This is a genomic window from Actinomadura sp. NTSP31 (assembly GCF_041951385.1).
GTDB lineage: Bacteria > Actinomycetota > Actinomycetes > Streptosporangiales > Streptosporangiaceae > Spirillospora > Spirillospora napierensis.
Genome location: NZ_JBGNUT010000006.1, coordinates 70,844 through 125,895, shown reverse-complemented (window position 1 = coordinate 125,895; position 55,052 = coordinate 70,844). Strand labels below are relative to the sequence as shown.

Below are 55,052 nucleotides of genomic sequence, written 5' to 3'. Positions count from 1 at the left end.
ATCCCTTTCCAGGCTGGTGACCGTTGTTTACCTGAATGTCACCTTCCCTGTCCAGGGCACGAGAAAAGTCGCGTAGATCACACTGCTGCGGCCGGGCCCGTCGCGGCCCGCAGGCGCAGATGCCCGCCCGGCGGCTGCGGAACCGCCTGGTAGCGGCCTTCAGGGGCGCTCTTCATCGCCGCGAGTTGAGCCCATACGACGCGCAGGGCGTTCGCCTGGGCGCGCGCGGGGACCGGATCGCGTCCGTAAGCGCCGATGCCGGTCGGTTCGTGGAGCACCCGCAGCGTGGTCTGGGCGCCCGGATCGCGCGTGCAGTACAGGTCGATGCGGACGTCCCGGGGATCAACGAGGGCGGGGCCCGCGTCGGGCAGGACGGTGACGTGCGCGGCGGCGAGGCCGTCCGCAGTGCGCACCGTCCGAGGTCCGGCGCCGTTCTTCAGCACGGACCAGGGACCGGGCCCCTCCTCCCCCGCCCCGATGCCCAGCATCGCCCAGTGCGGCGGCGGGTCGTTGTAGAGATGCTCGACGCGCCAGCCCCTGACGCGCGCGTCCTCGCGGTAGGCGTCCACGACGACCTGGACGGGGCGGTGGTCGCCCGCCTCCGCGTCGATCAGCACGATGACGTCGTACGGGTCGAAGGGATCACGGGCGTCGACCGCGGCGGCCAGGTCCGCCCGCAGAAGCGCCGCCTCCCGCTCGATCCGGCCGGCCTCGGCGCGCCAGGCGGGGTCGGCGGTCAGCCCCTGGACGTCTCGCAGGTCGTCCAGGAGAGTCCTGAGGCGCACCGCGTCCTCGTTGAGCGGCCGCAGTGCCTCCGTGCAACGGCGCAACCTGCGCGCGCGCCGGAAGTCCCTGTGGACGCGGGGGTCGGCCTGCTGCGCCTCCAGCGCGGCGTATTCGGCCATCACCGCCTTCCACGCGTCCATGGCGCCATCCTGGCAACGCGGCGGCCCCCGCGCTCGTGAATTCCTGCGCGGGGGCCGGTACGGGCGGGTCAGACGTGGACGGGCCGACGGTCGGCGGCGCCGGTCTCGCTGCGCCGGGTCAGGCGCCGCCACAGGACCGCGTCCAGGGAGAACCGGCCTCCGCCGGCGAGGGCGAACAGCAGCGCGGCGGCGCCGAGCATCAGGACGTACTCGTAGCCGCCCTTCTCCGAGAACAGGCCGTGGTCCTTGTGCACGAACCAGAACGCGCCGGCCATGTCCACGGCGATCAGCACGCCGGCGACGGGGAGCAGGACGCCGGCGACCAGCGCGGCGCCGCCGGCCAGTTCGACCCAGGTGCCGAAGTAGGCCGACGCGCCGGGCATCGGGATGCCGAGGCCGTCGAACTGCGCGGCGACCGCCGCGTGGCCGGTGTCGTGCAGCTTCTGCCAGCCGTGCGCGATGAGGATCGCGCCGAGGGCCAGCCGGCCGATCAGCAGTCCGGCGTCGGGCAGCAGGGGATGGCGTCGGGCGGGGAGCATTGCCGGTCCTCCGGTGTCTCGCGTCGATGGTTAAAAGTTGAACCATCCCGACCGTAGCAGACATCGTTCAAATTCAGACCATCTAGAAACTTCAGTTGACGTCCAGGTCAACTAGAATCACCCGTATGACGGACGCGGGGGACGCCCTCGAACCGGCCGAGCTGCGCGCCTGGACGGCCTTCCTGGCCGCCGGGCACCTGCTCGACCACGAGATCGAGCGGCAACTCAAACGGGACGGCGGGCTGTCGCACGCGGAGTTCGAGGTGCTGGTGCGGCTGCGCCTGGCCGGCGGCGGCCGGCTGCGCATGTCCGACCTCGCGCGCGAGGTGATGATCTCCAAGAGCCGGCTCACCTACCAGGTCACCCGGCTGGAGCAGGCGGGGCTGGTCAAGCGGACCGGCTGCGAGTCCGACCGGCGCTCGGTGTGGGCGGAGCTCACCGAGGACGGCGCCGCCACCCTGGACCGGGTCCGCCCCGGGCACCGCAGGGTCGTCCGGGAGGCGCTCATCGACGTCCTCACCCCCGCGGAGATCGAACTCCTCGGGGACGCCCTGACCCGCGTCGGCGACCGCCTGCGCGCCCGCTGAGCGGCGGCCGGACGCCCGGAGGCCGACCGGGGTTCCCTGGCCGCGGCCGTGCTGGGACGCTCGGTTCCATGCGGGACTTCGGCGGGATCGTGGCGGGCGCACCGGCGCGGTCGGTGCGGCCGCGCAGCGCGGACGAGGTCGCCGACGCGCTGCGGGAGGCGCGGGCGCGGCGGCTGGACGCGGTCCCCCGCGGGTGCGGGCACTCGACGTTCGGCCAGTCGCTGACCAGCGGGATCTGCCTCGACATGCGGGGCCTCGCCGGGGTGGAGGACGTCGCCTCCGGGCACGCGGTCGCCGGCGCCGGGACGACCTGGCGCGAGGTACTGGCCGCGACGCTGCCGCACGGCCTCGCCCCGCCCGTGCTGACCGACTTCCTCGACGTGACCGTCGGCGGGACGATCTCGGCGGGCGGCGTCGGCGGCACCTCCCACCTGCACGGGACGCAGGCCGACCACGTCCTCGCCCTCGACGTCGTGAAGGACGGGCAGGCCGTCCCGTGCTCGCCGCGCGTCCGGCCGGAACTGTTCGACGCGGTCCGGGGCGGGCTCGGCCGGCACGGCGTGATCACGAGCGCGACGCTGCGCCTCGTCCCGGCGCCGGAACGGGTCCTGACCTGCACCGTCCCATGCCGCGACGCGGCCGACCTACTGCGGCTGCAGGGCGAGCTCGCGGCCGACGACATCTCGGGGCAGGCCAAGCCGTCGCCGGACGGATGGCGGTACGAGATCAAGGCCACCCTGTACGGGGACGGCCCGGTCCCGCCGGGCACCGCCGAGACCGAAGAGCTGCCCTTCCTCGCGTTCGCCGACCGCATGCGCCCCGACGTCGAGGAGCTCGTCGCGCTCGGCGAGTGGGCGCGGCCGCACCCGTGGGCCATGGTGTTCCTGCCGCGCGAACGCGCCGCCGACGTCATCGAGACCACGCTCAAGGGCATGACGCCCCACGACCTCGGCCTCAGCGGGATCGTCCTGGTCAAGGCGCTGCGCGTCGGGCACGTGCCGATGCTCGCCGCACCGCCGGAACCGGTGCTGTTCAGCGTCCTGAAGACCGCCTCCCCCGGATCCGCGCCCGTCCCGGAGATGCTCGCCGCCAACCGCGCCCTGCTCGACCGGGCCCGCGCGGCGGGAGGCACCGCCTACCGGGTCGGCGCGATCCCGGATTGATTTCGGCCCGCGCGATGAGTTCCGGACGGCCCGCGGGTCTACCCGCGATGTCGGATCACCCACGACGCGGCGCGGCGGGCCGCGGGGGCCCCGCCGCACAGCCGCGCCGAACGGTCACGCGACCACCGGATAGGACGACTGGAACGCCAGGCGGCGGTCCGCGCCGGCGGCGAGGCGGTCGCAGACGTCGTCGAGCTCCATGAAGACCTCCCAGTGCTCGGCCCCGGACGCGGCGGCCAGCACCTCCACCACGCGCTGCTCCAGGCCGGGGACGCGCTTGGCCTTCCAGACCTTGTCGGCGAGGCTGACGAGCAGGTCGTCGACGCCGGCGTCCGGGGCGTCCCAGGACGCGTGGGTGCGGGCGAAGCGGGCCAGCCGCTCGTCCACGCCGCGTTCGCGGAGCAGGGCGTGGCCCGCCGGTTCGTGCCGCGAGCCGGGCCCGGACAGCTCGTCCGGATGCACGGCCTTGCCGATGTCGTGGGTCGCCGCGCCGAACAGGACGGCTCCGGCGTCCACGGCGACGGACGGGTGCCGGGCCGCGACCCAGGCGAGGAGTTCGGCGGCGACCTCGTGGACGGCGCGCAGGTGCGCGGCCAGGCGGGGCGGCGCGTCCAGGTCCTCCAGCAGCCGGGCGGCGCGGTCCGGCAGCGGGGGCGGCCCGGGGTCGGTGAGGGCGCGGCGCAGCGCGTCGGACGGCACGGCTACCGCCCCAGGGCGATGACCTCGGCGCCGGGCAGGCCCGCCAGCGCCTTGCCGGGGAGCAGGATCTTGGACTTGCGCAGGCCGCTGCCGATGACGACGCGGGGCGCGGCGGCGACCGCCTCGTCCACCAGGATCGGCCAGCCGGCGGGCAGGCCGACCGGGGTGATGCCGCCGTACTCCATCCCGGTGAGCGAGGTCGCCTGGTCCATCGGCGCGAACGAGACCTTCCGGGCGCCGAGGTGCTTGCGGACGACGCCGTTCACGTCGGCGCGGCCGGTCGCGAGGACCATGCAGGCCGCGTAGGCGACCTCGCCGCCGCGCTTGGCGGCGACGACGACGCAGTTGGCGCTGACCTCCAGCGGCACGTCGTAGCGCTCGCAGAACGCCGCCGTGTCGGCCAGGTCCGGGTCGATGGGCGCGGTCTCGGCGTCCGCGACGCCGCCGATCGCGGCCGCCACCGGGTCCGCCAGCAGGTCCGGCCGCCCGGCGGCCGGTTCCCAGTCGAGCTTGCCGACCATGGTCGTCTCCTCCCGTGTCACCGGCTCTCAGGAGCCGAGGTAGCGCAGCACCGCCAGCACGCGGCGGCTGTACCCGGCCGCGTGCGACAGGTCCAGCTTGTCGAAGATCGCGTTGACGTGCTTCTCCACCGCGCTCTGCGAGACGTGCAGGTGCGCGGCGATCGAGGCGTTGGTGTGGCCCTGGGCCATGTGGTCGAGGACGTCGCGTTCGCGCGGGGTCAGCCGGGACAGCGGGTCGGCGTGCGTGCTGTGCGCCAGCAGCCGCCGCACCACCTCGGGGTCGAACGCGGCCCCGCCGGCACCGACCCGGTCGAGGGCTTCGAGGAACTCCTCGACCTGCGCCACCCGGTCCTTCAGCAGGTAGCCGACGCCGGTGGTGTCCGCGGTGATCAGCTCGGTGGCGTAGCGCTTCTCGACGTACTGCGACAGGACGAGCACGCCGACACCCGGCCAGCGGCGGCGGATCTCCAGCGCGGCGCGCAGGCCCTCGTCGGTGTGCGTCGGCGGCATCCGGACGTCCACCACCACCACGTCCGGCGGGCTGCCGGCGACCGCCGCGATCAGCGCGTCGCCGTCGCCGACCGCCGCCGCGACCTCGTGGCCCTCCTCGGCGAGCAGCCGCACCAGGCCCTCGCGCAGCAGCGTGGAGTCCTCGGCCAGCATCACCCGCACGGCAGCTCCGCGGTGATCACCGTCGGGCCGCCGGACGGGCTGTGCACGGCGAACGTCCCGTCCAGCGCGGCGACCCGGCGGGCGAGCCCGGCCAGCCCGCCGCCGGACGGATCGGCCCCGCCGGCCCCGTCGTCCTCGATGCGCACGCCGATCATTGTCGCGGATCCGGCGACCTCGACGCGCACCCGTCCGGCGCCGGAGTGCTTGGCGGCGTTCGTGACGGCCTCGCACACCACGAAGTACGCGGCGGTCTCGACCGCGTGCGGCGGACGGCCCGGCACGTCGTAGCGGATCTCCACCGGGACGGCCGACCGCTCGGCGACCGACTCCAGCGCCGCCCGCAGCCCCTCCCCGTCGAGCGCCGCCGGGTAGACGCGCCAGGTGACCTCGCGCAGGTCCTCCAGGGCGCGCTGCGACTCCTCGTGCGCCTGTTTCAGCAGGTCGGCGGCCCGCGCGTGGTCGCCGGCGCGGCGGGCCCGGCCGATCAGCATGCCGAGCGCGACGAGCCGCTGCTGGACGCCGTCGTGCAGGTCGCGCTCGATGCGGCGGCGCTCGTCGTCCACCGCGTCCACGACCTCCGCGCGGGTCACCGACAGCTGGGCGATCCGGCGCTCGTACTCGGCGAGCGGGCTCGGGCCCAGGCAGCGCCGCGCGACCGCCCGCTCCAGCGCCGCCACCCCGACCAGCCCCTGGACGGCCACGAACAGCAGCACGAGCCCCACGACGGCGGTGTAGAGGACGATCCACCAGGTCGGCGGGATGCCGTCCAGGTAGTCGCCGGTGATCCACCAGCTCACCGCCAGCTCGGCGCCCGTCGCGGCGCCGTAGCCGATCAGCACGAGGATGATCCCGCCGAGCAGCCCGACCGGCGCCCGCAGCACCAGGTAGGCCAGCGCCCGCAGCGGCCCGTACCCGGCGTCGCCGGACCCGCCGAGGAGGGCCAGCCGGCGGCGCTCCAGTTCGGTGAGGCGGCGCGCGCCGTCCGCGACGACCCCCGGCACCGCCCGCTGCCCGCGCGAGAACGCCAGCGCGTACGCCATGAGCAGCGCCGCCGCCGCGAGCAGCACCACCTCCACGGCGGCGGTGGCCGCGCCGAGCACCAGCCCGGCGGCGGCCCGCGCCGCGGCCTCCGCCATCGCGCGGGGGCCCCGGCGCCGGGCGCGCGGCTGCTCAGAAGATGCGGTCACGTTCGAATTCCCTGGTCTGCGGGCCCCGGTGCCGGCCACCGCGGGCCTTCACGATACGCACCGCCAGGAAGACCAGGACCGCGACGGCGACCAGCGCGACCACCGCCTTGGAGTAGACGCCGACGTAGTCCTGGACGGCCGTCCAGTTGTCGCCGAGCCAGTACCCGGCCAGCACGAACGCCGTGTTCCACAGCAGGCTGCCGAGCGTCGTGTAGAGCAGGAACGCCGTGAGCCGCATCCGTTCGAGCCCGGCCGGGACGGAGATCAGGCTGCGGAAGATCGGGATCATCCGGCCGAAGAACACCGCCTTGCCGCCGTGCCGGGCGAACCACGCCTCCGTGCGGTCCAGGTCGGCGAGCTTCACCAGCGGCAGGCGGGCGGCCAGCGCGCGGATCCGGTCCCGGCCGATCAGCGCGCCGACGCCGTAGAGGGCGAGCGCGCCGGCCACCGACCCGGCGGTCGTCCACCCGAGCGCGGCGAGCAGGCTCATCCGGCCCTGCGCGGCGGTGAACCCGGCCAGCGGGAGGATCACCTCGCTCGGCAGCGGCGGGAACAGGTTCTCCAGCGCGATCGCCACCCCGGCGCCGGGCGCGCCGAGCTGCTCCATCAGGTGCGTCGCCCACCCGGTCACGCCGCCGGACGGCTCGTTCCCGGCCGCCGCGGACGCCATCGCGTACGTCGTCTCGATCATGCTCTCGACGCTAGGAACCGGGCGCTCCCGCCACCATGGAGCGCACCGCCGACCCGTCCGGCCGCGCGCCGCAGCCCCCACCCTGCGGAAAACCGCACCCCGTGCCGAAAGGGTCTTGCAAAGCCACTAAAACCCCGCCGGGGACGGCGGATCGGCCTACTCTTGGGCAATCTCGTCCCCGCCCCGCAGGTCTCGCAGCGGGGGGCAACAGAAGGAGCCGCACCCGTGGCCGACGAACTCCCGGAGAGCGCGCCTCCCGGCATCGACACCTCCGCGCCGACGTTCGCACGGGTGTACGACTACTTCCTCGGCGGCAAGGACAACTTCGCCGCCGACCGCGAGGTCGCCGACATGGTGATGCAGCTCGTCCCCGAGGCGCCGGTGGTGGCGCAGGGCAACCGCGTCGCGATCGAGCGCGCGGTGACGTACCTGGCGCGCGACCTCGGCATCGACCAGTTCATCGACATCGGCTCCGGGCTGCCCACCTCGTCGAACGTGCACCAGTTCGCCCGGACGGCCAACCCGGACGCGCGCGTGGTGTATGTGGACAACGACCCGATCGTGCTGGCGCACGGCCGGGCGCTGCTCACCGAGCAGGGCGTGGCCACCTTCATCCAGGGCGACCTGTACGAGCCGGAGAAGATCTTCAGCGATCCGGCGCTGACCGGGCTGATCGACCTCGGCCGCCCGGTGGGGCTGATCCTCGCGGCGATCATCCACCACGTCCCGGAGGAGCGGGACCCCGCCGCCGTGGTCCGGGCGCTGCACCCGTTCCTGCCGGCGGGCAGCCACGTCATGCTGACCCACCTGCACGACTCGGGCGACGACCCGCGGGTCGAGGAGGCCAAGCGGATCCTGCAGTCGGGGCTCGGCGGGTCCTACTTCCGGCACTCCACGCAGATCGCCGGGTTCATGGACGGGCTGACGATCCTCGAGCCGGGCGTGGCGCCCGTGACGGAGTGGCGTCCGAACGGGCCGAAGGGCCCGCTGGAGCATCCGCTGCACACCCAGATCGTGGCGGTGATGGGGCGCAAGGACTGACCGCGGCGGGCGGCGGGCGGCTCGGTGCCGGCCGGGGCAGGATTCAGCGGAGAGTGAAACGCCAGGCGGGGCCCGCCGGGGCTCCGCGACGCTCGTACGCCCCGATTCCCGCAGGCCGCCCGGGTTCTGGACGCCCGGCGGACCGGGTTTCGGTCCCCACGTCGGCCGCGATCATGGCGAAGATTCTTTTCTGATCGACTTTTCCGTTAAGAGCCTTTCTTGTACCGTTCGCAGGGTTTTGTGAAGTGAATTCATGATCGGACTTTCCCGCCACAAGATCATGTAAGGACGCCGCGATGCCCCTGGCGACTGGCCTGGCAGCGGCCGCGCTCCTCGGCCTGCTGACCCTGCTGGCCTCCGCGCGGCGCGCCGGGCGCCGACACCGCCCGCGCGACGAGCACCCCGAGTCGCTGACGGCCGTGCTCGCCCCCGGAGAGGAGGAGTACCTGGCCTGGCTGGCCGACCACCACTGGCCGGGCGACGAGTACCTCGACCTGGAGCACGAGTGGCGGAACGAGCTGGGGCTGCCCGCCCCGGCGGAGCACTACGAGGCGCCGCTGTGCCCGCGGTGCGACCAGCGCTGCGAGGACGTCTGGCCGTGCCCCAACTGCGGGCGCCTGCTGCACTCCTCGTGCGGGCACGGGATGCGGCGCCGGTGGGTCGACCGGCCGTACCGCGCGTACGGCATGAACTCCGAGGCCGTCATCGCCGAGTGGGTCTGCACCGGCTGCCTGTCGGTCGTCGGCCTGGACGTCGACCACGGCGACGAACCGGACGAAGGTCTTCTGCGCTGAACGCCCCGCTCTGCCCCAACTTGTCCGGCCGCACACGCGGCGAAGGGTAAAGAATCCCCCATTGACTTGCATATTTCGGACGAACGGCGGCAGGCTTCCACTATGTCCTTAATCACAGGGACGCCCGTGGAGGAACCCGTGACCGATCAACGCGCACCGTCCTGCCCGCACCAGCCGCCGTGCCCGCTGCCCGACGCGCTGGACCGCGAGGCCGCCCGCACCGTGGCCGCCCACCCGGAGCAGGGCTGGAGCCTGCTCTGCAACGGCATCGTCGTCTTCGAGGACACCGGCGAACTGCTGCCCGACGGGCGCGTGGTCGCCCCGCACCGTCCCACGACCGCCGCCTAGAGGCGCCACGGCCCGCGGGTCCCCGCGTTCCTCCCCGCATCCCCGCCCGCGGGGCCGCCGCCTCTTCCACCGACCGCCCGGGCCCCGTCCGCTCGGGCCCCGTCCGCTCGGGCCCCGTCCGCTCGGGCCTCGTCCGCTCGGGCCTCGTCCGCTCGAGACGCGAGGGGGCGCTCAGGCCGGTTCGATCCGGATCGGGACGCCGTTGAGCCACGCCATCCCGGCCAGCCGTTCCAGGTCCGCCGGATCGGGCGAGGCGAGCAGGTTGACGTTCGCGCCGCCCGCCGCGTTGGCCGTCCGCCAGCCGCCCCGGTGCCCCCAGCCGTGCGGCACCGCGACGGTCCCCTCCGTCATCTCGTCCGTGACCGCCGCCGCCAGCTCGACGGACCCGTGCGGCGAGGTGATCCGGCATTGCGCGCCGTCCTCGATCCCGTGCGCCGCCGCGTCCCGCGGGCTGATCCGCGCCGCGTGGACGCGGTTCCCGCGCATGAGCGCGGCCGAGTTGTGCATCCAGGAGTTGTGCGAGCGCATCTCGCGCAGGCCGATCAGCCGGAGCGGGAAGCCGTCCGGCGGCTCCGGCTCCGCGGCCAGCCGCCGCACCTCCGCGACGATCTCGGGCGGGGCGAGATGCACGCGCCTGTCCTTGTGCAGGATGCGGCGGCGCAGCGTCCCCGTCCGGTGATGGTCGGCGAGGACGATGCCGTGCGGCGCCTTGCGCAGCCGCTTCAGGCTCAGGCCGCCGCGGCCGGTGAGGATCCGGCGCAGCCCGTACCAGTCCCCCGCCGGGCCGGTGCGCAGCAGGCCGTCCACCAGCGACCGCGGCGACGGCCGGACGCCCAGCCGGTGCGCGAGCCGCTGCGGGCCGAACGCGCCGACGCCCAGCCCCATCCGGCGGGCCAGCGCCTCGATGATCTCCCACTCCTGGCGGGCCTCGCCGCGCGGCGGGACGACCGGCTCCGTCCAGGTCACGTAGGGCGTGAGGTGGTTCTGCAGGAACGGCAGCGGGAAGTCCTCGCGCTCCAGGAAGGTCGTCGCGGGCAGCACGTAGTCGGCCTTGCGGCCGGTGTCGGTGACGTAGAGGTCGATGGTGACGAGCAGGTCCAGCTCGTCCAGGGCCTTCTCGAGCACCGCGCTGCCCGGGACGCTCAGCGCCGGGTTGCCTCCGGAGACCAGCAGCGCCCGCAGCCGTCCCGGGCCCGGCGTGGTGATCTCCTCGGCCATGACGCCGGCGGGGAACGTGCCGAGGACGTCCGGATATCCGCCGACCCGCGAGCGGGTCCTGCCGTAGCTGGCGAGGCCGGACAGCCGCAGCACCTCGTCCAGCCGGAACGGCGCGGCCCCGAAGACGGCCCCGCCAGGGCGGTCGAGGTTGCCGGTCACCTGCGTCACGGCGTCGATGAGGAAGGCGGTCAGCGTGCCGTGCCGGCCGAGGCAGGTGCCCGTCCGGCCGTACACGACGGCCCGCTCCGCGCGCGCGAGGTCGCGGGCCAGCTCCCGGACGGTCCGTGCCGGGACGCCGCTGTGCGCCTCGGTGTCCTCGGGCGCGAACCCTTCGGCGAGCGTCCGCAGCTCCTCGGCGCCGGACGCCTGGCGCGCGCACGCGGCCCGGTCCTCCAGCCCCTCCTCGAAGATCACGTTGAGCATCGACAGCAGCAGCCGGGCGTCCCCGTCCGGGCGCACGGGCAGGTGCTCGTAGGCGCGGGCGGTCTCGGTGCGGCGCGGGTCGGCGACCACGACCCGCCCGCCGCGCGCGACGATCGCCGACAGGTCCTCGCGGATGCGCGGCGCGGTGATGAGGCTGCCGTGCGAGACCAGCGGGTTCGCCCCCAGCATCAGCAGCAGGTCGGTGCGCTTGAGGTCGGGGATCGGGACCAGCACCGGCGCGCCGTACAGCAGCGCGCTCGCCGCGAACCGGTTGTTGACGTCCTGCGATCCCGCCGAGTACAGGTGCGGCGACTTCAGCGCCGCCATGAAGCCGTTCAGCCACAGCGGATGGCTGTAGGAGAACGTCGCCGGGTTGCCGAAGTACCAGCCGATCGACGACCCGCCGTGCTCGCGGCGCAGGACGTTCAGCCTCTCGGCGATGTCGCCGAGCGCCTCGTCCCAGCCCACCCGCTCGAACTCGCCGTCGGGGCGGCGCCGCAGCGGGTGCAGGACCCGGTCCGGGTCGTTCTGGACCTCGGTCATCGCGATGCCCTTGGGGCAGGCGAACCCCTTGGACAGCGGATGCTCCCGGTCGGGACGGATCTGGACGACCCGCCCGTCCTCGACGGTGGCCTCGAGCCCGCAGAGCGGCTCGCAGATCCGGCAGTAAGTGGTCACTGACGTCATGCGTCCGATTGTGCCACCCTCAGCGGATCACGTGCCGGTCGAACCCGAGCGCGACCAGTTCCTCGTACGCTGCCCACACCGCCGCCGGGACGGGCATCGGCACCTGGAACCCGCGCTCGGCGTAGACCTCCATCCGCTGCAGGTCCCCCACCATCAACTCGATGAACCGGCGCTCGTCGTCGCCGTCCCCGTACGCCTCGTATCCGATGTCGGGACAGGCGGCCGTCCAGCCCACTTCGGGCCACTGCTTGCGCGCCGTGGCGAGCGCCCGCCGCGTCATGTACGGCTTGGCGACCAAAATCGCGCTCCGCAGATCGAGGCGTCCGTCAAGCAGGCGTCTGGTCGCGGTGATGTTCTCCCCCGTGTTCGCGGCGGTCTCCTCCAGCAGCAGAGCCCCCTCCGGGACCCCGTGCTCGCGCGCCACACGCGCGAAGACCTGGGCCTCCGTCTCCGCCCACGCCGAAGTGATCTTGCCGCGCCCGCCCGAGACGACCACCACCGGAGCCCAACCGGCGTTCCAAAGCCTCGCCGCGTGCGCCGCCACCCGCGTGTCGTGGCACCCCAGCGCGAGGATCGCGTCAGCCTTGGAGAGGGGGCCGGTGAGCACCAGGTGGTCCCAGACGACGCGGGCCAGCGCGCGCGCCCGCGGGTCGACCGCTCCGTGAGACTCCACCGCGTCATTGTCTCCGGCGGCCCGCATGTCGGCTCCCATCCGATAAGTCACCCAGGTAGCGTTCAACTGTTTTGCTCCTTACGCAAGAATCATGTGGAACTCGACCGCGAAAGGACGGGGTGGTGTGGTGATCACGGTCCTGGTCCTGGTGGCGATGGCCGCCCTGTTCGGCCTGTGCCTGCCCAACCTGCTCCGCCCCGTGGCGTCCGCGGACGAGCCATCGGCCGCCGGCCCGGCCGAACCGCCGCCGGCCGCGCCGGAACCCGCCGCGTCCGAACCCGCCGCGCTCGTCGTTCCGGCGCTCGCCGCGGGGCCCGGCGACGTCCATCCCGAGTCCATGACGGCCGAGCTCGACCCGGGCGACGAGGAGTACCTGGCCTTCCTCGCCAACGAGCTCTGGCCCGAGGACGAATACCTCGAGCCGGAGCACACGACCGACGGCGAGGAGGAGTCGGGCGGCAGCGACATGCTCCTCTGAACGCCCACCCCGTTGAAGTAGTGGCGCCCCGCCGTGACGCGGCCGACGATGCCGGCGATGTCGGGGACCGGCACACCCTCCTCCTCCAACGCCGCCCGATGGCCTCGACGGCTAGTCGCAGGTGGTGGGGGTGGGGCGGCGGCGGACAGTGGTGGTGGCGGTGGTCAGGCGGAGCAGGGCCGGGACCAGGAGGTACACCACGGCCGGGACGACGATCGCGGTCAGCGCGAGGGTGCGGAGCGGCGCGGGCAGGGACGCGGTCGCCGGGGCGATCGCCGGCTGCACGACGGTGATCGCCGCGTAGACGGCGAACCAGGTGATCAGGGCCCGCCGGTGGACGGACGGCGCGGGCGCCGGGGCATGCGTCATGGACGCCTCCAAACGAAACGGAACGGAACGTAACGCAGTCAGTATCGGCAGCCCGGCACGGCACTGTCAATACGTTACGTAACGTTTCGCGATAGCCTGGCCGCATGCCACAGACACCCAGCCGCGCCGAGCGCTCGCGGACGGCCATCCTGAGCGCGGCGTTCGAGCTGTACAAGGAGCAGCCGTACGGCCGGCTCACGATCGAGGGCATCGCGGCCCGCGCGGGCGTCGGGAAGCCGACGATCTACCGGCGCTGGAACTCCAAGGGCGCCGTCGTCCTCGAGGCGCTGATGGAGCACGTCCCGCCCACCGCGTTCCCCGATACCGGCGACCTGGTCCGCGACCTGCGGACGTGGCTGCACGGCATCGCCGGCCTGCTGGCCGACCCGGACCGCGGGCCGCTGTTCGCCGGGCTCGTCGGCGCGGCGCAGCTCGATCCCGAACTGGCGGAGGCGTGGCGGGAACGGCTGTACCGGCCGATCCGCGCGGCGGGCGCCGACCGGCTGCGGGCCGCGCGGGGTGGCGGAGGGCTGCCGCCCGTCGACACCGACGTCCTGCTCGACCTGCTGACCGGCCCGATCTGGTTCCGGCTGCTCGTCGCGGGCGAGACGCCGACCCGCGAGTACGCCGACGCCGTCCTCGACGCCGTGCTGCGCACCCCCTAGGAGTGCGGGTTCTCGAAGAGGGCGCTGACCGACTCGCCGTTGTGGATGCGGCGGACCGCCTCGGCGAGCGCCGGCGCGATCGACAGGACCTTCAGCTTCTCGCTGCGCTCGCCGTCCGGGACCGGGACGGTGTTCGTGCAGACGATCTCCAGCACGTCCGGCTCGGCGGACAGCCGCTTGAGCGCGCCGGCCGCGAACAGCCCGTGCGTGCAGGCGATCCGGATCGTGCGGGCGCCCAGCTCGCGGAGCCGGTCCAGCAGCTCCAGCACGGTGCTGCCCTTGGCGATCTCGTCGTCCAGCACGATCACGTCCCGGCCGGCGATCTCGCCGATGACCGCGCTGATCTTCACCCGGTCGTCGGAGAAGCGCTGCTTGGCGCCGGCCGCCACCTGCACGCCGAGCAGCCGGGCGAAGGCCGCCGCCTCCTTGGCGTTGCCGAGGTCGGGCGAGACGACGGTGGCGCGCGACAGGTCGTACCCCCGGAAGTGCTCGGCCAGCTCGCGCAGCGCGTTCAGGTGGTCGACCGGCACGGAGAAGAAGCCGTGCACCTGCGGGGAGTGCAGCGTCATGGCGAGCACGCGGCTCGCGCCGGACGCCACGAGCAGGTCGGCCACGAGCCGGCCGCCGATCGAGATGCGCGGCGCGTCCTTCTTGTCGGAGCGGGCGTAGGAGTAGTGCGGCATCACCACGGTGATGCGGCTGGCGGACGCGCCGCGCGCCGCGTCGCACATCAGCAGCAGCTCGACCAGGTGCTCCTGGACGGGCGCGACGAGCGGCTGGATCAGGTACACGTCCCGCTCGCGGCAGTTGGCCTGCAGCTGGACCTCGAGGCAGTCGTTGGCGAACCGGGAGACCCGGGCCGGGCTCAGCGGCACTCCCAGGTGGGCGCAGACCTCGGCCGCCAGCCCGGGGTGGGCGCTCCCGCTGAACACGGCGATCTCTCGCACGAACGGCTCCTCACGTGGTCGGCTCCGGCGGCAGCCTCGCACATGCTGTTCAGGTCGCCCGCGCCGCCCCCCGGCCGGTCAGGGCGTCAGCGGCTCGCGGCGCGGGCGGATCGTGCGGTGGCAGATCAGCCACCGGTCGCCGTCGCGCACCAGCGTGTCCTCGTAGGTGGCGCTGTCGCAGCCGCGGTCCGGCAGCACGGCGACGGCCTTGGAGACGGCGTGCGCGCGGTCCCCGTCGCCGCCGGTGACGACGACGTTGGTGACGTGGTGGGCGAGCGGGTTGCGGTCGCCGAGGTCCAGGGCGGCCTGTCTCAGCGCGGCGAGGCCCCCGATCAGGCCGCCGCCGAGCGCGGTCACGTCGTAGACGACGTCCTCGGTGAACAGCTCCGTCATGCGGTCGAGGTCGCCGGCGTCGGCGTAGTGGCCGTGCAGCGAGATCACGTCGGTGATCGCGAGCCGGTCCTCGATGGTGAGCGGCATCGGAGTCCTTCCGGAAGGTAAACGGGGAGTTCCCCGTTTTGGCTCGAGCGTACCGGAGTCCGTCGTGATCCCACCACCGCCGGACGCTCGCATACCGAAGGGCAGGACGCGCCGGGCCCGACTCGGCTAGCGTGCATTCGCAGGCCCGATGGTCGTCCGCGCGGAGGCAGGGCATGAACACAGTCGCCGCCGAGCACGCCGAAGGCGGCTTCCACGAGGAGTGGGAGACCGGGCCCACCGTGGCCAGGATGGTCCTCGGCGCCCAGCTCCGGCGCCTGCGCGAGGCGAACGGGCACGGTCTGGAGGACGCCGGGACCGCGCTCGGGCGGCCCCGGGAGTGGATCGCCCGGCTCGAACTCGGCCGCGCGGAACTGCGGCTGCGCGACGTCGCCGACCTGTGCGCCGCCTACGGGGTCACCGACCGGGCCGCGGTCTCCACGCTGCTGGGCCTGGCCCGGCAGGCGAACTCGCCCCCCTGGTGGTCGGAGTTCCAGGACGTGGTCCCGCCCTGGTACGAGCCGTACCTGGAACTGGAGCAGTCGGCCAGCGTCATCCGCGCGTACGAGGCCCAGGTCGTCCCGGACCTGCTGCAGACCGAGGCGTACACGTGCGCGCTCCTCGAGGAATGCCGGCCGGTCTGGGAGACGAAGCGGCTCGCCGAGCTGCGCGCGCTCCGGCGGCGCATCCTGCACAGGGCGGCGCCCGTGCGGTTCTGGGCGGTGATCGAGGAGGCCGCCCTGCGGCGCGGGTTCGGCGGGCGGGCCGTCGCCTCCGCCCAGTTCGACCACCTGCTGGACGTCTGCGACATGCCCAACGTGACCCTCCAGGTGCTGCCGCTGGCGTCCGCGGGCGCGCCGCCCGTGGCCGGCGGTTCCTTCGCGCTGCTGCGGCCGCCGCAGGCCGAGCTGCCCGACGTCGTGTACGTGGAGCGGCTGAACGGTGCGGTGTACCCGGCCGGGCCCGGCGCCGTGTCCTACTGGCACACCATGAACCGGCTCGTGCTGACCGCGGCGCCCGCCGCGGCGACGCCGTCGATCCTGTGGCGGATCCTGCGCGGGCTGTGACCCCGATACGGCCCACGTCCGGGCCGTCCGGCTGGCAGCATGAGACGGACGGGTCAGCTCCACGCCGGCAAGGGCGACCAGACATGATCGACGACGCTTCGCGGCCCACCGGGCCGGAGGACTTCATCACCGCGCTCAACGCGCTCTACGACTCCTGCAACAGGCCGCCCTACCGCAAGCTCGCCGAGATCTCCGAGCATCTCGGCGACCTGTACGGCCGGCGCGACCTGCCGTCGCTGTCCACGACCGGGATCTTCGACGTGCTCGCCGGGCGGCGCAAGCGGGTGCCGTCCTCGGCGTGGGTGGCCAGCTTCGTGCTCTGCTGCCAGCGCCGCGCGTGGGAGACGGGCGTGCGCGCCGACGACCCCGGCATCGCGTCGCTGCCGCCGTGGCAGGCCCGGCTGCGCGCCGCGCGGGCCGCGTCCCGCCCGGTCCCGCCCGCGGCCTCGCCCGGTCCCCGGACGCTCGCGCCGCCGGAGACCGAACCGGTCCGTCCGGTGCGGCTGACGGAGTCGCAGAAGGCCACCGTCGCCGGGTACGGGCCGCACGGCCGCGCGCTGCTCGGCCGCGCGGCGGCCGGGGACGCCGACGCCCTCTACCGGGTCGCGGTGCTGCTCGGCACGGACCCGGCCCGCGGCGGCGAGAGCGCCCCGCTGCTGATCGAGGCCGCGGCGGCCGGCCACCCGGGCGCGCTGGACCTGCTGGACGCCTCGCCGGACGGCCTGGACGCCGGGCACGCGGCCCGCCACGCCCACCGCCTCGGAGACCGCGCGGGCCGGGGCGGCACCGCCGCGGACAGGAAGGTCGCGCTCGTCTACTACAAGGCCGCCGTCCAGGGCGGGCGGCTCGAAGCGGCCTTCGCGATCACCGAGATCCTGCAGCACGCGGACGAGCCGCCCTCCGGCCGCCGCCGCGGCTAGGGTTTGCGGCCCACGCCGCCGTAGGCGTCGACGGGTTCGGGGTCGGTGCCGACGCTGACCTCGGGCCGCCACTCGTTCACCGGCACCACGCCGGGCGCCAGCAGTTCCAGGCCGTCGAAGAAGCGCCGGATCCCCTCGGGGGCGCGCAGCACGAGACCGGCGTTGCCGGAGGCGTTCCAGACGTCGACGATCCGGTCGGACGCCGCGCCGTGGACGACGTTCGTCCCGTCGTACATCGCGAAGTGGCTGCCGGCCGGCACCGCGTCCAGCAGCCGCCGGACGATCGAGTACGCCTCCTCGTCGTCGGTGACGAACTCCAGGATCCCCATCAGGGTGAACGCGACCGGCTCGTCGAAGTCGAGGGTCTCGGCGGCCTTGGCCAGGATGCGGTCCGGGTCGCGCAGGTCGGCGTCGATGTAGGCGGTCGCGCCCTCCGGGGTGCTGGTCAGCAGCGCCTGCGCGTGCGCGAGCACCAGCGGGTCGTTGTCCACGTAGACGATCTTCGCCTCGGGGGCCGCGCGCTGCGCGACCTCGTGGGTGTTGTCGACCGTCGGCAGGCCCGTCCCGATGTCGACGAACTGGCGGACGCCCGCCTCGGCGGCCAGGTGCCAGACGACCCGGTTGAGGAACAGCCGGGACGCGCGGGCGAGCCGCGCCACGTCCGGGAGCATCGTGAGGATCTGGTCGCCGACCTCGCGGTCGACGGGGTAGTTGTCCTTGCCGCCCAGCCAGTAGTTCCAGATGCGCGCCACGTGCGAGACGCTCGTGTCGATCTCGGGCGCGGATCCGTGTTCGCTCATGGCCCTCCCTTGTCCGCGATGGACCGCCGGCACCACCCATCCTGGCGGCGGTTCCCCGGTCGCGGCAGGCCTTTCGCCGTCACGCCGCCGTACCGGCGGTCTTCCCCGGGGAGTCGCCGGCGGCACCGGGAGCTATTTGAGGAGTTGGCGGGCGATGACCATCCGCTGGATCTGGTTGGTGCCCTCGTAGATCTGGGTGATCTTGGCGTCGCGCATCATCCGCTCCACCGGGAACTCCCGCGTATACCCATACCCGCCCAAAAGCTGCACCGCGTCGGTCGTCACGTCCATCGCCACATCCGAGGCCAGCGCCTTGCACGCCGACGACACCAACGTCAGATCGGCGACCTTGTCCCCCAGCATCGCCCGCTCGGACTTGATCGCCGCGTGGTAGGTCAACTGCCGCGCACCCTCCAACCGCATCGCCATGTCCGCCAACATGAACTGCACACCCTGGAAATCACCGATCGCCTGACCGAACTGCTTGCGCTCCTTGACATACCCCACCGCGAAATCCAGCGCGCCCTGCGCGATCCCCAGCGCCTGCGCCGCGATCGTGATCCGGGTGTGGTCCAGGGTGGCCAGCGCGGTCTTGAAACCGGTGCCCTCGGCGCCGATGATCCGATCGGCCGGGATCCGCACATCCTCCAAGATCACCTGCCGGGTCGGCGACCCCTTGATCCCCAGCTTGCGCTCCTTGGCCCCGAACGACACCCCCGGATCGGACCTCTCCACCACGAACGCCGAGATCCCCCGCGCCCCCGCCGGCGGGTCGGTGACCGCCATCACCGTGTAGTACTCCGACACCCCCGCATTGGTGATCCACATCTTCGCGCCGTTCAACACCCAGGTGTCACCATCACGCACCGCGCGGGTCTTCATCCCACCCGCATCCGAACCCGCGTCGGCCTCCGACAGCGCATAGGAGAACATCGCCTCCCCCCGCGCCACCGGCCCCAGATACCTGCGCTTCAACTCCTCCGACCCCGACAACAGGATCGGCACCGTGCCCAGCTTGTTCACCGCCGGGATCAGCGAGGACGACGCGCACGCCCGCGCGACCTCCTCGATCACGATCACCGTCGCCAACGCATCCGCGCCCGCACCCCCATACGACTCAGGGACGTGCACCGCGTGCAGGTCGTTGGCGACCAGCGCCTCCAGCGCCTCCTGCGGAAAACGCGACTCCTCGTCCACCTCCGCCGCGAACGGCGCGATCTTGGCATCCGCCAGCTCACGCACCGTCGCCCGCAGCAACTCCTGCTCCTCCGACGGCGCGTACGCGGGAAAGTCGCTCATCGTTCCTCCGGGGTGGGCGGCCGGGCCGTTACTTTGACGGCCAATATTTGGACGCCAAAGTAAGCGAGCGGGACGCGGCCGGTCAAGACGGCCGCGCGCAGGCGGAAGGTGGCCATCGCCACAGTTCCTCCCGGCCGCCGCGCGTCAGATGTGCTCCAGCAGCCTCACCAGGGCCGGGTTGTCGTTGCCGCGCCGCCACGTCAGGCTCAGCTCCACCGGGGCCGGGTCGGGCAGCTCCAGCGGGCGGAACGTCAGGCCCGCGTACCGCAGCCTCGCCGCCGCCTCGGGGATCAGCGCGAGGCCCCACCCGCCGTCCACCAGCGCGAGGATGCTGTGCACCTGGCTGAGGTACTGCGCGTAGACCGGGGAGACACCCGCCCACCGGAACAGCCCGACCAGCAGTTCGTGGAAGTAGCGCGCCTCGACCGGCGAGTACATGATGAGCGGCTGCCCGTCGAAGGCGTCCAGGCGGAGCGGGCCGCCGCCGGCGGCGAGCGGATGCCCGTTGGGCACGGCGGCCAGCAGCGCCTCCCGGTCGGCGGCCCGCTCCTCCAGCTCCGGCGCGGCGACGGGCGGGCGGACCAGCCCGAGGTCGAGGGCGCCCTCGGTGAGGGCCCGCAACTGGTCGCGGGTCACCATCTCGCGCAGCACGATCTCGACGTCCGGCAGCGCGGACCGCGCGGCGTCCAGCAGCCGGCCGAGCGCGGCGTAGGCGCTCGCCGCCGTGAACCCGACCGCGATCCGGCCGGCCTCCCCCGCCGACACCCGCCGCGCCGACAGCGCCGCGTGGTCGGCCTGGTGCAGCAGCCGGCGCGCCTCCACCAGGAACGCGCGCCCCGCGGGCGTCAGCCGGACCGAGCGGTTCGTCCGGTCGAACAGCCGCACCTTCAGCTCGTTCTCCAGCAGCTGGATCTGCCGGCTGAGCGGCGGCTGGGTCATCCGCAGCCGCTTGGCGGCCCGGCCGAAGTGCAGTTCCTCGGCGACGGCGACGAAGCTCGCGAGCTGGGTGAGGGTGAACAAACGATTCCCCGCGGGTATCAGTGGATCCGATATTCGTGTTGGACCTGGATCGATCGGCCATCCTAGCCTCGGGTCATGAGCGAGCACGCGCCCGACGAGACCGCCCGGCTGCTCGGCTCCGGGCTCCTGTCGTTCCCCGTCACCCACTTCCGTGACGACCTGTCCTTCGACGAGGACGGCTACCGCGCCAACATCGCCCGGCTCGGGCACGAGGGCGTCGCGGGACTGTTCGCGGCGGGCGGCACCGGGGAGTTCTTCTCCCTCACCCCCGCGGAGGTCGGCCGGGTCGTCCGGGCCGCCGCCGCGGAGACCCCGGACGGCGTCCCGCTGATCGCGCCCGCCGGGTACGGCACCGCCACCGCGGTCGAGATGGCCCGCGACGCCGAGCGGGCGGGCGCCGACGGCATCCTGCTGTTCCCGCCCTACCTCACGGAGGCGCCGCAGGACGGGCTCGCCGCGCACGTCCGCGCGGTGTGCGAGGCCACCCGGCTCGGCGTGACGATCTACAGCCGGTCCAACGCCGTCTACCAGGACGGCACCGTCGCGCGGCTCGCCGAGGCGTGCCCCAACCTCGTCGGGTTCAAGGACGGCGTCGGCGACCTGGAGCTGATGACGCGGATCCGGTCGCGGCTCGGCGACCGCCTGGTCTACATCGGCGGGCTGCCGACCGCCGAGACGTTCGCGCTGCCCTACCTGGAGATGGGCGTGACGACGTACTCCTCGGCGATCTTCAACTTCGCGCCGGACTTCGCGCTCGGGTTCTACCGGGCCGTCCGCGCCCGCGACCGGGACGAGGTGCGGCGCCGGCTGGCCGATTTCGTGCTGCCGTACTGCGAGATCCGCAACCGGAGCAAGGGCTACGCGGTCAGCATCGTCAAGGCGGGGATGCGCGCCGCCGGGCGTCCTGCCGGGCCCGTCCGGCCACCGCTGACCGACCTGACCGGCGCCGAGCTCGCCGACCTGACGGCCCTGGTGGAGAAGGTGCTCTGAGATGACCGGCGGGGCCGCGCCGGACCGCGTCGCGTGGATCGAGCTGTCCTCGGTCACGCTGCCGCTCGCCGTCCCGGTCAGCGACGCGAAGGTGCTGACCGGGCGGCAGCGCCCGATGACCGAGGTCGTGTTCCTGTTCGCCGAGATCGGCACCGAGGACGGGCACGAGGGCCTCGGGTTCGGCTACTCCAAGCGGGCCGGCGGGCCGGGGCAGTTCGCGCACGCCGCCGAGATCGCGCCCGCGCTGATCGGCGAGGACCCCAGCGACATCGCCAGGATCTGGACGAAGCTGGCGTGGGCAGGCGCCTCGGTCGGACGCGGCGGGCTAGCCGTCCAGGCGATCGCCGCCATCGACATCGCGCTGTGGGACCTGAAGGCGAAGCGCGCGGGCCTGCCGCTGGCCAAGCTGCTCGGCGCGCACCGCGACTCCGTCCGCTGCTACAACACCTCAGGCGGGTTCCTGCACGCGCCGCTGGAGGAGGTCCTCGACAACGCGTCGGCATCGCTGGCGTCCGGGATCGGCGGCATCAAGATCAAGGTGGGGCATCCCGACCGCGCCGAGGACCTGCGCCGCGTCACCGCCGTCCGCGAGCGCCTCGGCGACGCCGTCCCGCTGATGGTGGACGCGAACCAGCAGTGGGACCGGACGGCCGCGCTGCGGATGGGCCGCGCGCTGGAGGGGTTCGGCCTCACCTGGATCGAGGAGCCGCTGGACGCGCACGACGCCGAGGGCCACGCCGCCCTCGCCCGCGCGCTGGACACCCCGGTCGCGACCGGCGAGATGCTGACCAGCGTCGCCGAGCACTGCGCGCTGATCGACGCGGGCGCGGCCGACGTCCTCCAGCCGGACGCGGCCCGCATCGGCGGCATCACCGAGTTCGTGAGGCTCGCCGTCCTGGCGGACCACCGGCACCTCCAGCTCGCGCCGCACTTCGCGATGGAGATCCACCTCCATCTGGCGGCGGCGTACCCGTCCGAGCCGTGGGTGGAGCATTTCGACTGGCTGGACCCGCTGTTCAACGAGCGGCTGGTGATCGCCGACGGCCGGATGCAGGTGCCCGCCCGTCCCGGCCTCGGCATCACGCTGAGCGAGCAGGCCCGCGCCTGGACGACCCAGCGGACCCGCGTCGGCGCGCGCCCGTGACGCGCCTCTCGGCGGAAAGGCCGGCTGCTGGAGCAGGATTCGAACCTGCACTTTCGTGGTTCAGAGCCACGCGTCCTTCCGTTAGACCATCCAGCATCGCGGGAGCGCGTCCCGCGTCGTGCCGCCCGGAGGAGTCGAACCTCCATATCCGGGGTAAGAGCCCGGAGTCCTCCCATTGAACGAGAGCGGCGTGTCCCGCCTGCCGAGCCGCACCCGGGAATCGAACCCGGTACTCCTGGGTGGAAGCCAGGTGCCTCACCATTTCGGCTTGTGCGACCGAGCGGAGCCGGCGGGCTCCGCGGTACCTCTGCCAGGACTCGAACCTGGGCTCCCGCGTTCGTAGCGCGATGCTCTGTCCACTGAGCTACAGAGGCCTGCGTGGCCGTCCGAGGAGTCGAACCTCGTCCTCCCGGTTTTCAACCGGGCGCTCATCCCCATGAGCTTGAAGGCCGTCGGGAAGCACGGACTCGAACCGCGTATCTCCCGCTCCCAGGGCGGGCGGGGCACCACATCCCCTTCTTCCCGTGGTCCGCCCGGGCGGGACGCCCGGCGCGGCCGTGGATCGGACCGGACTCGAACCGGCAACCTCCCGCTTGCGGGGCGGGCGCTCTCCCTCTTGAGCTACAGACCCATGGACGTGCGATTCAATTGTCAACGGCCGCGAATGCGCGCAGCATGAGGAGAACATCCGGCGAATGGCAGGGCGGGCATGAAAAAGGCCGCCGGGTCGTCTCCCTGGCGGCCTCCGGCGGAACCTTGCGGCCCTATCCGGTGACGCCTCGAGGGATGACGAAACCTCGCTGCGGTCGAGCGGCGACCGCGAAGCGCTGCGGCTGCGGCTGCGGCACCTGCTTGACGATGTTCGTCCCGATCATCTCCGCGCTCCCTTCCGGCTCGTCCCGTGCGGTTCGTCACTTATATGGTGCGGGGCGCCGCATGAATGCGCAACACCTTTTATCCACGAATCGCCCCGGTCCCCGAAAAGGGGGCCGGGGCGATCCGGAATGGGCGTCAGGCGGCCCGGCGCCCGCGGGTGCGGGCCGGACGGCCGCCGCGCGAGGGGGTCAGCAGGCGGCCCAGCACCCGGAACGGCAGGGTCACGATGTTCACGACGGTGCCGACGATGGCGCTGAGCGCTGCGCTGATGCGGCGCATGAAACTCACTCCTTCATGTCGTCCTGGTCCGTTCCATACCCTCACGTGGCGTTCTACACAGGAAGGGCGCCGATGATCACCGTGGCGAAGAGCTCCTCCGAGCGCGCGACGGTCGCGGTGAGGCCGCTGCGGGCGACCGCGTCGGCGGCGTCCGCGACCTGCCGCTCGGTGGTCTCGAACAGCAGGCGCCCGCCGGGCGCCAGCCATCGCGGCGCCTCGGCCGTCACGCGCCGCAGCACGTCGAGACCGTCCGCGCCGCCGTCCAGCGCGACGCGCGGCTCGTGCGTCCGCGCCTCGGCGGGCAGCAGGCCGACCTCGCCGGTCGGCACGTACGGGACGTTGGCGAGCAGCACGTCCACCCGTCCGCGCAGGCCGGCGGGCAGCGGGTCGAACAGGTCGCCCTCGTGGACGTGCCCGCCGGCGGGCACGACGTTGCGCCGGGCGCACCGCACCGCGGCGGGCTCGACGTCGGCGGCGTGCAGTTCGAACGCGTCCAGGCCCGCGACGAGCGCGACGCCCAGCGCGCCGGACCCGCAGCACAGGTCGACGACGACCGGCCGGGGCGGCAGCAGCCGGGCGGCCTGCCCGACGAGGAACTCGGTGCGGCGGCGCGGGACGAAGACGCCCGGCTCGACGGCGATCCGCAGCCCGCGGAAGGCGGCCCAGCCGAGGACGTGCTCGAGCGGAAGCCCGGCGGCCCGCCGTTCGGCCATCGCGGCCGCCTCCGCGGGCGTGCGGGCGGTGGACAGGATCAGTTCCGCCTCGTCCTCGGCGAAGACGCAGCCGGCGGCCCGGAGGGCGGAGACGAGGGACTCGGGCGAGGAGGGCGGTGGTGCGTGACCGGACATGGGCGCCTTTCGGAGAACCGGTGGGCGCTCCCCCGGCCGCCTAGGACCGGCCGGTCGCACGCTCGCGAGGCGGGAGCACCCGGACTGAGCTGGCAGGAACGGGACTCACCTCCTCGTCGATCCGCTGCGGACGACGGCCAGATTACCGCAGCGGCGCAACCTCCCTGCTCGCACCGGTGTTGACCGAAGACGGGCATGGCACGAGCGAAGGAGGGCCCATCATGGGCGGCTACGCGGACCGGGTCGCGGAGGGCGACTGGGCGGCGATCGGCGGGGAGGTGGACGCCTGCGGCTGCGCCCTCACTCCCCCGCTGCTGACGAAGGAGGAGTGCGGGGAGATCGCCGGGCTCTACGACGACGCGGGCCGGTTCCGTTCGACGATCGACATGGAGCGGTACCGGTTCGGCGCGGGCCAGTACCGGTACTTCGCCGAGCCGTTCCCGGGCCCGGTCCAGGAACTGCGCGAGGCCCTGTATCCGCGGCTGCTGCCGATCGCCCGCGACTGGGCCGCGAGGCTGGGACGTCCCGCTCCCTGGCCGGACACGCTGCCCGAATGGCTCGGCATGTGCCATGACGCGGGCCAGACGAAGCCGACGCCGATCCTGCTGCGCTACGGCCGGGACGACTGGAACGCGCTGCACCGCGACCTGTACGGCGACCTGGTGTTCCCGCTCCAGGTCGTGATCGGCCTGGACGATCCGGGCGTCGACTACACCGGCGGCGAGTTCCTGATGGTCGAGCAGCGGGCGCGCGCCCAGTCGCGGGGCACCGCGACGCTCCTCCCCCGCGGCCGCGGGCTGGTCTTCACGACGCGGGACCGTCCGGTGCGGACGCGGCGGGGCTGGTCGGCGTCGCCGGTCCGGCACGGCGTCAGCGTGGTGCGGTCGGGGCACCGCCGGACGCTCGGGCTGGTCTTCCACGACGCCGCCTGACGGTGGTCACGGCACGCGCTGGAGGGCGCGACAATGGAGTGTTGACCAGGACGGGGGTTCAGGCGTGCCGGACAAGAGCGGGCTGAAGGCCGATTGCGGGTCGTGCTTCGGGCTGTGCTGCGTCGCGCTGCCGTTCGCGAAGTCGGCGGACTTCGCGGTCAGCAAGGAGGCGGGGCAGGCCTGCGACAACCTGCTGGCCGACTTCGGCTGCGGCATCCACACCGAGCTCCGGGAACGCGGTTTCCCGGGCTGCACGGTCTTCGACTGCTTCGGCGCCGGCCAGAAGGTGTCGCAGGAGACCTTCGGCGGGCGGGACTGGCGGCGGGGGCCCGAGGTCTCGGCCTCCATGTTCCGCGTGTTCCCGGTGATGCGGCAATTGCACGAGCTGCTCTGGTACCTGGCGGACGCGCTGGAGATGCCCGCCGCCGCGTCCGTCCATCCGGAACTCCGCGCGGCGCTGGACGAGACGGAGGCGCTGACCCGCGGCGGCCCCGCCGAGGTCGCCGCCGTGGACGTCCCGGCGGTGCGCGAGAAGGTGAACGTGCTGCTGCTGCGCGCCAGTGAACTGGTGCGCGGCCGGGTCCCGGGCCGCAAGCGGAACCACCGGGGCGCCGACCTCGTCGGGGCGCGGCTGAAGGGCGCCGACCTGCGCGGGGCGAACCTGCGCGGCGCCTACCTGATCGGGGCGGACCTGCGGAAGGCCGACCTGCGGTCCGCCGACCTGATCGGGGCGGACCTGCGGGGCGCCGAGCTGGCGGGCGCCGATCTGACCGGTGCGCTGTTCCTCACCCAGGCGCAGGCCGACGCCGCGCGGGGCGACGCCGCGACCCGGCTGCCCGCGGCGCTGGCCGCGCCCGCCCACTGGACATCGCGCCGGACCGCTCCCGAACCCACCTGATCTTGTTTAGTCCCCTCGTCGGGGGGCATTTCCCGCAGCGCAGGTCATCAGGGGGGCCACGTGGCGCGGGTGAGATGGTGGGGCACGGGGCTCGTGGTCCTCGTGCTGCTCGTCCTCGGCGGCGGGCTTCCCCTGGTCGACAGGGCGCTCGGCAGCGGCGGCTCCGCGCTGGCGGCGGGCACCGTCGTCGCGGTCGGCACCGAACGCGCCGGCGTCCGCCCGGTGACGTTCACGGTCCCGGCGGCCGGCTGGGTGCTGGACACGGCGGAGTCCTCGCTGACCAGCAACGCCGCGCTGTCCAACGACGAGGTCGTGTTCAACCTGAACGCGGTCGTCCCGTTCGGGTCGCTGGACAGCGCGCGCCTGTGGAACGGGCTCGGCCGGATCGTCTCGATGGGCGGCGGGCGGCTGCCCGGGACCCCGCGGGCCGTCACGACCGGGCACGGGCTGGCCGGGCTGACCGGTGCGCTCACCGGGCACGGCAAGGTCGGCACGGCGAGCGCGTTCGCCAAGGACGACCTCGGCGCGACGGTGACGGCGGCCGGCCCGCCGGACGCCTACCGCCGCCTCGCCGCCCAGGTGCGGGCGATGGTCCTCAGCATCGAGATCGCGCCATGACGCGCCGTCCCGCGTTCTGGCTGTGGGCGGTGATGTGCCCGCTCGGGGCCTGGATCGCGCTGCGCGCGATGGACGCGCAGATCGCGGAGTTCCCGGCGGCCGCGGTGGCCGGGTTCGCGCTGCTGGCGCCGGTGCTCGTCCTCGGGGTGTGGGGGCTGCGGCGGCTGCATCCGGTCCGCCCGCGGCCCGTCGGGTACGCGATGGTCGCGGTGGCGTGGGGCGGGCTGGCCGCGTTCGGGACGGCGCTGGTCGCCAACGCCGCGTTCCAGGCGGTCATCGCCAAGACCGCCGGGCCGGAGTTCAACGCCCGCTGGGGCGCCTCGATCGCCGCGCCGGTCGACGAGGAGCTGCTGAAGCTGGCGGGCGTGGCGGTGCTGGCGCTGATGGTGCCGTGCGCGGTGCGCGGGCCGCTGGACGGCTGGGCGTACGGCGCGCTGGCCGGGCTGGGGTTCCAGATCGTCGAGAACTTCCTGTACGTGCTGAACACGATCGTGCTGACCGGCGGGACGCAGGACGCGAACGCGGCGTTCTTCACCTTCGGCGGCCGGGTGATCGGCGGCGCCTGGTGGAGCCACTGGGCGATGACCGCGGTCGGAGGCGCCGGGCTCGGCTCCCTGCTCGGGCGGGCCTCGCGGTCGACGGCCGCGCTCGCGTTCGGCTCGCTCGTCCTGGCCATGGCCCTGCACGCATGGTGGGACTCCCCGCTGCTGCCCGGTGCGGCGCTGCTGCCGCTGAAGGGCGCGCCGATCCTGCTGGCGGCGGTGGTCGCGTACCGGCTGGCGCGGCGCCGCTACCTCGTCCGGTTCCGGCGGGCGGCGGCCGAGGAGACGGCGCAGGGCGTGCTGCTGCCGGGCGAGGACCGGGTGCTGGCCTTCCGGCGGTGGCGGCGCAAGGAGCGGTGGGACGTGCCGACCGGGGAGCCGCGGCGGCTGCTGGAGCGGCTGCGGGCGGCCGAGCTGGACCTGCTCGAGGACGGGTTCGGCGGGCTGGAGCCGGATCCGCGGGCCGCGGACCGGCTCCGGGCGGAGATCGCCGTCCTGCGCCGCCGTCTCACCGCCGCGCGCGCCGGTCCCGTCCGGCCGGGCGCGGACGCGGCCCGTCCCGACACCGCCCACCCCGACACCGCCTGACCCCTATGGCTACCGCCTGAACCGTCCGGCGAAGGCGGCCGCGAACGCGGCTGCGCAGACGGCGGCGGCGACGAACAGGGCGCGGCCCGCCTCGCCGCCGTCCTGCCCGACGGCCGCGAACGCGCCCATGATCGCGACGCCGAGGGTGGCGCCGAACTGGCGGACGGCGTTGAGCAGTCCCCCGGCGGCGCCGGCGGTGCCCTCCGGTGCGGCGGCGACGACCAGGGTCGCCAGCGCCGGGAGCGCGAACGAGACGCCGAAGCCGGTGCACAGCAGGCCCGCGAGCAGCGCCGGGTAGGACGCGCCGGCCGACAGGACGACCCCGAACAGCACGCCGCCGGCGGTCAGCAGGGCGAGGCCGGCCAGCACGGGCGGGCGCGGCCCGGTCCGCGCCACGATCCGCCCGGTGACCAGCGGGTTGAACGCGAACGGCAGGGTCATCGGCAGGAACGCCAGGCCGCTCCGCAGCGCCGACATCCCGAGGGTCTCCTGGAAGACCAGCGGCAGCACGAACAGCACGCCCGTCATCACGAAGTTGACCGCCGCGCCCGCGACCAGCGAAGCCGGCATTCCGGGCGCGCGCAGGATCGCCGGGACCAGCACGGGCGCCGCGCTGCGCCTTTCCAGCACGCCGAACGCGGTCGCGGCGGCGACCGTCCCGGCCGCCGAACAGGCCGCGTGGACGCGGGCGCCGGAGCCGAGCGCGATGAGCGCGTCGGTGAGCAGGCCGAGCGTGACGCACGCGACGACCTGGGCGGGCCAGTCGATGGTGCGGTCGCCGCGCGGGCAGTGCACCCGAGGCCCGGCGACGAGGGCGAGGACCAGGACGGCGAGCGGCACGTTGATCAGGAAGATCGCCCGCCAGCCGGCCAGCCCGACCAGGGCGCCGCCCGCGATCGGCCCGGCGGCCAGCGCGGCGCCGCTGGTGGCCGCCCAGGCCGCCACGGCCTTCGCGCGCTCGGCCGGCACCGGGTAGAGCCGGCTGATCATCGCCATCGAGGCGGGCACGCACGCCGCGGCGGCGACGCCGAGCACCGCGCGCAGCGCGACCAGCGTCCCCAGGTTCGGGGCGAAGGCGCTGAGCAGCGACGCGGCGCCGAACACGGCGATGCCCGCGCGGAACGCGCGGTGCGCGCCGTGGCGGTCGGCGACCGCTCCGGCCGACAGCAGCAGCGCGCCGAAGACGACGGTGTAGCCGGTGACGGCCCATTGCAGGCCCGCGACCGTCCCGTGCAGCGAGCGGGCGAGGTCGGGCTCGGCCACCGAGAGGACGGTGGTGTCGAGCAGCACCATGAAGTAGCCGAGCGATATGCCGAACAGGGCGGGGCGGCGCCGCGCGCCGCCGGACGCCACCGCGTCCGGGGAGAGAACCGTGGTCATGGCGCCCAGTCTGGAAATCGCGGGCCCGGGACTCCACCGGCCCGCCCGCACGCCGCGTTCGGAATATCCGAACGACCGCGCGAGGTTGCTCCGGCATGGAATTGCGCCAGCTGCGGACCTTCGAGGCCGTCATCGAGCACGGCACCGTCACCGACGCCGCGAACGCGCTCGGCCTCGCGCCGTCGTCGGTGTCGGAGCAGGTCCGGACGCTGGAGCGCTCCCTCGGCGTCGCGCTGTTCGACCGCGGCCCGAAGGGGATGCGGCTGACCGGGGCGGGCGAGCGGATGCGCGGATGGGCCGGGCGGCTGCTGGCGCAGGCCGAGCAGGCGCGCCGGGAGGTCGCGGGCGAGCCCCCGGTGGTGCGGCTCGGCGCGCTGGAGACGATCGCGGCGACGCACGTCCCGGCGGTGCTGGAGCGGGTCGCAGAGCGGCGGCCCGGCCTGCGCGTCGAGGTCCGCTCGGACGCGGCCCGCGACCAACTGCTCGGCGCGGTCGCCGGCGGCGACCTGGACGCCGCGCTGCTGCTGGACACCGGCCCCGGCCTCGGCGACCTCGGCTTCGCGGCGCCGCCCGAGCCGCTCGGCTTCGTCGACCTGGAGCCGGTGCCGCTCGCGCTGGTCGCCGCGCCGGGCCACCCGCTCGCCGCCGCCGCGCGGGTCGCCGCCGCCGACCTGGCGGGCGAGCGGCTGCTGGTCAACGTGCCGGCCTGCTCGTTCTGGCTGGCCGGGGAGCGGATCCTCGGGTCCGGCGTCGAGCGGGTGCGGGCGGGCAGCGTGACGGTCATGGCGTCCTGGGCGGAGCGGGGGCTCGGGATCGCGCTGGTGCCGGAGTTCGCCGTCCGGGACCGGCTGGACGCCGGCTCCCTCGTCCGGCTCGCCCTCGACGCCCCCGACCTCAGCCTCCGCCTGGTGTGGCGCGCCGACCGGGAGGCGATGCCCGCCCTGCGCGAGGTGCTGTACGCGGCGAGCGCCTGACCTCGCCCGGCACCGCTCGCCGTCCGGCCGGCCCGCCGTTTGTGGGGCGCCCCCACGGGTACCCGCCCAGCGGAAACCCTGCTTGATCAGGAGGAGCGCGATGGCGGGACGGGACCGGGGCGGCGGGAAGCAGAAGCTGCCGGCGGGCTGGCGGCTGGCGTACGGGGTCAACGACCGGCTCGGCTCCACCGAGGTCCTGAGCCAGAACATCAAGAAGGCGTTCCCCAAGCACTGGTCGTTCCTGCTGGGCGAGATCGCGCTCTACTCGTTCATCGTCCTGGTCCTCACCGGCGTCTTCCTCACCCTGTTCTTCCGCCCGAGCGGCACGGAGATCGTCTACGACGGCTCCTACGCCCAGCTGCGCGGCATGAGGATGAGCGAGGCGTACGCGTCCACCCTCGACCTGTCGTTCGACGTGCGCGGCGGGCTGCTGATGCGGCAGATCCACCACTGGGCGGCGAACATCTTCCTCGCGGCGATCAGCGTCCACCTGCTGCGGATCTTCTTCACCGGCGCGTTCCGCAAGCCGCGCGAGATCAACTGGCTGATCGGGGTGACCCTGTTCGCGCTGTCGGTGCTGGAGGGGTTCGCCGGCTACTCCCTCCCCGACGACCTGCTGTCGGGCACCGGGCTGCGCATCGCCGAGGGCATCCTGCTCTCGGTGCCGATCGTCGGCACCTACCTCGCCTTCTGGGCTTTCGGCGGGCAGTTCCCCGCCAGCGAGACCTTCATCCCGCGGCTGTTCACCGTGCACATCCTGCTGGTCCCCGGCATCCTGCTCGCGCTGATCACCGCGCACCTGATGATCCTCTGGCACCAGACGCACACCCAGTGGCCCGGCAGGGGCCGCCGCGAGCAGGCGGTGCAGGGCGAGCCGACCTTCCCCAGCTTCATGGCGCAGAGCGGCGCGTACTTCCTCTACACCTTCGGGTTCCTGGCCGGCCTGGCGGCGTTCGCGCAGATCAACCCGGTCTGGCTGTACGGGCCCTACGATCCGGACCAGGTGTCGTTCGGCTCGCAGCCCGACTGGTACATCGCCTTCCTCGAAGGCTCGCTGCGCATCATGGGGCGGCTCTCCACCACGGTCGCGGGGCACACCGTCAGCTGGAACGTGCTGCTGCCGGCCGTCGTCCTGCCGATGGTGTTCTTCACCCTCATCGGCCTGTACCCGTTCTTCGAGAGATGGGCGACCGGGGACGAACGCGTCCACCACCTGCTCGACCGGCCCCGGAACGCCGCGACCCGGACGGCGATCGGCGCGGCCGTCATCGCCTGGTACGGCAACCTGTGGGCGGCGGGCGGCAACGACGTCATCTCCAACACCTTCAAGATCCCGCTGTTCTGGACGACGTGGTTCTTCCGGGCCGGCTTCTTCGCCTTCCCGGTGCTGGCGTTCGTCGTCGCCCGCCGCGTCTGCCTGAGCCTGCAGCGCCGCGACCTGCAGCAGCGCGAGGAGGGCGTGGAGAGCGGCCTGATCTCGCTGACGCCGGACGGCGGCTTCACCGAACGGCACGAGCGGCCGGAGCCGGAGCAGGCGGCGATCCTGCGGACCCGGCAGCCGCGCGAGCTGGTCGCGGCCTACCCGCACCACATCATCCCGCTGCCGACGCCCGGCCGCGTCCGGACCCAGGCCCGCACCCGCACCAACCGGTTCTACCTGAACTACCAGACCGAGTCCTACGGCGGCGGGCAGGGCGACCTCAAGCGCGGGGGCGCCGTGGAGAAGGAGAAGAAGGAAGGCTCCTGACCCACCGCAGAACCCGACGGCGGAGCCCGGCGCCTCCCTCACGGGGCGCCGGGCTCCGCCGGTGATGGGATCGCGTCAGGCGGGGGGCTGCGGGAGGGCGGGCTCGGACTTCTGCGGGTCGTCCTTCGGCGGATAGTGCAGGTCGAAGGCGGGGCGGAAGGAGCGGATGCGCGGCATCGAGGTGAAGTTGTGCCGGGGCGGTGGGCAGGACGTGGCCCACTCCAGGGAGCCGCCGTAGCCCCAGGGATCGTCCGTCTCGACGGGCCGGGCGCGGCGGTGCGTCCGGTAGATGTTCCACAGGAACGCGAACGTCGACGCGCCCAGGATGAAGGAGCCGATCGACGAAACGAAGTTCAGCGGGCCGAACTGCTCGGGGTAGTCGGCGATGCGGCGCGGCATGCCTTCGGCGCCGAGCCAGTGCTGGACGAGGAAGGTGGTGTGGAAGCCGACGAACAGCGACCAGAAATGGATTTTCCCCCAGGCCTCGTTCAGCATCTTGCCGGTCATCTTCGGCCACCAGAAGTAGAACCCGCCGAACATCGCGAACACCACGGTGCCGAACAGCACGTAATGGAAATGGGCGACGACGAAGTAGGAGTCGGTGAGGTGGAAGTCCATGGCCGGCGACGCGAGGATCACGCCGGTGAGGCCGCCGAACAGGAACGTGACCAGGAAGCCGATCGCCCACAGCATCGGCGTCTCGAAGGTGAGCTGCCCTTTCCACAGGGTGCCGACCCAGTTGAAGAACTTGATGCCCGTCGGCACCGCGATCATGAACGACGTCATCGAGAAGAACGGCAGCAGGACCTGGCCGGTGGCGAACATGTGGTGCGCCCAGACCGTCATGGACAGCCCGGTGATCGCGATGGTGGCGCAGACCATGCCGAGGTAGGCGAAGATGGGTTTGCGGGAGAACACCGGGATGATCTCGGTGACGATGCCGAAGAACGGCAGCGCCACGATGTAGACCTCGGGATGGCCGAAGAACCAGAACAGGTGCTGCCACAGCAGCGCCCCGCCGTTCGCGCCGTCGTAGATGTGCGCGCCGAACTTGCGGTCGGCCTCCAGCGCGAACAGCGCGGCGGTCAGCACGGGGAAGGCGATCAGCACCATCACGCTGGTCAGCAGCGCGTTCCAGGTGAAGATCGGCAGCCGGAACATCACCATGCCGGGAGCGCGCATCGCGATGATCGTCGTCATCAGGTTGACCGAGGTGAAGATGGTCCCGAACCCGGACACGATCAGGCCCATCACCCACATGTCGCCGCCCAGCCCGGGCGAGTACGCCGACGACGACAATGGCGAGTAGGAGAACCAGCCGAACGCGGCGGCGCCGCCCGGCATGAGGAAGCCCGCCAGCACCATGAGCGCGCCGAAAAGGAAGAGGTAATAGCTGAGCGTGTTCAGCCGCGGGAAGGCCACGTCGGGCGCGCCGATCTGCAGCGGCACGATCACGTTGGCGAAGCCCGCGAACAGCGGCGTCGCGAACAGCAGCAGCATGATCGTGCCGTGGATGGTGAACAGCTGGTTGTACTGCAGGTTGTTCATCACCTGCATGCCGGGCTCCATGAGCTCGGCCCGCATGAGCATCGCCATCAGCCCCGCGATCAGGAACATCGCGAACGAGGTGCCGAGATAGAGGTAGCCGACCATCTTGTGGTCGGTGGTGGCGAGAATGTCGCCGATCCTCGTTCCCTTGCGGTGGCGCGCCAGTGCGTCCGCGGCGCTGGTGTCCGGCGTGCCCTGCACAGCCGTCATCCGGGCTCCCCTCCTCGTCCATTACCAACCGGGGGTAATGACCGGAGAAAAACCCTTCAAACGCGCAGGTCGGTCAGGGCTGCCAGCGCTCGCCCTCGTCGCCGCGGAGCTCGTCCTGGACGGGCGGGCGCTCGGTGTCGCGCATGTGCTCGGCGAGGCCGGGCTTGTTGTGGTGGCGCTGCCGGTAGGCCTGCTCCGCCGGGGTGCGCCCCGGGTCGGGGTCGATCGGCAGCGAGCGCAGCACCTCGGCTGCGCTGCCGTAGGTGCCGAGCGGCAGCGACGACAGCGCCCGCTCGGCCTCGGTCAGCGGCCGCCGCGCGTGCGCGTGCTCGACGATCCGCTCCTTGCTGGCCGGGAAGGCCAGGTCCCCCAGCAGTTCCTCGATCTGCCTCGTGTCGGCGATCTTCATGATGCTCCCCCCTGTCGCGGCCGGCCGTCAGCCGGAGACCTCCAGCGCCACCTTCGTCCAGCCCGGCTCGCGCCGGTCGAACGCCTCGTAGGCCTCGATGACCCCCGGCAGGCGCGCCTGCTGGGTGAGGATGGTGGTCGGGTCCGCGCCGCCCTTGGCGATGCGGCTGAGCAGTCCCGGCACGTACCGGCGGTGGTTGCAGTTGCCCGCCTTGACGGTCAGGTTCCGGTTCATCGCCAGGCCCAGCGGGAAGCTGGTGTAGTGCGGCGGGTAGACCCCGACGATCCCGATGGTGCCGGCCTTGGCGACCATGTCCACGGCCCAGCGCAGCGCCTCGCCCGGCGCGTCGCCGGGACGCCACTGCGCGCCGTCCTGGCCGGTGCGCGGCGCCGCCTGCGCCTGCTCGCGCTCGAACTCCCGCCGGTCCTCCCTGGTGATCGCCTCGGCGGCGGGGCCGCTCGCCGGGCTCTCGGCGTCCACCCCGACCGCGTCGATCACCCGGTCCGCGCCGATGCCGCCGGTGAAGTCCCGGACGGCCTCGACCGGGTCCTCGGCGTTGAAGTCGATGGTCTCGGCGTTCTGCAGCCGCGCCGTCTCCAGCCGGTCGGCGTGCCCGTCCACGACGAACACCCGTCCGGCGCCCTGGATCCGCGCCGACAGCACCGCGAGCTGCCCGACCGGGCCGGCGCCGAGCACCGCGACGGTGTCGCCGGTGCCGACCTCGGCGAGCCGGGCGCCGAACCAGGCGGTCGGCAGGATGTCGCTGACCATCAGCGCCTGCTCGTCGGTGACGCCGGGCGGGATGGCGACGAGGTTGGTGTGGGCGTACGGGACGCGCGCGTACTCGGCCTGCAGGCCGTCGAACGGTCCGGTCGACCGCGGGCCGCCGTAGAACGACGTGCCGGCGGACGGGCCGTTGGGGTTGGCGACGTCGCACTGGGCGTAGTAGCCGGCGCGGCAGTAGGAGCACCGGCCGCAGCCGATCGTGGACGGGATGACGACGCGGTCGCCGGGCACGAAGTTGCGGACGTCCGGCCCGGTCTCCTCGACGATGCCGACGGCCTCGTGCCCGAGGACCGTGCCCGGTTCCATCCCGGGCATCGTGCCCCTGACGAAGTGCAGGTCCGTCCCGCAGATCGCGCTGGCGGTGATCCGGACGACCGCGTCCTCGGGGCCGCGGACGGCCGGGTCGGGCACCTCGTCCAGGCTGATCTTGCCGACGTCGTGCCAGACCACTGCCCTCATGGCTCTGCTCCCTCCCCTGGCGGGACCTGGTCCTGTTCGCCCTTCCCGCAGCTCACCGGCCAAACATGGGCATTACGGACACCGGTGTCGGGTGCGGCCGCGGGCCCCCGGATAATGGTGAGCCGCACACCGCGATCTGTTCAGGAGTCGGCCATGACACGCCCTTCCCGGCCCGCGCGGGCCCGCCGGTGAGCGCCCCGCGCGCCGGCGCGTCCCAGGAGGTGCTCGGGCCGCTGACCGGCTCGGCGATCTTCCTGGTGGTGACCGTCGACCCCGGCGGCGAGCCCGTGGTCGCCGAACTGCTGCCCGACCTCGCCGGGCTGGTCCGCGCGGTCGGCTTCCGGGTGCCGGGCGGCGGGCTGACCTGCGTCACCGGCATCGGCTCGCAGGCCTGGGACCGGCTGTTCTCCGGCCCGCGCCCCGCCGAACTGCACCCGTTCACCGAACTCGCCGGCGATGTGCACACCGCGCCCGCGACGCCCGGCGACCTGCTGTTCCACATCCGCGCGCACCGGATGGACCTGTGCTTCGAGCTGGCCGCCCAGATCATGGAGCGGCTGGCGGGCGCGGTGACCGTGGTGGACGAGGTGCACGGGTTCCGCTACTTCGAGCAGCGCGACCTGCTCGGCTTCGTCGACGGCACCGAGAACCCGACGGGCGAGGACGCCCGCGCCGCCGTCGTCATCGGCGACGAGGATCCCGAGTTCGCCGGCGGCAGCTACGTGATCGTCCAGAAGTACCTGCACGACATGCGGGCCTGGAACGCGCTCACGGTCGAGCGGCAGGAGGACGCGGTCGGCCGCCGCAAGCTGTCCGACATCGAGATCCCCGACGAGCTGAAGGCGCCGGGCGCGCACGTCGCGCTCACGTCGATCACCGGCCCGGACGGCGAGGAGCGCGAGATCCTGCGCGACAACATGCCGTTCGGCAACCTGCGGGACGGCGAGTTCGGCACGTACTTCATCGGCTACTCCGCCACCCCGGAGGTCACCGAGGAGATGCTGCGGAACATGTTCATCGGCAGCCCGCCCGGCGTGCACGACCGGCTGCTGGACGTCTCGACCGCCGTGACCGGGACGCTGTTCCACGTCCCGGCGGCCGGCTTTCTGGACGACCCGCCCCCGCTTCCCAGCGACGACGGATCCCTGGGCATCGGCGACCTGAAGAGGAGCGCATCTTGAACAACCTGCACCGCGAACTGGCCCCGATCTCCGCCGCCGCGTGGGACGACCTGGAGGCGGAGATCCGCCGGACCGTCACCCGCAACCTGGCGGGACGGCGGCTGGTGGACGTCCCGGAGGCCGGCGGCGTGACGCTCGCGGCCGTCGCCACCGGGCACCTCGACCCGATCGACGCGCCCGCCGACGGCGTGCGGGCGCACGTGCGGCGGGCCCGTCCGCTGGTGGAGCTGCGGGTGCCGTTCACCGTCGACCGGCGGGACGTCGACGACGTCGAGCGCGGCGCCAAGGACCCGGACTGGCAGCCGGCCAAGGACGCCGCGCGGCTGATCGCCCGCGCCGAGGACCGGGCGGTCTTCGAGGGGTACGCCGCGGCCGGCATCGACGGGCTGCGCGCCGCGTCGGCCAACCCGGCGATCGCGCTGCCGGCCGAGCCGCGCGAGTACCCGAACGCGGTCGCGCAGGCGGTGACGGCGCTGCGGCTGGCCGGGGTGGACGGCCCGTACTCGCTGGCGCTCAGCGCGGACGCCTACACGGCCGTGAACGAGACCTCCGACCACGGCTACCCGATCCACGAGCACCTGGCGCGGCTGGTCAGCGGCGACATCGTCTGGGCGCCCGCGATCTCCGGCGCGTTCCTGCTGTCGACGCGGGGCGGCGACTTCGAGCTGCGCATCGGCCAGGACCTGTCGGTGGGCTACGAGTCCCACGACGCCACGAGCGTCCACCTGTACCTGCAGGAGACGTTCACCTTCCTGACGTACACCGCCGAGGCCGTGGTCGCGCTGGCCTGACGCGTCCCGGGCCGCGCGATGTCCCGGCCGACGTCTCACCTTCCGGCGATGTGCCGTGAATCCGCGGTCCATGACCCGACGGGCCGCGGATGACCGTGCCAACGGTCGTGAGTACGATGAGCGGATCGACCGCCGAGCCGGAGAGACGGGCATGGCTGACTTCCGAATCGACGACCTGGCGCGCGCGGCCGGCACCACGGTCCGGCACGTGCGCGGCTTCCAGGAGCGCGGCCTGCTCCCGCCGCCCCGGATGAAGGGCAGGGTCGGCTTCTACGACGACAGCCACCTCGCGCGCATCCACCTCATCGCCCGGCTCAAGGACCGCGGCTACACGCTGGCGAGCATCGGCGAGATGCTGTCGGCGTGGGAGCGCGGCCACAACCTGGCCGAGCTGCTCGGCCTGGAGCGGGCCGTGCACGACCCGTGGTCGGACGAGGAGCCGGCCCGGATGACGCTCCCGCAGGTCGTGCGCCGGTTCTACCCGGACATCCCGGAGAGCGAGCTGGAGGGCAGGGCGCCCGCCGACTTCCCGCAGCTGGGGCAGGCGGAGGAGCTGGAGTTCATCCGCTGGACCGGGGACGGGTACGAGGTGCCGAGCCCCCGGCTGTTCGAGGTCGGCGCGGGGCTCGTCGATGCGGGCATCGAGCTGGAGGCGGTCTTCGAGATCGCCGGCCGGCTGCGCGGCGACGTGGACGCCATCGCCCGCCAGTTCGTCCGGCTGACGGTGGAGCACGCCGGGCTGGACGCGCGGCTCGGCGACCGGGACGTCCGCGAGATCGCCGAGCTGATCCAGCGGCTGCGGCCGATCGGGATGCAGGCGGTGCAGGGGCTGCTGGCCCGCTCGCTGCACGCCGAGATCCAGGCGGAGTTCGCCCGGCAGATCGAGAGCCTGGGGCTCACTCCCCCGCCGGCCGACGCGGTGGACGCCGCCGAACCGCAGCCGCCGGCCGCCGGTCAGTAGTCGAACCAGCCGGGCAGCTTCGCGCCGAACATCATGTCGCCGGACAGCTTGATCTTCCCGGTCATGAACCCCTGGACGCCGTTCAGCCGGCCGGCGCACAGCCGCAGCAGCGTCGGCACCGACAGCGTGAGCGTCACCTTCGGGCCCGCCGGCGCGCCGCGCTCGCCGATGGCGGCGCCGTCGCGGACCACCAGCCCGTAGGACAGCGTGCCGCCCGGCGCGGTGACGTCCCAGCGGATCACGCCGCCGTCGTTCCCGGCGCGCTCGGCGACGAAGTGCTCGCCCATCAGGCCGAACACCCTGTCCAGGACGTCCTCGGCGCCGGCGGCCGCGACGAACCCGTCGATCGTCCCGTCGTCCACGCCGGGCGCGTCCAGCAGCTCGCGGAGCTGCTCCGGCGAGGCGACGTTCTCCAGCAACGCCTTCAGCTGGTCGGCGTCCCCCAGGTCGGGCACGGTGCTGCTCATGGCGATTCCCTCCGGTCGATGCGGCGCTTTCACGCGTCCGACGATTCCAGGGCCGCCGCCGCCGGATAACTGCACCGGAGACGAAAACGCGAGGTGCGGCACTCACCTTTGGGAAGGTTGATGCGCGGCCTTCGCCGGGCCGTTCTGGAACCAGTCAGGCTCGCCGCCGGGGCGGGTGGTCGCCTGCCACAGGCGCAGCCCCATCAGCAGCTCGACGTGCAAGGACGGGTCATGGATCTCGTCGCCGAACCATTCGTCGAGTTTGCGCATCCGGAGCCGGACGGTCTGCGGATGGACGTGCAGCCGGACCGCCGCGGCGGAGGCGTTGAATCCGCATTCCAGCATCGCCTGGAGGGTCCGCGCATACTGCGTGCGGCGATTCGGCCGGACTTTCAGCAGCGGGCTCAGCCGGCGCCGCGCGGAATCCTCGACGAGGTCGCGGTGGCGCAGTACGAGCAGGGTCGACGCGTGGTCGGCGGCGATGACCGGCCCACCGGCGGGCGGCTCGCCCGGCCGCGCGCCGCCCGGTCCGCCGTCCAGCGACCTGTCCAGCACCCCGTCCAGGGCCAGGCCGAGCGCCTGCCGCGCCCAGGCCAGCGACCGGCCGAGCGCGGCCGGTGCGACGGACGGGCCGACGGCGGCGGCGCGGTCGGCCAGGACCGGCTCCAGCGTCCGGCGGTGCGCCGGGTCCCGCGGGTCAGGGACGATCAGGCACGGCTCGGCGAGGTGCCGGCCGTCCAGGATCTGCGGCGGGAGGGTGCGCGGGCGCGCCGGTACCTCGCCGGGGGGCAGCGCGACGGCGGCGGCGCGCTGCGGCAGCGGCCACCGCGCGTCCCGCGCCAGGTCCGCGATCCGCCGGTCGTCGGCGGCGGGGCGGGCGAGCAGCGCCTCCAGCAGCTGCCGGCGGCGGCGCAGCAGCAGCCCGGCCGGGTCGCGGGACGCCTCGGCGCGGCCCTGCGCGACGGCGACCATCAACCGGTTCAGGAACGGGAACAGCGCGGAGACGACCTGCCCGTACAGGCCGGGCGGCACCTCGGCGTCGAGCGCGTCGGCGACCCGGGAGACGTGCCGGACGGCGACGCGGGTCGCGACGTTCGCGGCGTTCTGCAGGGCGCTCGCGGCACGCCCCTCCTGCACCTCGGCGGCGCCGGCCCGGCGGTAGAGGGCCAGCAGCTCCTCCGGCGGCGGTCCGGGCCGGGCGACCAGGTCGGCGAACGCGGCGATCGCGCATCCGGCGGCGAGCTCCAGGGCGTCCCGGCAGCCGGGGTCGGCGTACTCGGCGACCTCCCGGCACACCTCTTCCACGGCCTCCGCGACGATCGCGGGGACGGCCTCCCGCAGCGCGCCGGCGAGGACGGACCGCACATCCGCCTCGAGGCCGGGATCCCGTTCGATGGTGTCGCCGGGAGCATCCATCGCCCACGCCCTCTCCCGACGGCGCCCGCCCGGGCACTGTATCGCCGATCTATGTACCGCAAATTAACGGAACAAGCGTGTATGGCTCGTTCGGCGAATGTCAATACACACAAACCACGGATACACGTGCCGCAAGTTCATGGGACGGTCGTCCCGGACGCCGCCTCCGGCGGGGTCAGGCCGTGCCGACGGCGTGCAGCCGGACCGCCGCCGCCCGCTCGCCCGCCTCCGGAGGCGACGGCCGGACCGGGACCGGGCACGGCGCGCCCGCCGCCCCGCCGGCGCCCTCGAACGGCGGCCCCGCCGGGCGCCCGGCGGACAGCGCGTCGAGCCGGTGCAGGAAGATGCCCTCGCGCAGCGCCCACGGGCACACGTCGAGCCGGTCGAGCCCGAGGACGTCCATGACGGCCTCCGCGACGATCGCGCCGGCCAGGATCTGGTGCGCCCGCGACGCCTTCACCCCGCGCAGCCGCGCGCGCTCCGCGTCCGGCAGCTTCGCCAGCTTCGGGATCCAGCCGTGCAGGTCGTCGCGGTCGAGCCCGCGCGGCGCGTAGGGCCCGGCCTTGCCCTTGGGCGCGCCGCACAGCCGGGCCAGCTGGGTGAACGTCTTGGACGTCGCGACCGCCCGGACCGGGGCCGGCCGTTCGACGATCTCGGTCGCCGCCTCGCCCAGCACGGACCGGACGTGCGCGCGCAGCGCCTTGCGGGTGCGCTTGCGGACCGGCGGGCGGCCGGGCAGGTGGTGCCGGGTGAGCCGGCCCGCGCCGAGCGGCAGCGACAGCGCCAGCTCGGGCTCCTCCCCCGCCCCGTACGCCAGCTCCATCGACCCGCCGCCGATGTCGGCGAGCAGGACCGGGCCCGCCGACCAGCCGTACCAGCGCCGCACCGCCAGGAACGTCAGCCGCGCCTCCTGCTCGCCGGACAGGAACCCGAGCGTGACGCCGGTGGCGGCGCGCACCTCGGCCGCGACGTCGTCGCGGTTGGCGGCGTCGCGCAGCGCGGACGTGGCGAGCGGCACCAGCTCGCCCACCCCGGCGGCGGACGCGGCGGCCGACGCCTCGCGGACCGCGCCGATGAGCCGCCCGACCGCGGGCCGTCCGATCACGCCGTGCCGGTCGGTCGACTCGGCCAGCCGCACGGCGCTCTTGACCGACCGCACCGGTGCGGGCGCCTCCCCCGGGCTGAGGTCCGCGATCCGCAGGTGGGCCGAGTTGGAGCCGATGTCGAGGACGCCCAGGCGCAGGCGGGCCGCGTCCGCGGCGGAGGTCGAGGGGAGGTCCGCCGGGGTTTCCGGGAGGGTTGCCATGGACGTGGGTTACCCCCGATTCGCCCGTCCAGTCGGGCCCGCCGCCCGCCGACGTTTCTCCCCGGTCCCCCGGGTAGTCCCGCCCTAGACCCGCTCTAGGAGGAAGACGATGAAGGCTCTCACCTGGCACGGCAAGCGCGACGTCCGCGTCGAGAACGTGCCCGACCCGAAGATCAAGGAGCCGGACGACGCGGTCGTCCGGGTCACCTCGTCCGGGATCTGCGGCTCCGACCTGCACCTGTACGAGGTGCTCGGGCCGTTCATGAGCGAGGGCGACGTGCTCGGCCACGAGCCGATCGGGATCGTGGAGGAGACCGGCCCCGAGGTCAAGCACGTCAAGCCGGGCGACCGCGTGGTCATCCCGTTCAACATCTCCTGCGGCCGCTGCCACATGTGCGGGATGAAGCTGTACGCGCAGTGCGAGACGACCCAGGTCCGCGAGAGCGACATGGGCGCCGCGCTGTTCGGCTACACCCGGCTGTACGGGCAGGTGCCCGGCGGGCAGGCGGAGTACCTGCGGGTCCCGCAGGCGCACTTCGGGCCGATCAAGGTGCCGGAGGGGCCGCCGGACGAGCGGTTCGTCTACCTCTCCGACGTGCTGCCGACGTCCTGGCAGGCCGTCCAGTGGGCGGAGATCCCCGCGGGCGGGTCGGTGACGGTGCTCGGCCTCGGCCCGATCGGGCAGATGTCGGCGCGGATCGCCCGCCATCTCGGCCACCGGGTGATCGGCGTCGACCTCGTCCCCGAGCGGCTGGAGATGGCCCGCCGGCACGGCATCGAGGTGATCGACGCCGGCGACGCCGACGACGTGCCGAACGCGGTCCGGCAGATCACCGGCGGCCGCGGCACCGACTCGGTGATCGACGCGGTCGGGATGGAGGCGCACGGCTCGCCGGGCGCGAAGCTGGCCCAGACGCTGACCGGCCTGCTCCCCGGCAACAGCGCGGCGCCGCTGATGCAGCGGATGGGGGTGGACCGGCTGTCGGCGTTCCTGACGGCGATCGAGGTCGTCCGCCGCGGCGGGACGATCTCGCTCAGCGGCGTCTACGGCGGCATGACCGACCCGCTGCCCATGCTGCAGATGTTCGACAAGGGCATCACGCTGCGGATGGGGCAGGCGCACGTCAAGCGCTGGATCGACGACATCATGCCGCTCGTCACCGACGACGCCGACCCGCTCGGCGTCATGGACTTCACCACGCACCGGGTGCCGCTGGAGAAGGGGCCGCAGGCCTACGAGATGTTCCAGAAGAAGCAGGACGGCGCCGTCAAGGTGCTGTTGCAGCCCGGCACGTGACCGCGCCGGGCCGCAACAGCCCGTCCCCCTGTTCGGCTACTCGCCCCGGCGGTGGGACAGCACGACGTCGAAGTCGTCGCGTCCGGCGCCGGACAGGTCGAGCGGCACCGCGACCGGCGGGTAGCCCGACGCGATGACCGTGTAGTCCTCGGGGGCGAGGCCGTCGAACGCGTAGCCGCCGTCGGGTCCGGTGCGGGTGGTGGCGACGACGTTGCCGGCCTGGTCGACCAGCGACACGTGCGCGTCGCCGAGCGCCTCGCCGCCGCGGCCCCGGACGGTGCCGCGCAGCGCGGGCGCGTCCGGCAGCGCGATCTCCACCGGGGTCGGCGCGCCGCCGGCGACCTGCACCAGGCGGGCGGCGGGACGGCGCCCCGCCGCGCTGACCGTCAGCGTGTAGCCGCCGGGCGCGAGGTCGGCGAGCGCGAACACGCCGTCCTCGCCGGCGACCGCCGAGCCGACGACCTCGCCGCGGGCGTCGGTGGCGACCGCGACGGCGCCGGCGACGGGCCCGCCGGCCTCGTCGCGGACCGTCCCCGACAGGCCGCCGATGCCGCTCAGCACCAGCTCGGCGTCGGCCGGGCCGTCGAGCACCGTGACGGTGGCGGCCTCCGGCTGGTGGCCGTGCGCCGACCCGACCAGCACGTAGCCGCCGGCCGCGGGGGCCGCGATCGCGTACCCGCCGTCGTCCGCGCTGGCGACCACGCCGAGCTGGCGGCCGGTCGCGTCGATCAGCGTGACGGTGGCGCCGGGCAGCGGCGTCCCGTCCGGGCGCAGCACCCGGCCGCGCACCGCGGGCCCCTCGACCGCGGTGGACGGCCCGGCCGCGACCGGCGACGGCGCGGGCCCGGACGGGGTCGCGGCCACGGCGGCCGCCGCGGGCGCGGTCGGCGCGGTCGCGGCGGCATGCGCCGGGCGTGCCACGCGGCGGCCGGACGGCAGGAACAGCGCGAGCACGACGCCGATGGCGATGGCGCCGGTGGCGATCAGGAAGGAGATCCGGAAGCCGGTCATGTCCGGGACCTCGGCGCCGCCGAAGTGGAGGGTGTTGCGAGCCAGGACGGTGCCGAGGAGCGCGCTGGAGACCGAGGTGCCGATGGAGCGCATCAGCGTGTTGACGCCGTTGGCGGCGCCGCTCTCCGACGGGTCGACGGCGCCGAGGATCAGCGTGGGCAGCGCCGAGTAGGCCAGCCCGATGCCCGCGCCGACGATCGTGGAGATCAGCGCGACCTGCCACACCGCGCCCATCAGGCCCTGCGCCGCGGCGTAGCCGCCGCCGATCACGATCATGCCGAGGATGAGCGAGGTCTTGGCGCCGTACGCGGCGGAGACGCGCGCCGAAAGCGGCGAGACCAGCATCATCGCGACGCCCATCGGGGCCACCGTGAGGCCGGCGACCAGCAGCGACTGCCCGAGCCCGTAGCCGGTCGCCGTCGGCAGCTCCAGCAGCTGCGGCAGGACCAGCGACATGGCGTAGAACGAGACGCCGACGGTGATCGCGGCGAGGTTGGTCAGCAGCACCTGGCGGCGCGCGGTGGTGCGCAGGTCGACCAGCGGGTCGCGCAGCCGCAGCTCCACCACGCCCCACAGCAGCAGGATCACGACGCCGGCGGCGCCGATCCCCAGCGTGCGCGGGTTCGTCCAGCCCCAGTCGCCGCCCTTGGTGATCGGCAGCAGCACGGCGAGCAGCCCGGCCGTCAGCCCGATCGTGCCGGGGAAGTCGTAGCGGCCCTGCGCCCGCACCTTCGACTCGGGGACGGCGAACAGCACCAGCAGGAACGAGATGACGCCGAGCGCGGCGGAGCCGTAGAAGAGCATGTGCCAGCTGAAGTGCTGGGCGATGTAGGCGGCCACCGGGAGGCCGAGCGCGCCGCCGACGCCGATCGAGGAGCTCATCAGCGCCAGCGCCGAGCCGAGCCGCTCCCTGGGCAGCGAGTCGCGCATCAGGCCGATGCCGAGCGGGATCGCGCCCATCGCGAAGCCCTGGATCGCGCGGCCCGCGACGACCAGCAGCAGCTCGGAGCTGACCGCGGCCACCAGCGAGCCGACGACGACGGTGCCGACGCTGACGAGCATCATCCGCTTCTTGCCGTACAGGTCGCCGAGCCGGCCCATGATCGGGGTGGCGACGGCGCCGGACAGCAGCGTGGCGGTCATCGCCCAGGTCGAGTTCGACAGCGAGGTGTGCAGCAGCTGCGGCAGCTGCCCGATGACCGGGATCAGCAGGGTCTGCATCACCGCGACGACGATGCCGGCGAACGCCAGGACGGCGATCAGCACTCCCGATCCGCGTTCGGCGGGCAGGCCGAGGTCGGGTTCGTGGCCGGCGGCCGCGGCGGCGGAGGGAGCGGCCGTGCGCGGGTGCTGGGCGGTGGCGGGCTGGGACACGCTGTTACGCCTCCGGGAGGTGGATCGGACCGTGCGGCGGGGTGGGGCGCCGCGCTCTGGGCGGCGCGCGCACCACGAGATCAAGGGAGCGCGGGCCGGTTTCATTCCCGCGGCCGGGAGCCGCGACGGAGAATGAGACCAGCATCACTCTCCGCGAAGACCGAAATTTACCGAAAGAGGCGGAGGGATGAGAAAAAGGAGTCAAGCCGGTCAGGTGAGCGTGCCCCCGGCGCGCGGCTCCGAGGCATGATCGCATTAGGCTCGCCGGGACGCCGCCCGGCGCGCGCCGACGACACCGAGCACGGAGGAGCCCCGATGCACCCATTCCGCGCGGCCATCGAGCAGGGCGACCTCGGCGCCCTCCCGGACCTGCTGGCCGAGGACGTGCGGTTCCTCAGTCCGGTGGCGTACGCGCCGTACGACGGCCGTCCGGTGGTCACGGCGATCCTGCGTGCCGTCACCCGGGTGTTCACCGACTTCCGCTACGTCCGGGAGATCAACGACGGGCGCGACCACGCGCTGGTGTTCAAGGCGCGGGTCGGCGACCGGGAGGTCCACGGCTGCGACTTCCTGCACCACGACGACGACGGGCTCATCGACGAGTTCTGCGTCATGGTGCGCCCGATGTCGGGCGCCAGGGCGCTGTCGGAGGCGATGGCGGTGCAGTTCGAGGCCGCCAAGCGCGAGATGGGGCTCGCCTGACGGTCCGGCGCTACGGGCCGCCGGTCACCTCGCCAGGCCCAGCGCGGCGTATCCGGCGAACGTCAGGAGCAGGTGGAGCGCGGGCGCGGCGCACGGCCGGCGCGCCCTGCCGAGCAGGAACCGGCCTCCGGCGACCACCGGTACCACCATGGACAGGAGCGCGGCGGGCGTCCATGCGGGCGGAGCCTGTGACCGCGCGACGAGGAGACCGGCCGACAGTGCGGGCGCGGCGAAGGCGACGGCGACGCTCGCGTCGAACCCGAGCGGCTCGGTACGAGCCCGCTCCCCTGGGCGCGGCGCACGCGTGATCTTCTTCGCCAGTTCGGCGTATCCGGCCGCGAGGACGGCCACGACGACGGCGAGGGCTCCCGGGCGGCCTGCGCCGTGCCCGGCCGCGTCCAGGTACCCGGCGTACAGGTAGGCGTGCAGCAGGACGGGGGCGGGCAGGCTGACCAGCAGGTTCACGACCAGCCGGTCCCCGGGCGGCCACCGCCACCGCCGGTGCGCGGCGAGCACCACCGCACCGTACGCCAGCTGGCCGGCCAGGAGCGCGGCCCGCCACGGCCATGCCGCGTTGAGCGCGACGACGACCGCGGACCCGGCGGCGTAGAGGACGACAAGGTCACGGACCCGGACGGCCCCGGCGGGCAGCGGGCGTTCCGGATGGAACCGCCTGTCGTGCTCGACGTCGCGGACGTCGTCCAGCGCCCGCATCAGCAGAAGGTCCAGGAAGACCGTGACGGCGGCGACCGCCGTCCCCCCGTCGGGCCGCCACCGCGCGGTAAGCGGATCGAGGGCGGCGAACAGGCCCGTGACCCCGTAGGCCCACGCGGCGGCGAACAGCAGCGACGGGACCGGCGGATGTCGTCCGGACACGAACCGCCTGACGCGCCGAAACCAGCCGCTCACCGGCGGGGCCTCGGCCGCCACGTCACGGGCAGTTCCCAGACGCCCCGCACGAACATGCGGTCGCGCCAGCGGAGCCGCGCCGGGTCGATCGCGAGGGCGAGGCCGTCGAGGCGCCGGAGAAGCGCGGCGATCGCGACCCGCAACTCCATCCGGGCGTGCGGCGCGCCGAGGCACATGTGGCGGCCGTGGCCGAAGCCGAGGTGCGGGTTGGGCGAGCGGCCGGGCCGGAACGCGTCGGCGTCCGGGAACGCGTCCGGGTCGCGGTTGGCGGCGTCGGTGAGCGGGACGACGACGTCGCCGCGCCGCAGTTCCGCCCCGGCGAGGCCGGTGCCGGCGAGGACGACGTGGGGCCGCCCGCCGGTGCCGCCGAACCAGACCCAGCGCAGGAACTCCTCGACGGCCGCCGGGATGCGGGACGGGTCGGCGCGCAGCGAGGCGGCGAGTTCCGGACGCGCGATCAGCTCCAGCACGCAGGCGGCCAGGAAGTTGGAGGTGGTCTCGCCGCCCGCCATGAACAGCCCGAGCCCGAAGACGGTGATCTCGTCGTCGCCGAGCCGTCCGGCGCCGGGCGCGGTCAGCAGCCCGGTGAGCAGGTCGCCGCCGGGGTCCCCGGCGGCGATCGCTGAGCGGCGGGCCGCGATCTGGGCCGAGAAGTAGCCGAACATGCCGGCGCGGGCGGCCTTGACCTCGGTCTCGGGGAAGTGTCCCGCCGACATCAGCGCGCTCACCCAGGGCAGCAGCATGCCGAGGTCCCCGGAGGGAACGCCCAGCATGTCGCAGACGAGGGCGTACGGGAGGGGCGTCGCGAACCGGGCGATGAGGTCGGCGGGCGGGCCGGCGGCCTCCAGATCGTCCAGCAGCCGTTCGGCGGCGGCCTCGGCGCGCGGGCGGTCCGCCTCGGCGCGGCGGGCGGTGAACCGGCCCTGGACGGCGCGGCGCCGGCGCGTGTGCGCCGGCGCGTCGGAGGCGGCCAGGGCCAGGGACGCGGCGTCGCGGGCGAAGAGGGTGCCGCCGGTCCAGGCCTCGCGGCCGAACCGGTCCCCGGCCAGGACGGCGCGGACGTCGGCGTGCCGGGTGACCAGCAGCGCGCGGTGGCCGCCCGGCAGCTCGACGGGCGTCAGCGGCCGCTCGCGCAGCCGGCGCAGGTGGCGACCGTCCAGCGGGACGCCGGGACGGTGCGGCAGGGGGAAGTCCAAGGCCGGCCTCCGTGGGGGGAAGGTAAGGGGGGTCAGGCGCTCAGCGGCGGCGGCAGCGACGCCTCCTCCGCGCGGCGGCCGTCGCGTTCGAGGCCGGCGAGCCGCGCCGAGGTGAGCGCGGCGCGGAACAGCTGGATGCCGCGCGCGGAGCTCGGGTCGATGCCGGACAGGTCGCGGATGCGGTCGAGGCGGTAGTGCAGCGTCCGGCGGTGGATCCACAGCTCCCGGGCGGCGCGCTCGCGGTCGAGGTTGCAGGCGAGCAGCACCTCCAGGGTCCGCCGCAGGTCGGTGCCGGCGTCCAGCGGGGACAGCACGGCGGCGAGCCGCTCCCGGATCCCGGGCTGGCCGAGGATCGCCAGCTCCACGAGCAGCTCGTCGGCGCGGTAGGGCCGGTCCTCGGCGTCCGGGATCGCCTTGACGACCGTCAGCACCCTGGACGCCTCCTCCAGCGCGTCGGGGATGCCGCCGAGGTCGGCCCGCAGGGACTCGGCCGCGTGCACCGGCCCCTGCGTCCAGGCGGCGAGGACGGCCACGAACTCGGCGGCCAGCACCTCGGCGCGCACCGGGTCCCCGGCCGGGAACAGCACGACGAGCTCGGCGAGGTCGCCGGAGTAGAGCACGTCCTCGACCGCCTCCAGGTGCTCGCGGGCCCGCGCCCACTGCGCGGCGGTGGCCGCCCCGGAGCCGGGCGCCGCGCACAGCAGCACCAGGTAGCAGGGCGCGAGCGCGACCCCCGCGGCCTCCGCGATGACCCCGGCGGGCGCACCGTCGATCAGGGTCTCGGCGAGCAGCCGGCGCAGCGGGCGGGACCGGACGCCCTCGCGCGGCGCGTCCGCGTACCCCTGGATGCACGCCTCGCGGGCCCGTCCCGCGAGGCGCGCGGCGCGCCAGGTCGCCTCCGCCAGCTCGGTGAAGCACCCGGCGGGCGCGGCCGCCCAGCAGGACCGCGCCGCCGCCGCCAGCGCGACGTCCCACACCTCCGACAGCACCGGCAGCGGGATGCCCTGCCGGGCCGCCATCACCCCGAGGTCGCGGAACCGGGCGAGGTCGTCGGCGGGCAGCGGCCCGCCCGCCGCGACCCGCGCGAGCAGCCGCGCGGCCGTCTCCTCCCGGCCGCCGAACAGCGGCCCGGCGGTGCGCCGGATCGGCTGGTGCGCCGGGTGGCCGGCGAGCGCCTCGCCGATCGCCGCGGCGACCCGCGGGCCCTGCGCCGCGAGGAAGTCCGGCAGTCCGCCGGCCGAAGTCATGCGGTGTCCTCCTCTCAGGCCACGGCCAGCCGCAGTCCGGGCAGGTGCCCGGCGGTCTCGTCGACCAGGTCGTGCAACTCCCGGACGCACGCGGGGTCGCCGCCGAGCAGCCCGAGCAGGTCGTGCGCGTGCCCGACGAGCGGCGCGACGGACGCGGCGTAGCCGTCCAGGACGTCGTCGTCGAGCATCCAGGCGGTCAGCTCGGCGCGCGCGCACGCCGAGTGGCGGGCGCCGGCGTGCAGCGCGAGGGCCTCCCGGCGCCGCCCGGCGGGCAGCGCGGCCAGCAGGTGCGCCAGCAGGTAGGTGGCGGTGCCGTTGGCGAGGTCCTCGTGCCGCCCCGAGGCCAGGTCGCGCTGGTCGTTGACGAGCTGGCGGAGCACGCCGAGCCGGCGGCCGAACGCTCGCCAGCCGCCCGCCCGGCCGTCGCCGGCTCCGGCCAGCCGCGCGGCGGACGCCGCCGCCATCGCGTACGGCGCGCCCGTCTTGCCCGCGTAGGCGCGCAGCACCGACGCCGGCGTGGCGGCCGAGGGGCGGTCGGTGAGGTCGCGCAGCTGGCCGTCCACCGCGTCCAGCCAGGCCCGCGACACCTCGCCGGCGAGCCCGCTGCGGACGGCGTCGTTCACCGGGAGGTCCGCGACGAGCCGGACCGGCAGGTGCCCGCCCACCGCGAGCGCGGTCAGCACCCGCTTGGCGACCGCGGCGTTGCCGGGCGAGGGGGCGCCGGGCGCGTCGGTCAGGTCGTCCAGGTAGCGGGCCGCCGCCCACCACAGCAGATGGACGACGGCGAGCGGGCGTGCGGGCTCGGGGTCGCCGGTCTCCGCGCCGTGCACCAGCATCGGCAGCGCGACCATGCCCCGCAGGCCGGGCCCGGAGCCCTTGGCCCGGACGACCTGGAAGAAGTCCAGCAGGAACTCCGCCATCGCGCCGCCGACCATCTCGCGGCCCTCGTCCAGCCCCATCGCCCGGCCCTCGGCGAGCCGTTCGCACAGCCGGCCGATCTCCGCCTCGACCTCGGCGGCCACCCGGTCCTGCGCGGACCTGCCGAACGCTCCTTCTTCCACGTGCCGACTCCTCATTCTTCGCGGGGTTGTCAGGCGGTGCCGGGGATCAGCCCGCGGCGCCCGCGGGGGCGCCGAGGATCCGGACCGTGCCGGACCGCCCGTCCAGCTCGATCCAGGCGCCGTCGGGAATGCGGGCGACGGCGCCGCCGACCGCGACCGCGGTCGGCACGCCGAGCAGCCGTCCCGTGACGGCGGTGTGCGAGAGCAGGGTGCCGCGCTCGACGACCAGCCCGGACGCGGCGATCATCAGGGCGAGCCAGCCCGGGTCGGTCTCGCGGGCGACGAGGATGCGGCCCGCGCAGTCGCCGGGCGGGACGCGCGGGTCCAGCACGACCTTGGCGCGGCCCCGGACGGTCCCGCCGCCGGAGCCGAGCCCGCGCAGCGTGCCGTCCTCGACCGCCTCGCCGTCAGGGCCGAGCGGGCGCGCGTACGGCAGCGCGGCGGCGGCCGGACGCGCGGCGGGCGCCGACAGCAGCGGGGGCGGCGGTGGCGCGGCCTGGTTGCGGACGCGTTCGGCGCGCCGCAGCGCGGCGAGCCCGCGCAGGTCGCCGCCGGGCAGCGTGCCGTCGAACGCGCCGACGACCTCCTCCACGGTGAGGTCGGCGACGTCGAGCGGGTCGTCGAGCAACCCGGCGGCGGCGAGCTCGCCGCCGAGCCGCCACATCACCTCGCGGGACAGCCCGAACAGCTGGGTGCGGCAGAACCGGGCGTCCTCCCGCGCCCGCACGGACCAGCGCATCATGCGAAGCAGTACGCGCAGGACGGCCCGTCTGGCCGGGCCGGGGCACGATTCGCGCAGCCGGCGGCGGGCGTCGGCGGCGGCCCGCGCCTCGCCCACCCGGTTCGCGGCGACCGTCGCGCCCTGCCGGACGAGCGGCCGCAGGATCGCGGCGGTCGTCCAGGGCCGCTGCCGCGGGGTCGGCTCGTCGAGCTTGAGGTCGTGCACCGCCCGGTCGCCGAAGCGGCGCAGGTAGGCGCGCGCGGACGCGGCGAGGAAGGAGCCGTGCCGGCCCGCGGCGACGTCGTCCCAGACGGCCCGCAGATGCTCCTCGTCGGTGCGTCCGCCCAGGTCGTCGGCCAGCAGGGCGGCCTTCAGCGCGGGCACCTCGGCGGCCCGCTCGGCCAGCGCGATCGCGGCGCGGGCGGCGGCCAGCGACCGGTTCTCCGGGCCGCCGCACAGCAGCCCGGCGAGCAGCTCGGGCCCGGCGCCCGTCCAGCGGCGCAGCAGCGCGGTGCCGGCCCGCAGGAGCAGCAGCCCGTAGACGCCGTTGGCGAGCGTGACGCCCCACCGCACGGACACCTCGCCCCAGACCCACCGGTACAGGGTGATCAGCTCGTCCGGCGAGTACGCGTCGAGCGGCCGGGCCGCGGGACCGCGGACGTCCGCCATCAGCGCGTCCCACCAGCGCAGGAAGCGGACGGTGGCGCGGCGGTGCCCCGCCGCCCGCCAGGCGAGCGCGGGCAGGGCGGCGGCGACGCGGGCGCGCGGCCACCGGCGGTCCGCGCGCACCTCGCCGGTGATCCCCATCCCTTCCTCCCAACCGGCCCGGACCAGGTCGAACACGGGCAGCTGGCCGTGCAGTTCCTGCCAGTCGTCCAGCCGGTAGTAGACGCGGCCGTCCAGGTTCCCGACCATCCGGGCGAGCCGGTGGCCGTTGGCGCGCAACCGCCGCGCGGACACGCCCATGCGCCGGTACAGGTCGGTGAACGCGAGCTGGTAGAAGATCCGCGCCTGCGAGTAGGTCAGCGCGCCGGACACCCCCGGGAAGCTCTCGGTGATGTTGTGGTTGCCCCAGTGGACGCGCGGTCCTCCCGCGTGGTCGGCGGTGGCGGCCATCGGGCGGGCCTGGACGAGATGGACGGCGCCGTCCGGTGTGATGGCGCCCTCGACGTCCTGAGGGCATCCGAACAGCCGCTCGACGCGCGCGGCCAGGCCGGTGACGCGCCTGACCTGGTCGTTGGTGAGGACCGGGCCGGCGCGGAGGTTTTCCGGGACGGGGACGACCCGCGGGCCGTCCTCGCCCTCCCCCGGCGGGCCGACCATCCGCTGCTTGGTCACGACCTCGGCGTCGACGCGTCCGGTGGCGGGGTCGACGAAGAAGTGGTCGACGTCGGCCCGCTCCTGGACGACGCCCTCGCCGATGCCGTGCGCGGCGGCGATGACGTGCCGGCGCGCCCCGTCCCGCGGGTCGCGGGTGAACGCGACGAACGACCGCGTTCCGGCGACCATCCGCTGGACGCCGACCGCGACCCGCGCGCCCGCCGGATCGATGCCCCGGAACTCCCGGTAGCGGACGGCCTCGGCCTTGAACGCCGACGCCCAGCAGCGCGCCACCGCCTCCAGCAGCCCGCCGCGGCGGACGTACAGGAAGCTGTCGCTCAGCCCGGCGAACGGATCGCCGTCCGCGTCCTCGCCCGCCCCGTCCGGGCCGGGGACGACGCAGGCGCGCACGGCGACCATCCCGCCCTCGCCGACCAGTCCGTCGAAACCGGCGAGCAGCCGGGCGGCGAGATCACCGTCCGGGACGGCCGCGGCGAGCGCCTGCGCGGCGAACGCGCACCACTGCGCCACCGGGACCGCCGAACGCGGCGGCAGGCCGCCGCTCAGGCCGTCCAGCGCCCGGTCGAACTCCGACACGGGCACGCAGAAGAACTCCGGCACCGCGAAACCCGCGTCGCGCAGCGTCTCCAACCGGGCGAACTTGTGCCCGACCTCCCCCGCTCCCATCGGCCCCGCGCCCATCGGCCCCGCGCCCGTCGATTCGGCCGGCACGCCGCTCACCACACCTTCGGCAGCACGCGCGCCCGCCCGGCGGCGTACCGCGGATAGCCCGGAACGTCCCAGAGCGCCCGTTCTTCCACGCGGATCCTCCAGACGACCGCCGCCGCCAGGAGAGCGAAGGCAGCCGCGCTGAGCGGGTTGAGGAAGAAGCAGGTGAAACCGAGGTTGGCGAGCAGCATCCCCGCGTACGCCGGGTGACGGACCGTCCGGTAGACGCCGCCGGTGACGACGCGGTGGCCGTTCTGCCGCATCACATGGTGCGAGTAGAACCGGCCGAGCGCGCGGATCGCGGTCTGTCGCAACGCGACCCCGCTGACGAACACCATCGCGGGGATCGCCGACCACGGGGACGCGCCCGGCCACGGGGACGGCCCGAAGCAGGCGGACGCGATCAGCAGGAGGCGGGCCAGCGCGTACGGAAGGAGCGTCCGCGCATCAGCCGGGGCAGCGGTGGCGCGGCGGAACGTCACCGGCGCCTCCAGCAGCAGCCATGCCAGGTACAGCGTCGCCATCGCCGCCGCCTGCGCCTCGCCGCGCCCGACGCGGACGGCCATCGCGGCGACCAGCACGGCGGCGCCGGCGGCGAAGAGGAGGCGGGGCGCGAGCAACAGGGCCCTCTCGGTAAGCGGATCGTTCATGACGACCGGGTCCGCTCGTAGCGCTCCGGGTCGACGGCGTACGCCTCGTAGGTCAGCGACCCGAGGCCGGCGCCCGTCGAGGCGTCCGCGAGCGTGACCGCGCAGCGCGACCGGGGTCCGGCCACCCGGGCGACCGGCCAGCGCAGCATCAGCGGGACGGACCGGTCGAGCCGGAACGGCACGTCCATGCGCAACGACACCCATAGCAGCCGCGCGTCCATCGGCCTGCCGTGATGGCTGTGCTCCAGCATCGTGGCGAACTGCCGGCCCGCCTCGACGATCTGCACCGGCCGCCAGCCGTCCGGCTCCTCCCCCGGCCGCCGGAGCACCGCCGCCTCCACCGTGCCGCGCCCGTGCCGCACCGGCTCCCCGACCAGGATGTTCTCGGGACGGTGCCGGTGCACGAGCAGCGCGGGCGCCTGCCGGGACGGCGGGATCACGGCGGGGCGGCGCGCGGCGTCCGGCGGCGCGCCCGCGGAGTCGTCACCGTTCGCCGGGGCGGCGCCCTCGGCGAACGCGATGGAGCCCGCGCACACCTCCCGCGCGGCCTGCCGGGCGGCGACCGTCCACGCGCGGTTGCGGCCCGGGACCGGGCGGCACGACAGCGTGGTGCCGCGGTCGAGTTCGCAGAACCGGGTGAAGTCGAGGCCGGCCACCACCCGGCCGGCCCGCCGTCCGCGCGACCGCGCCGCGTCGGCGCGGACGGCGAGGTCCAGCATGCCGCTGAACAGCAGCATTCCCGGCACATGGTCGAGCGGGTGGTCGAAGTAGAAGGGATCGGACTCGTCGACGACCAGCTCGCGGAATCGCTCAATGACGGACGCGGCCATGCGCCCTCCCTCCATAATCAGCACCATGCCCTTGCCGGGCGGCCACGGAAAAGGCCGTCCGGCACCGTTACCGGAAGCACGGAAAATCCGGCGGGACGGCCGTCATCCTGCTACAGAAATGAGCCCGGATGAACTGCACCCGTGGGCAGTCCGGCCGCCACGGGTCTTCCCAGACCGGCAAGGCGCGGCCCGGCGGGCAGCGCCCGCGGCGGCCACATCCGGTCCGGAAACCGCATGTCAGGACCCACTTGCAGCAGCGGCCCCGGAGCCGGCCCGGCGGCGACCGGGCCGCCGTCCAGCCGGAATGCGCGTGAAATGCGCGCGATTCCCGCGATGGGAGCGCGCAGGTAAAGACGCGAGTCGCACAAGATGTATTTTTAAATCATGGCCGCATCATTCCGCCCGCGCCCGGCTTTGTGACGTGGCCCACAATTATTCTGGCAG

General features: G+C 74.2%; 54 protein-coding genes and 7 tRNA genes. 22 read left to right on the top strand and 39 right to left on the bottom strand.

Translation table 11 applies throughout. From position 1 onward, the window contains the following. Positions 1–77: 77 nt before the first annotated feature. Together ACA514_RS12425 and ACA514_RS12420 are read right to left on the bottom strand one after the other, a co-directional pair. Positions 78–926: a PCRF domain-containing protein gene (locus tag ACA514_RS12425; RefSeq protein ID WP_375041223.1), complete on the bottom strand. Its 849-nt coding sequence runs from the start codon at positions 924–926 to the stop codon at positions 78–80. Positions 927–994: 68 nt separating this feature from the next. Next, complete coding sequence (locus ACA514_RS12420) at positions 995–1,465, bottom strand: DoxX family protein (protein WP_375041222.1); 471 nt, start codon at positions 1,463–1,465, stop codon at positions 995–997. A 125-nt stretch (positions 1,466–1,590) separates the two neighbouring features. On the opposite strand from ACA514_RS12420, the gene ACA514_RS12415 reads away from it, so the two are divergent. Continuing rightward, positions 1,591–2,052: a MarR family winged helix-turn-helix transcriptional regulator gene (locus tag ACA514_RS12415; RefSeq protein ID WP_375041221.1), complete on the top strand. Its 462-nt coding sequence runs from the start codon at positions 1,591–1,593 to the stop codon at positions 2,050–2,052. A 68-nt stretch (positions 2,053–2,120) separates the two neighbouring features. After that, a complete protein-coding gene (locus ACA514_RS12410) occupies positions 2,121–3,215 on the top strand; it encodes an FAD-binding protein (RefSeq protein ID WP_375041220.1) in 1,095 nt (364 codons plus the stop codon). Between the two features lie 114 nt (positions 3,216–3,329). Here the strand turns inward: ACA514_RS12410 and ACA514_RS12405 are convergent, their stop codons facing one another. The 5 genes from ACA514_RS12405 to ACA514_RS12385 are packed head-to-tail and all read right to left on the bottom strand — an operon-like array spanning position 3,330 to position 6,985. Beyond that, positions 3,330–3,914, bottom strand: coding sequence for an HD domain-containing protein (locus ACA514_RS12405; RefSeq protein WP_375041219.1), 585 nt, complete (start codon positions 3,912–3,914; stop codon positions 3,330–3,332). A gap of 2 nt (positions 3,915–3,916) precedes the next feature. Beyond that, positions 3,917–4,435: a YbaK/EbsC family protein gene (locus ACA514_RS12400; protein ID WP_375041218.1), complete on the bottom strand. Its 519-nt coding sequence runs from the start codon at positions 4,433–4,435 to the stop codon at positions 3,917–3,919. A 27-nt stretch (positions 4,436–4,462) separates the two neighbouring features. Beyond that, positions 4,463–5,107, bottom strand: a complete 645-nt coding sequence (locus tag ACA514_RS12395) for a response regulator (protein ID WP_375041217.1) — start codon at positions 5,105–5,107, stop codon at positions 4,463–4,465. Next, positions 5,098–6,294, bottom strand: a complete 1,197-nt coding sequence (locus ACA514_RS12390) for a histidine kinase (RefSeq protein WP_375041216.1) — start codon at positions 6,292–6,294, stop codon at positions 5,098–5,100. Before ACA514_RS12390 ends, ACA514_RS12395 begins: the two co-directional genes overlap by 10 nt. Continuing rightward, a complete protein-coding gene (locus ACA514_RS12385; protein ID WP_375041215.1) occupies positions 6,278–6,985 on the bottom strand; it encodes a DedA family protein in 708 nt (235 codons plus the stop codon). The genes ACA514_RS12390 and ACA514_RS12385 overlap by 17 nt, the downstream gene beginning before the upstream one ends. Before the next feature lie 225 nt (positions 6,986–7,210). On the opposite strand from ACA514_RS12385, the gene ACA514_RS12380 reads away from it, so the two are divergent. The 3 genes from ACA514_RS12380 to ACA514_RS12370 all read left to right on the top strand — a co-directional run bounded on the left by ACA514_RS12380 (position 7,211) and on the right by ACA514_RS12370 (position 9,168). Further along, positions 7,211–8,026, top strand: coding sequence for an SAM-dependent methyltransferase (locus tag ACA514_RS12380; RefSeq protein ID WP_375041214.1), 816 nt, complete (start codon positions 7,211–7,213; stop codon positions 8,024–8,026). 296 nt (positions 8,027–8,322) lie between these two features. Further along, positions 8,323–8,820: a hypothetical protein gene (locus ACA514_RS12375; RefSeq protein ID WP_375041213.1), complete on the top strand. Its 498-nt coding sequence runs from the start codon at positions 8,323–8,325 to the stop codon at positions 8,818–8,820. A 138-nt stretch (positions 8,821–8,958) separates the two neighbouring features. Beyond that, positions 8,959–9,168, top strand: coding sequence for a DUF5999 family protein (locus ACA514_RS12370; RefSeq protein ID WP_344273975.1), 210 nt, complete (start codon positions 8,959–8,961; stop codon positions 9,166–9,168). Between the two features lie 171 nt (positions 9,169–9,339). Here ACA514_RS12370 and ACA514_RS12365 read toward each other — a convergent pair whose 3' ends face one another. Together ACA514_RS12365 and ACA514_RS12360 are read right to left on the bottom strand one after the other, a co-directional pair. Then, positions 9,340–11,496 (bottom strand): molybdopterin-dependent oxidoreductase, encoded by a 2,157-nt coding sequence (locus ACA514_RS12365; protein WP_375041212.1) that lies wholly within the window; start codon positions 11,494–11,496, stop codon positions 9,340–9,342. A 19-nt stretch (positions 11,497–11,515) separates the two neighbouring features. Next, positions 11,516–12,169, bottom strand: a complete 654-nt coding sequence (locus ACA514_RS12360) for a YdcF family protein (protein ID WP_375041211.1) — start codon at positions 12,167–12,169, stop codon at positions 11,516–11,518. A 124-nt stretch (positions 12,170–12,293) separates the two neighbouring features. On the opposite strand from ACA514_RS12360, the gene ACA514_RS12355 reads away from it, so the two are divergent. Further along, the gene (locus ACA514_RS12355) at positions 12,294–12,647 is read left to right on the top strand and encodes a hypothetical protein (protein ID WP_375041210.1); all 354 of its coding nucleotides are present in this window, start codon (positions 12,294–12,296) and stop codon (positions 12,645–12,647) included. Between the two features lie 111 nt (positions 12,648–12,758). Here the strand turns inward: ACA514_RS12355 and ACA514_RS12350 are convergent, their stop codons facing one another. Beyond that, positions 12,759–13,016, bottom strand: a complete 258-nt coding sequence (locus tag ACA514_RS12350; protein ID WP_375041209.1) for a hypothetical protein — start codon at positions 13,014–13,016, stop codon at positions 12,759–12,761. A 104-nt stretch (positions 13,017–13,120) separates the two neighbouring features. Here ACA514_RS12350 and ACA514_RS12345 point away from each other — a divergent pair, with 104 nt between their 5' ends. After that, positions 13,121–13,681, top strand: a complete 561-nt coding sequence (locus ACA514_RS12345) for a TetR/AcrR family transcriptional regulator (RefSeq protein ID WP_375041208.1) — start codon at positions 13,121–13,123, stop codon at positions 13,679–13,681. Here the strand turns inward: ACA514_RS12345 and ACA514_RS12340 are convergent. Continuing rightward, a complete protein-coding gene (locus ACA514_RS12340; protein ID WP_375041207.1) occupies positions 13,678–14,628 on the bottom strand; it encodes a ribose-phosphate diphosphokinase in 951 nt (316 codons plus the stop codon). The genes ACA514_RS12345 and ACA514_RS12340 overlap by 4 nt on opposite strands. 78 nt (positions 14,629–14,706) lie before the next feature. After that, entirely contained in the window at positions 14,707–15,108 is a 402-nt protein-coding gene (locus tag ACA514_RS12335; protein ID WP_375041206.1) for a nuclear transport factor 2 family protein, read from the bottom strand. A 173-nt stretch (positions 15,109–15,281) separates the two neighbouring features. On the opposite strand from ACA514_RS12335, the gene ACA514_RS12330 reads away from it, so the two are divergent. After that, positions 15,282–16,172 carry a helix-turn-helix domain-containing protein gene (locus ACA514_RS12330; protein ID WP_375041205.1) on the top strand — a complete coding sequence of 297 codons (891 nt, stop codon included), beginning with the start codon at positions 15,282–15,284 and terminating at the stop codon, positions 16,170–16,172. Between the two features lie 83 nt (positions 16,173–16,255). Continuing rightward, positions 16,256–17,092, top strand: coding sequence for a hypothetical protein (locus ACA514_RS12325; protein ID WP_375041204.1), 837 nt, complete (start codon positions 16,256–16,258; stop codon positions 17,090–17,092). On the opposite strand, the gene ACA514_RS12320 is transcribed toward ACA514_RS12325, so the two are convergent. The 3 genes from ACA514_RS12320 to ACA514_RS12310 form a co-directional block, all read right to left on the bottom strand. After that, positions 17,089–17,892: an SAM-dependent methyltransferase gene (locus ACA514_RS12320; protein WP_375041203.1), complete on the bottom strand. Its 804-nt coding sequence runs from the start codon at positions 17,890–17,892 to the stop codon at positions 17,089–17,091. The two genes, ACA514_RS12325 and ACA514_RS12320, sit on opposite strands and share 4 nt — an antisense overlap. Positions 17,893–18,024: 132 nt before the next feature. Further along, entirely contained in the window at positions 18,025–19,191 is a 1,167-nt protein-coding gene (locus ACA514_RS12315; RefSeq protein WP_375041202.1) for an acyl-CoA dehydrogenase family protein, read from the bottom strand. Positions 19,192–19,335: 144 nt separating this feature from the next. Further along, positions 19,336–20,211 (bottom strand): LysR substrate-binding domain-containing protein, encoded by an 876-nt coding sequence (locus ACA514_RS12310; RefSeq protein WP_375041201.1) that lies wholly within the window; start codon positions 20,209–20,211, stop codon positions 19,336–19,338. Between the two features lie 75 nt (positions 20,212–20,286). Between ACA514_RS12310 and kdgD the strand changes: the two genes are divergently transcribed. Together kdgD and ACA514_RS12300 are read left to right on the top strand one after the other, a co-directional pair. Then, entirely contained in the window at positions 20,287–21,201 is a 915-nt protein-coding gene (gene kdgD, locus ACA514_RS12305; RefSeq protein WP_375041200.1) for a 5-dehydro-4-deoxyglucarate dehydratase, read from the top strand. A 1-nt stretch (position 21,202) separates the two neighbouring features. After that, positions 21,203–22,345: a mandelate racemase/muconate lactonizing enzyme family protein gene (locus ACA514_RS12300; RefSeq protein ID WP_375041199.1), complete on the top strand. Its 1,143-nt coding sequence runs from the start codon at positions 21,203–21,205 to the stop codon at positions 22,343–22,345. Between the two features lie 24 nt (positions 22,346–22,369). Here ACA514_RS12300 and ACA514_RS12295 read toward each other — a convergent pair. The 9 genes from ACA514_RS12295 to ACA514_RS12255 all read right to left on the bottom strand — a co-directional run bounded on the left by ACA514_RS12295 (position 22,370) and on the right by ACA514_RS12255 (position 24,348). After that, positions 22,370–22,441, bottom strand: a tRNA-Gln gene (locus ACA514_RS12295). 23 nt (positions 22,442–22,464) lie between these two features. Further along, positions 22,465–22,535: transfer RNA gene (locus tag ACA514_RS12290), tRNA-Lys, on the bottom strand. Between the two features lie 15 nt (positions 22,536–22,550). Next, a tRNA-Gly gene (locus ACA514_RS12285) sits at positions 22,551–22,622 on the bottom strand. A 25-nt stretch (positions 22,623–22,647) separates the two neighbouring features. Beyond that, positions 22,648–22,719 (bottom strand) — tRNA-Arg (locus ACA514_RS12280). A 5-nt stretch (positions 22,720–22,724) separates the two neighbouring features. Continuing rightward, positions 22,725–22,796, bottom strand: a tRNA-Phe gene (locus ACA514_RS12275). A gap of 1 nt (position 22,797) precedes the next feature. Then, positions 22,798–22,870: transfer RNA gene (locus ACA514_RS12270), tRNA-Pro, on the bottom strand. Between the two features lie 33 nt (positions 22,871–22,903). Continuing rightward, positions 22,904–22,976: transfer RNA gene (locus tag ACA514_RS12265), tRNA-Ala, on the bottom strand. A 380-nt stretch (positions 22,977–23,356) separates the two neighbouring features. Beyond that, positions 23,357–23,500 (bottom strand): LPFR motif small protein, encoded by a 144-nt coding sequence (locus ACA514_RS12260; RefSeq protein ID WP_375041198.1) that lies wholly within the window; start codon positions 23,498–23,500, stop codon positions 23,357–23,359. Between the two features lie 53 nt (positions 23,501–23,553). Next, positions 23,554–24,348 (bottom strand): putative protein N(5)-glutamine methyltransferase, encoded by a 795-nt coding sequence (locus ACA514_RS12255; protein WP_375041197.1) that lies wholly within the window; start codon positions 24,346–24,348, stop codon positions 23,554–23,556. Between the two features lie 221 nt (positions 24,349–24,569). On the opposite strand from ACA514_RS12255, the gene ACA514_RS12250 reads away from it, so the two are divergent. The 4 genes from ACA514_RS12250 to ACA514_RS12235 all read left to right on the top strand — a co-directional run bounded on the left by ACA514_RS12250 (position 24,570) and on the right by ACA514_RS12235 (position 27,926). After that, complete coding sequence (locus ACA514_RS12250; protein ID WP_375041196.1) at positions 24,570–25,280, top strand: 2OG-Fe(II) oxygenase; 711 nt, start codon at positions 24,570–24,572, stop codon at positions 25,278–25,280. A gap of 64 nt (positions 25,281–25,344) precedes the next feature. Continuing rightward, positions 25,345–26,178 carry a pentapeptide repeat-containing protein gene (locus tag ACA514_RS12245; protein ID WP_375041195.1) on the top strand — a complete coding sequence of 278 codons (834 nt, stop codon included), beginning with the start codon at positions 25,345–25,347 and terminating at the stop codon, positions 26,176–26,178. 60 nt (positions 26,179–26,238) lie between these two features. Next, the gene (locus tag ACA514_RS12240) at positions 26,239–26,796 is read left to right on the top strand and encodes a hypothetical protein (protein WP_375041194.1); all 558 of its coding nucleotides are present in this window, start codon (positions 26,239–26,241) and stop codon (positions 26,794–26,796) included. Further along, complete coding sequence (locus tag ACA514_RS12235) at positions 26,793–27,926, top strand: PrsW family intramembrane metalloprotease (RefSeq protein ID WP_375041193.1); 1,134 nt, start codon at positions 26,793–26,795, stop codon at positions 27,924–27,926. Before ACA514_RS12240 ends, ACA514_RS12235 begins: the two co-directional genes overlap by 4 nt. 9 nt (positions 27,927–27,935) lie before the next feature. Here the strand turns inward: ACA514_RS12235 and ACA514_RS12230 are convergent, their stop codons facing one another. Next, the gene (locus ACA514_RS12230) at positions 27,936–29,306 is read right to left on the bottom strand and encodes an MFS transporter (protein WP_375041192.1); all 1,371 of its coding nucleotides are present in this window, start codon (positions 29,304–29,306) and stop codon (positions 27,936–27,938) included. A gap of 95 nt (positions 29,307–29,401) precedes the next feature. Between ACA514_RS12230 and ACA514_RS12225 the strand changes: the two genes are divergently transcribed. Together ACA514_RS12225 and ACA514_RS12220 are read left to right on the top strand one after the other, a co-directional pair. Beyond that, a complete protein-coding gene (locus ACA514_RS12225) occupies positions 29,402–30,280 on the top strand; it encodes a LysR family transcriptional regulator (protein WP_375041191.1) in 879 nt (292 codons plus the stop codon). 100 nt (positions 30,281–30,380) lie between these two features. Beyond that, positions 30,381–32,027, top strand: coding sequence for a cytochrome bc complex cytochrome b subunit (locus ACA514_RS12220; RefSeq protein ID WP_375041190.1), 1,647 nt, complete (start codon positions 30,381–30,383; stop codon positions 32,025–32,027). Positions 32,028–32,102: 75 nt separating this feature from the next. Here ACA514_RS12220 and ctaD read toward each other — a convergent pair whose 3' ends face one another. The 3 genes from ctaD to ACA514_RS12205 form a co-directional block, all read right to left on the bottom strand. Further along, positions 32,103–33,785, bottom strand: coding sequence for a cytochrome c oxidase subunit I (gene ctaD / locus ACA514_RS12215; RefSeq protein ID WP_375041189.1), 1,683 nt, complete (start codon positions 33,783–33,785; stop codon positions 32,103–32,105). A 73-nt stretch (positions 33,786–33,858) separates the two neighbouring features. Next, a complete protein-coding gene (locus ACA514_RS12210) occupies positions 33,859–34,194 on the bottom strand; it encodes a DUF2795 domain-containing protein (protein WP_375041188.1) in 336 nt (111 codons plus the stop codon). Between the two features lie 27 nt (positions 34,195–34,221). Next, on the bottom strand, positions 34,222–35,439 hold the full coding sequence (locus tag ACA514_RS12205; protein WP_285919373.1) for a zinc-dependent alcohol dehydrogenase: 1,218 nt from the start codon (positions 35,437–35,439) through the stop codon (positions 34,222–34,224). A 188-nt stretch (positions 35,440–35,627) separates the two neighbouring features. Between ACA514_RS12205 and ACA514_RS12200 the strand changes: the two genes are divergently transcribed. From ACA514_RS12200 to ACA514_RS12190, 3 genes are all read left to right on the top strand, one after another. Further along, positions 35,628–36,620 carry a Dyp-type peroxidase gene (locus ACA514_RS12200; RefSeq protein ID WP_375041187.1) on the top strand — a complete coding sequence of 331 codons (993 nt, stop codon included), beginning with the start codon at positions 35,628–35,630 and terminating at the stop codon, positions 36,618–36,620. Further along, complete coding sequence (locus ACA514_RS12195; RefSeq protein WP_375041186.1) at positions 36,617–37,411, top strand: family 1 encapsulin nanocompartment shell protein; 795 nt, start codon at positions 36,617–36,619, stop codon at positions 37,409–37,411. The genes ACA514_RS12200 and ACA514_RS12195 overlap by 4 nt, the downstream gene beginning before the upstream one ends. A gap of 151 nt (positions 37,412–37,562) precedes the next feature. Next, on the top strand, positions 37,563–38,372 hold the full coding sequence (locus ACA514_RS12190; RefSeq protein WP_375041185.1) for a MerR family transcriptional regulator: 810 nt from the start codon (positions 37,563–37,565) through the stop codon (positions 38,370–38,372). Here the strand turns inward: ACA514_RS12190 and ACA514_RS12185 are convergent. The 3 genes from ACA514_RS12185 to ACA514_RS12175 form a co-directional block, all read right to left on the bottom strand. Then, positions 38,366–38,839, bottom strand: coding sequence for an SCP2 sterol-binding domain-containing protein (locus tag ACA514_RS12185; RefSeq protein ID WP_375041184.1), 474 nt, complete (start codon positions 38,837–38,839; stop codon positions 38,366–38,368). The two genes, ACA514_RS12190 and ACA514_RS12185, sit on opposite strands and share 7 nt — an antisense overlap. A 102-nt stretch (positions 38,840–38,941) precedes the next feature. Beyond that, on the bottom strand, positions 38,942–40,255 hold the full coding sequence (locus ACA514_RS12180) for a helix-turn-helix domain-containing protein (RefSeq protein ID WP_375041183.1): 1,314 nt from the start codon (positions 40,253–40,255) through the stop codon (positions 38,942–38,944). Between the two features lie 175 nt (positions 40,256–40,430). Then, complete coding sequence (locus tag ACA514_RS12175) at positions 40,431–41,561, bottom strand: Ppx/GppA phosphatase family protein (RefSeq protein WP_375041182.1); 1,131 nt, start codon at positions 41,559–41,561, stop codon at positions 40,431–40,433. Positions 41,562–41,670: 109 nt separating this feature from the next. Between ACA514_RS12175 and ACA514_RS12170 the strand changes: the two genes are divergently transcribed. Beyond that, a complete protein-coding gene (locus tag ACA514_RS12170) occupies positions 41,671–42,858 on the top strand; it encodes a zinc-dependent alcohol dehydrogenase (RefSeq protein ID WP_375041181.1) in 1,188 nt (395 codons plus the stop codon). A 36-nt stretch (positions 42,859–42,894) separates the two neighbouring features. On the opposite strand, the gene ACA514_RS12165 is transcribed toward ACA514_RS12170, so the two are convergent. Then, complete coding sequence (locus ACA514_RS12165; protein ID WP_375041180.1) at positions 42,895–45,243, bottom strand: MFS transporter; 2,349 nt, start codon at positions 45,241–45,243, stop codon at positions 42,895–42,897. A 315-nt stretch (positions 45,244–45,558) separates the two neighbouring features. On the opposite strand from ACA514_RS12165, the gene ACA514_RS12160 reads away from it, so the two are divergent. Continuing rightward, positions 45,559–45,945, top strand: a complete 387-nt coding sequence (locus tag ACA514_RS12160; RefSeq protein ID WP_375041179.1) for a nuclear transport factor 2 family protein — start codon at positions 45,559–45,561, stop codon at positions 45,943–45,945. Positions 45,946–45,969: 24 nt separating this feature from the next. Here the strand turns inward: ACA514_RS12160 and ACA514_RS12155 are convergent, their stop codons facing one another. The 7 genes from ACA514_RS12155 to ACA514_RS12125 are packed head-to-tail and all read right to left on the bottom strand — an operon-like array spanning position 45,970 to position 54,608. Continuing rightward, positions 45,970–46,821 (bottom strand): hypothetical protein, encoded by an 852-nt coding sequence (locus tag ACA514_RS12155; protein WP_375041178.1) that lies wholly within the window; start codon positions 46,819–46,821, stop codon positions 45,970–45,972. A 29-nt stretch (positions 46,822–46,850) separates the two neighbouring features. Then, positions 46,851–48,050 (bottom strand): cytochrome P450, encoded by a 1,200-nt coding sequence (locus ACA514_RS12150; RefSeq protein WP_375041177.1) that lies wholly within the window; start codon positions 48,048–48,050, stop codon positions 46,851–46,853. A gap of 32 nt (positions 48,051–48,082) precedes the next feature. Continuing rightward, positions 48,083–49,297, bottom strand: a complete 1,215-nt coding sequence (locus ACA514_RS12145; RefSeq protein WP_375041176.1) for a PucR family transcriptional regulator — start codon at positions 49,295–49,297, stop codon at positions 48,083–48,085. A 14-nt stretch (positions 49,298–49,311) separates the two neighbouring features. Next, positions 49,312–50,358 carry a polyprenyl synthetase family protein gene (locus ACA514_RS12140; RefSeq protein WP_375041175.1) on the bottom strand — a complete coding sequence of 349 codons (1,047 nt, stop codon included), beginning with the start codon at positions 50,356–50,358 and terminating at the stop codon, positions 49,312–49,314. A 46-nt stretch (positions 50,359–50,404) separates the two neighbouring features. Continuing rightward, on the bottom strand, positions 50,405–53,140 hold the full coding sequence (locus ACA514_RS12135; RefSeq protein WP_375041174.1) for a PEP/pyruvate-binding domain-containing protein: 2,736 nt from the start codon (positions 53,138–53,140) through the stop codon (positions 50,405–50,407). After that, positions 53,137–53,778 carry a methyltransferase family protein gene (locus ACA514_RS12130; RefSeq protein WP_375041173.1) on the bottom strand — a complete coding sequence of 214 codons (642 nt, stop codon included), beginning with the start codon at positions 53,776–53,778 and terminating at the stop codon, positions 53,137–53,139. Before ACA514_RS12130 ends, ACA514_RS12135 begins: the two co-directional genes overlap by 4 nt. Beyond that, a complete protein-coding gene (locus ACA514_RS12125; RefSeq protein ID WP_375041172.1) occupies positions 53,775–54,608 on the bottom strand; it encodes an AfsA-related hotdog domain-containing protein in 834 nt (277 codons plus the stop codon). The genes ACA514_RS12130 and ACA514_RS12125 overlap by 4 nt, the downstream gene beginning before the upstream one ends. Positions 54,609–55,052: the final 444 nt, after the last annotated feature.

What these genes read in the sequence shown, in the direction of transcription:
- ACA514_RS12415 (WP_375041221.1), top strand. Translation starts at nt 1,591, where the DNA reads ATGACGGACGCGGGGGACGCCCTCGAACCGGCCGAGCTGCGCGCCTGG.
- ACA514_RS12400 (WP_375041218.1), bottom strand. Translation starts at nt 4,435, where the DNA reads ATGGTCGGCAAGCTCGACTGGGAACCGGCCGCCGGGCGGCCGGACCTG.
- ACA514_RS12315 (WP_375041202.1), bottom strand. Translation starts at nt 19,191, where the DNA reads ATGAGCGACTTTCCCGCGTACGCGCCGTCGGAGGAGCAGGAGTTGCTG.
- ACA514_RS12170 (WP_375041181.1), top strand. Translation starts at nt 41,671, where the DNA reads ATGAAGGCTCTCACCTGGCACGGCAAGCGCGACGTCCGCGTCGAGAAC.
- ACA514_RS12210 (WP_375041188.1), bottom strand. Translation starts at nt 34,194, where the DNA reads ATGAAGATCGCCGACACGAGGCAGATCGAGGAACTGCTGGGGGACCTG.
- ACA514_RS12420 (WP_375041222.1), bottom strand. Translation starts at nt 1,465, where the DNA reads ATGCTCCCCGCCCGACGCCATCCCCTGCTGCCCGACGCCGGACTGCTG.
- ACA514_RS12385 (WP_375041215.1), bottom strand. Translation starts at nt 6,985, where the DNA reads ATGATCGAGACGACGTACGCGATGGCGTCCGCGGCGGCCGGGAACGAG.
- ACA514_RS12185 (WP_375041184.1), bottom strand. Translation starts at nt 38,839, where the DNA reads ATGAGCAGCACCGTGCCCGACCTGGGGGACGCCGACCAGCTGAAGGCG.
- ACA514_RS12320 (WP_375041203.1), bottom strand. Translation starts at nt 17,892, where the DNA reads ATGAGCGAACACGGATCCGCGCCCGAGATCGACACGAGCGTCTCGCAC.
- ACA514_RS12325 (WP_375041204.1), top strand. Translation starts at nt 16,256, where the DNA reads ATGATCGACGACGCTTCGCGGCCCACCGGGCCGGAGGACTTCATCACC.
- ACA514_RS12425 (WP_375041223.1), bottom strand. Translation starts at nt 926, where the DNA reads ATGGACGCGTGGAAGGCGGTGATGGCCGAATACGCCGCGCTGGAGGCG.
- ACA514_RS12235 (WP_375041193.1), top strand. Translation starts at nt 26,793, where the DNA reads ATGACGCGCCGTCCCGCGTTCTGGCTGTGGGCGGTGATGTGCCCGCTC.
- ACA514_RS12250 (WP_375041196.1), top strand. Translation starts at nt 24,570, where the DNA reads ATGGGCGGCTACGCGGACCGGGTCGCGGAGGGCGACTGGGCGGCGATC.
- ACA514_RS12365 (WP_375041212.1), bottom strand. Translation starts at nt 11,496, where the DNA reads ATGACGTCAGTGACCACTTACTGCCGGATCTGCGAGCCGCTCTGCGGG.
- ACA514_RS12410 (WP_375041220.1), top strand. Translation starts at nt 2,121, where the DNA reads ATGCGGGACTTCGGCGGGATCGTGGCGGGCGCACCGGCGCGGTCGGTG.
- kdgD (WP_375041200.1), top strand. Translation starts at nt 20,287, where the DNA reads ATGAGCGAGCACGCGCCCGACGAGACCGCCCGGCTGCTCGGCTCCGGG.
- ACA514_RS12330 (WP_375041205.1), top strand. Translation starts at nt 15,282, where the DNA reads ATGAACACAGTCGCCGCCGAGCACGCCGAAGGCGGCTTCCACGAGGAG.
- ACA514_RS12130 (WP_375041173.1), bottom strand. Translation starts at nt 53,778, where the DNA reads ATGAACGATCCGCTTACCGAGAGGGCCCTGTTGCTCGCGCCCCGCCTC.
- ctaD (WP_375041189.1), bottom strand. Translation starts at nt 33,785, where the DNA reads ATGACGGCTGTGCAGGGCACGCCGGACACCAGCGCCGCGGACGCACTG.
- ACA514_RS12345 (WP_375041208.1), top strand. Translation starts at nt 13,121, where the DNA reads ATGCCACAGACACCCAGCCGCGCCGAGCGCTCGCGGACGGCCATCCTG.
- ACA514_RS12205 (WP_285919373.1), bottom strand. Translation starts at nt 35,439, where the DNA reads ATGAGGGCAGTGGTCTGGCACGACGTCGGCAAGATCAGCCTGGACGAG.
- ACA514_RS12260 (WP_375041198.1), bottom strand. Translation starts at nt 23,500, where the DNA reads ATGCGCCGCATCAGCGCAGCGCTCAGCGCCATCGTCGGCACCGTCGTG.
- ACA514_RS12375 (WP_375041213.1), top strand. Translation starts at nt 8,323, where the DNA reads ATGCCCCTGGCGACTGGCCTGGCAGCGGCCGCGCTCCTCGGCCTGCTG.
- ACA514_RS12180 (WP_375041183.1), bottom strand. Translation starts at nt 40,255, where the DNA reads ATGGATGCTCCCGGCGACACCATCGAACGGGATCCCGGCCTCGAGGCG.
- ACA514_RS12350 (WP_375041209.1), bottom strand. Translation starts at nt 13,016, where the DNA reads ATGACGCATGCCCCGGCGCCCGCGCCGTCCGTCCACCGGCGGGCCCTG.
- ACA514_RS12255 (WP_375041197.1), bottom strand. Translation starts at nt 24,348, where the DNA reads ATGTCCGGTCACGCACCACCGCCCTCCTCGCCCGAGTCCCTCGTCTCC.
- ACA514_RS12335 (WP_375041206.1), bottom strand. Translation starts at nt 15,108, where the DNA reads ATGCCGCTCACCATCGAGGACCGGCTCGCGATCACCGACGTGATCTCG.
- ACA514_RS12190 (WP_375041185.1), top strand. Translation starts at nt 37,563, where the DNA reads ATGGCTGACTTCCGAATCGACGACCTGGCGCGCGCGGCCGGCACCACG.
- ACA514_RS12220 (WP_375041190.1), top strand. Translation starts at nt 30,381, where the DNA reads ATGGCGGGACGGGACCGGGGCGGCGGGAAGCAGAAGCTGCCGGCGGGC.
- ACA514_RS12225 (WP_375041191.1), top strand. Translation starts at nt 29,402, where the DNA reads ATGGAATTGCGCCAGCTGCGGACCTTCGAGGCCGTCATCGAGCACGGC.
- ACA514_RS12175 (WP_375041182.1), bottom strand. Translation starts at nt 41,561, where the DNA reads ATGGCAACCCTCCCGGAAACCCCGGCGGACCTCCCCTCGACCTCCGCC.
- ACA514_RS12300 (WP_375041199.1), top strand. Translation starts at nt 21,203, where the DNA reads ATGACCGGCGGGGCCGCGCCGGACCGCGTCGCGTGGATCGAGCTGTCC.
- ACA514_RS12145 (WP_375041176.1), bottom strand. Translation starts at nt 49,297, where the DNA reads ATGACTTCGGCCGGCGGACTGCCGGACTTCCTCGCGGCGCAGGGCCCG.
- ACA514_RS12230 (WP_375041192.1), bottom strand. Translation starts at nt 29,306, where the DNA reads ATGACCACGGTTCTCTCCCCGGACGCGGTGGCGTCCGGCGGCGCGCGG.
- ACA514_RS12160 (WP_375041179.1), top strand. Translation starts at nt 45,559, where the DNA reads ATGCACCCATTCCGCGCGGCCATCGAGCAGGGCGACCTCGGCGCCCTC.
- ACA514_RS12125 (WP_375041172.1), bottom strand. Translation starts at nt 54,608, where the DNA reads ATGGCCGCGTCCGTCATTGAGCGATTCCGCGAGCTGGTCGTCGACGAG.